The organism is Paenibacillus sp. 598K (assembly GCF_003851045.1).
Lineage (GTDB): Bacteria > Bacillota > Bacilli > Paenibacillales > Paenibacillaceae > Paenibacillus_D.
Genome location: NZ_BFBX01000010.1, coordinates 1 through 57,671, shown reverse-complemented (window position 1 = coordinate 57,671; position 57,671 = coordinate 1). Strand labels below are relative to the sequence as shown.

Genomic DNA, 57,671 nt, shown 5'->3' with positions numbered 1-57,671 from the left:
CAGACTGATGGCGATCGTATTCATCGTCACCTGGGGCAGCTTTGCCGATTCGAACACATCGACGAAGTTTTTCCAGCCGACCCACGGGCTTTCCCACATGCCCTTGAAGATCTGAAAATCCTTGAATGCAATCTGCAAACCTACAAACGGGAGATAGGCAAAGATGATGAAGTACACTATCGTCGGAACGATCAGCAGGTAGATGAAGCGAGCCTCCCACACACGTGTGAAAAGCTTTTTTTTCGTCGACCGCAGCTGCCGTTCGTTCGCTTCGGGTACATGGATGCTCAGAGAAGTCCCCCCCTTTTTTTTCATTATGGGTTATCCTGCCTTCACCCAAACTGCAGCCGGACCGCTGCAGCGGCGTAGGCCGGCAATTCAAAAGCGATGATCCCCGTCTCCTCCAGCCGCACCGCTCCGCCGTCCGGCAGCCTGCGCTCCAGCGTGTCGACGAACCAGGCCTCCGTCACCGCAGCAGCCACCCGCAGGCGGACGGTCGTCGGCGCTCCCTCAGTCTCGTACAGACGGATGATCCACACCTTGCCGCCCTCCGCCTCCTCCGGCATCTTCAAGCCGGATACCGCCGCTGTGCCGCCCACCAGCTCGAGGAAGCTGGCATCGAGCGAGCGTCCCCCCGCATGGGCCGTGCCGGACAGCACGCTCAGCGGATGGTTGAACCGATAAGCCGTCTCGATCCGTTCGCAGGCTCGCTGACCTGCCGGCAGCACGCCGATCGCAAAGGAAGCGCGGTGATGATTGCCCAGCTCCGGGTGCAGATCGGGATCGTAGGAGCTGCGGATCAATGCGACCGCGAGCGAATCGTCCGTGCCGCGGAAGCCATACTTGTTATTCGTAACGAGCATGACAGAGGATGCGGCCGACTCGTCGGTCGGAACGGCGAGCATAAAGCTGTTGCCGGGCACATCGTGCGCCAGCGGCTCGCGCTCGATGATCCCGTAAGGAACATCGTACTGATAGCTCTTGATCGCAGCGGCAAGCGGCCAATAGAAGTTCAACTGCGGTACGCTGTCGCCCGGCCGGCCGATCTCATGCCAGTCGCATTCCAGATCGTATCTCAGGAACGGACTGCCGTGATCGAGCGAGATGTAAGCTCGCAAGAGCGACTGACCAAAGCGGAATTCCAGATGTACGGTTTGCCGCAGCGGCCCCCAGACGCCTTTTTTGATCTTGACCGCACGATCATGCAGGCTCTCGACCTCCATATAGCGACCGACTCGCCAGGAGGTCATCGCCCGCTCGGGGTCCTCCTGGATGAGCCGGAACATACCGGCCGGCTTTGCCGGATCGATGAGCTGCTCGCCCGTCTCCTTGTTGAGGAGCGAGCGGACGGTACCATTGCGCGTATCGAACACGACCTGCAGCCGTTCATTCTCCAGCACATACGTATCCTCGAGATCGATGCGCGGCTCCGTCGCCTGGTACGGCCCGACCGTTGCATCCCCCTCGGAGATCGTATAAGTGGCATAGCCACACGCCGGAGCCTTGGCGAACGCAAGGATGCGGATATAATCATGTCCCCAGTACACATTGTACCCTTGGTCGATCACCTGGTACGGCGCCGGTTGCCCTGCGCTATCGCGTACCGCCAGCTCCTTGATCGGGCTCTTCCAGTCCCACAGCACGATCTCGACAACCTCCTCGCGCGCATGGACAGAAGGGTTGAACAGATGCACGATCCGGGTATTGCCGCGTCCCCGCTCGACCTGGGTAATCTGGAATGTCCGCGAGCCGTAGCCGGCCCCCGCCCCCTCTGACACCGTCAGCCGATCGCCGTCGCCTGTCAAAGCCGATGTATCGATCCCGGCTGCGAGCTGCTCCATCGCCAGCTTGCGATTCGTATTGGCGATCGCCATCGTCTGCTGGAACAGCCCTAGCGCATGCTCACGCGTCTCGATGACGCCAGAGCCCGGCAGGATGTCGTGAAATTGATTAAACAGCACATTGCGCCAGGCTTCCTCATACGCTTCGCCCGGATAGACGGCGTTCGCCTCGACGCTGGCCACGGCGTTGAACGCTTCCGCTTCGTTCAACGCAGCTTCGCCCATCCGATTCGCCGTCTTGATCCGCGACTGCGAGGTGTAGCAGCCAGTGAATACGAAGTTCTGCTCTCCTCTGACGACAGGGAAGCGATCCGCCACCTTCTCCGCCAGGGCAAAAAACTCGCGATACGTCCCGAATCGCAGACGCGGATAGATCGGCCAGTCGTTCATATCGATCAGCCGCTCGAGGTCGCGCCTCGTCGGGCCGCCGCCATGATCGCCGACGCCATACACCTTCAGGTAGGTGTTCAGTCCGGTCTGACGACAAATGTCCGGCACATAGGTGCCGAGCGAAGACTGAATATTGTCGTTGTACCAGGTGGGCTCGCGATAGACGAGTACGGACTGGCCTGAAGGCGCTTCCCAATGGTAGAAAATCGGCGCCTCATTGCCCCGGCAGTGGTAGAAAAACTTGACGCCCCCGTTGGCGAGAATCTCCGGCACGTTGAGACTGTGGCCGAACGTATCCGGCTCAAAGTCGATGTTCAGACTGTCGATGTCCAACTCGAACAGCTCCGCCAGGTAACGTTTGGCATAAAGCATATGGCGGGAGAGGCTTTCGCCGCTCGGCATATTTTTGTCCGCTTCCACCCAGTGAGAGGCCGTCACCTCCCAACGTCCTTCCTTCACTCTTTGCTTGATCTCCGCCAGCATGGCTGGCGCGAATTGCTCGACGATTCGATAAATCGACGCCTGAGACTGCGAGAAGGTGAACGTCGGGTATTCATCCATCAGGTTCAGCATCGTCCGGAACGTATCGAGCGTGACAGCGACCGTCTCGTCCCACGACCACATCCAGTTCATGTCGATATGCGCATGCGCGACACACAGCACCTCGTAGCTTTTGGCCTGCTCCGCAAGCTCCTGCAATTGAGCTTCCGTCTCCAGCACGATCGACTTGCTGATGACTCCCTCTGCGGCTAGCTGCGCCTCCACATTCGTAAGCGCTTTCTCGATAGCCCCGTCATATTTGCCTTCGTTTACCTTGGACATTTCGTAGGCAAAGCTGAGCTGCGCCAGCATGCGCCCGCCCCAGTAGCCGTATTTCTCCGTAATTTTCTCTTCCCAGTAGCTCTTGGGTTCCGGACCAAGCAGATCTCTCAGTCGGCGCTCCAGGGTGGATGTCATTGGATTCACTCCCACAAAGTTTCTTTTAGATACCTATATACCAATTATTCATATTTAGATACCTTTCTCACGAGTAAATATATTATAATTCAATCCCGTTGTAAAGCTTAACTTTTTGAACGATCGCAAAAGGGATGGAATCCGGATTGCGAAGGTCTAAAGGTTGTATATTGGTATATTTATGTGTTTTGTCCGACCGATTGTGGTAAAATGGGACCTAATGATAACGAACTGGAGTTGAATCCTGCGAATGACACGAAACACGAAGCGCACGCCGCTCTATTCACAGATCCGGGACTATATCCTGGCCAATATCCAACAGCTGCACTGGCAGGCCGATGACCAACTGCCCACGGAGCAGGAGCTGGCCGAGAAATTTAACGTCAGCCGCTTTACCGTAAAGAAAGCGATGGCGGAGCTGGTGAAGGAAGGTCTCGTATACCGCATTCAAGGCAAAGGCTCCTTTATCTCGCAAGTTGTCGGCGAGGAGCATCGCTCCAGCCCCGTCCAGGCGACTGAAGCGGGCGTGTCGACGATGAAGCTGATCGTCCTGCTCACGCCGCATATCCAGAGCAGCCTGTCCGCGAGCATCCTGACGGGAGCGGAATATTATCTGGCCGAGCAAGGGTATCAGCTGATCGTCCGCTCGACGCGCAACGAGCAGGAGCTGGAACGTCGATTGCTCGTCGACTCCGTACGCATGGGCGTGCGCGGGGTGATGATCTTTCCGGTGGACGGGGAGACCTACAACGAAGAGATATTGCGGCTGACGCTGAACAAATTTCCAGTGGTCGTCATCGACCGGTATTTGCGCGGAGTCGAGACCAACTGCGTCTGCTCGGACAATATCGGCGGCGCTTATGAAGCGGTCTCGCACCTCATCGAGCTGGGCCATCGGAACATTGCCTTCGTCGTCGTCCACGATCGCAACACGACCAGCCTCGAGGAGCGCATCGCAGGCTACGAGCGGGCGCTATCCGCCAAGCAATATCCGTTCGGCCCGCGCCTGACCTGCTTTGAGTCGGAGGACCCGGAGCTGACGCCGGAGCATCGAGCGCAGCAGGGAGATCAGCTCGAGCGGATGACGTTGCGCATCCAGGCTTTTCTGGAGCAAAACCCAACCGTCACCGCCGTATTCGCCGCTACGACCTATAGCGGTCTGGCGACGCTGCAGGCGGCAGCGAACCTCGGCCTCCGCGTGCCCGAGCAGCTGTCTGTCGTGCTCTGCGACGACTTCGAGCATTCCGGGCTCTCCCGCATCCCGCCGACATGCGTCGTCCAGCAGGAGAGCGAGCTCGGCATCGAAGCCGCAAGGCTGCTGCTCTCGATTATCGACAACCCGCTGCAGGAGCGCAAAAAGCTGACGCTGCCCACCCGGCTCGTGGTGCGGCAATCGACTGCCCCGCCTATTGGTGGGGATCAATAGACATACACAACATAGCCGGAGCGAGCTGCCGTTTTGCTTTCTTTGCCCACAGGCGCAGCTCGCTCCATCCTTCTCCCACTCACCAACCTTACTCTCCCCCTCCTCTACAATTCCAGCTTTACAGAGAAAATCACATGATTTATACTTGTATGTGAAATAGGTATAAAGGTATTTTGATATGTATATTCAGGAGGTTAACATTCCACATGCTCTACAAACCACATGAGGACCGTCTTTGGGATTGCTGGATCGTGCCGTATCGTAACCGCTATCATTTGTTTTATATCCGTATCACCCCTGGCACCGAACGGTGGAACGGGATCAGTATGGCCGTCTCGACCGATCTGCTCCATTGGGAGGAGTATGGTCCAATCCTGGAGAAGCATCCGGACGCCGCTTGGCTTGGCACCGGCATGGTACAGCGCATCGGCGACGAGTTCATTATGAATTACTCGGAGGAGCTCATCCCGGGCCATCAACAGATCCGCTTTGCCCGCAGCCAGGATCTCTACACCTGGGAACGGATCGACGACGTGGTCCTGCGACCAGATCCGGCCTATTATCTGGACGCCCCCGAGGATTGCGTCGAGGAATTGCCGCGTTGGGACTCGCTAGGTATCGTTGGCGCCTTGCAGGATGCCGCTCCGCCCTACACCGGTTTTTTGACTGCCCATGCGGCGGAGCGTAAGCTCAAGGCCAAGGCGGGCGTGCTCGGCGTCGTGACCTCGATGGATGGCATCCACTGGGAGGCGCTGCCTCCAGGGACAGCCGAGGATCTGTTCCCCAACTATGAAGTGCCTGAGCATCTGAGCTTCGACGACCGGCACTACGTCATGTTCTCGACTGTGACGCAGCACGGCTGGCGGTATGACGACCGGGCACTGGCGCGGTCCGGCGGGACCTACTATGTCGTCTCCGAGCAGCTGCATGGACCCTACCGACTGCCGCCCGGGGATCCGATGCTGGTCGGCAGCCGCGACCATGCCAATGTCGTGATGGCTTATGTGGGGCGAGTCATTCCGCACGCATCCGGCTATCTTTTCTATCATTTCTGGGGGAATGACCATATCGACGGTCGAGTCGGTCTGCCCAAGCGGATCGTCGAGCGCGAGCCGTGGGTGCTGAAGCTGGAATATTGGGAGGGGTGCGAATCGGTGAAAGGGGCGCTGGCGAGCAGCGGCATCGCTCTCTCCTCGTACCGCGTGCTGCGTCAACCTGGCCGTCTGCCGTCGGTGATCTGGCAGTCAGAGGACGACCGGACGCTGAGCTTCGTCAATCAGGGCAGCACAGGCGGCATCGAGCGAGAGCTGCCGCATACGCCGTCCCCTACCGCCAGCAGTCTCGATTGGAGCGACGGACGCGTGATCGAGTGCGCGGTAACGGTTCAAGAGGGCGCAGGAGTTGGCATCTTTGTTGGCGAGCGGCGGTTTTGCCTCTTTTTGAACGTTCGCCACAGCCGCCTCGAGCTCGGGGATGTGAAGCACGGATGGGGCGTGGCGAACGTCCTCGAGCTGGCGGCGCACAAGCCTTGGCCATTGGCCTACGACACGACGTTCCAGCTTCGTCTATTCGTACGCAACGAATGCATCGAGCTGTTCATCAACGACGCCTACGCCATCTCCTACCGTCTGGATCAACCGCTGACGCTCTCTCATCTGGGCTTCTACGCCGAGGATGCGAGCGGCTCCATTACGGATCTTAACATTTGGGAGATGGCCTGAGTTTTACAAAAGAAGCTGCGCACCGTAACAGGATACGCAGCTTTTTTCATTGCTTGCTGACGCCTTCTACAAATCCGCCAGCACGCGATCTGCTGCGCGAAGCGTATCGTTCACTTCCCGTTCGGTGTGGACGGCAGAGATATACCACAAGCCGTTAGAGCGTACGAGTACGCCCTCCGCCAGCATCAGCTCTGCGAATCGGCTGTATTTGGCGGCGTCTTTTTTAGTAAACGTCGCAAAGTCCTCGACGATCGGCTCATCCGTGAACATCAGGTTGAACACCGGCCCCGCCTGATTAATAACGCCGGGAATCTCATGCTTGGCGAGCAGCTCGCGCAAGCCGTCTACCAGCAGTCGCGCGGTGTGCTCCATGGTTGCATACGCCGCGCCATCGTCAGATGCCAATACATCGATGGTCGCCAGCGCAGCGGCCGTTGCCACGCCATTGCCGTTCAGCGTGCCCAGATGACTTACCGTTCCGTCCTCGATCAACGACATCAGCTCCCGACGCCCGGCCACGGCGCTGATCGCCACGCCCCCGCCCAATGCCTTGCCGATCGTAATCAGATCCGGCTGGATGCCGAGCTTGCCGTGCGCGCCGCCCAGACCGAGTCTGAAGCCGGTGATCACTTCATCCAGGATCATGACGATCCCCAGCTCCTCGGTCAGTCGCCGCATCTGCTCCAGATAGCCGGCCTTGGGCAGCATACAGCCGTTATTACACATCACCGGCTCGGAGATGACCGCCGCGATCTCCTCCCGGTGCGCGCGCAGCGCCCGCTCCAGCGCCTCCGCATCGTTCCACGGCAGCAGGATGATGTCCTCTAGCGCCGCTGTGCTCTGTCCGCCGGTGCCGGGGCTGACCGCCGCGTCCGACGTCGGAGCACTCGCACGCATATCGGAGCTCGGAAACGCCGTGAAGATCGCATCCGACCAGCCGTGATAATGACCATGGAACCGGACCACCTTGCGCTTGCCCGTATAGGCTCGCGCCAGACGCAGGGCGAGCATGACCGCCTCGGTGCCGGAGCCGCTCAATGCGACCTGGTCGGCGCACGGCAACAGCTCGGTCAACCGCCTCGCCAGCTCGATCTCCCCGTCATGCTGGATGCCATAGGTAATGCCTCGCTCCATCGCCTCAATCACGCGGGCGGTGATGGCCGGATGCGCATGGCCGAGAATGAGTGGACCATAGGCGAGTAGATAGTCGATATATTCGTTTCCGTCTACGTCCCGGAGCCGCGGACCGCTACCCGAGGCTGCGAAGAGCGGAGAAGGCTTCATGGCGCTGCGGAGCGAGCTGGCCACGCCACCCGCCAGATAGCGGCGCGATGTCTCGTATTTGTGCCGCGACTGTTCCGTCCGTATCACAGGGCCTCATCTCCCTTGACGTCCGACGTGTCTTCTCCGCGCCTGGTGGGCGCGTAGGCGATCGCGTCGATCTCGATCAAGTAGTCCCCGATCAGGCAGCCGATCGAGGTGCGCGTCGGAAACGGCCGGCTCATGACGCTTTCATAGGTTTTGTTATAGCCCGGGAAATCCTCCATTTTACTGAGGAAGGCATTCATCTTGACGACATGGTCAAGGGTGAGGCCCGCCGCCTGCAGGATTCGTTCGATATTGCGAAGACATTGCACGGTCTGCTCCTCGATGGTAGCTCCCGCGACGACTCGAGTGCTCGGGTCGACGCCTACCTGGCCGGAGACGTACACGAAGTCTCCGGCACGCAGCGCTTGAGAGAACGGCAGCGGAAACGCCGGAGCGAGCTCCGTATGGATAATAGTCGACAAGTTGATCCAGCTCCTTTTCGATTCAAGTGACGATGCTTCCTGCGAAAGGCCGCCTAGACCTCAGCGACCATACGATTCGTTAATACACCCAGCTTCTCGATCTCGACCTCGACCAGATCTCCCGCTTGCAAATACTGCTGTTCCGCCTCCGGATAGCCCATAACTACGCCTTCGGGCGTGCCCGTCAGGATGATGTCGCCCGGCAGCAACGTCATATGTCGCGACAAATAGCTAACGATCTCCCCGCACCCGAAAATCATATCCGAGGTCGAGGAGTGCTGCCGCAATTCGCCGTTTACGGTCGTACGAATGGCGAGCCGTTGCGGATCGCCGACTTCGTCGGCCGTGACCAGATAAGGGCCCAGCGGCGAGAAGCCGTCGCAGGTTTTGCCCAGCAGCCACTGTCCCGTCCTGAATTGCAGATCCCTCGCCGACAGATCGTTGACGTTGCAATAGCCGAACACGTAATCGAGCGCTTCCTCCTCCGGGACGTTCTTTGCTGCCCGCCCCATCACAATCGCAAGCTCCGCCTCATAATCGACTTGGGTAGAAACCGCAGGCAATACGACATCGCTCCCGTGGGCAGTCAACGTGTTGTTGAACTTGTTGAACACAATCGGGTAGACGGGGATCGGGGAATTCGTCTCCTCCGCATGCCGCCGATAGTTGAGCCCGATACAGATGATTTTGCCGGGATTCGTCACGCAGGGCGCATACGTAAGCTGCGATTCCTCCATCAGCCAATCCTTGGTTTCTCCAGACGCCAGCGCCTGGTGCTCCAGCCTTTGCAGAGCCTCGATGGCCGCATCGCCTTGCTCGATGACCTCCATGATCGTCTCCGGCACAGCCTGCTTATGCTCCTGCCAAGCTGCGGCCGCCACGGACACATCTATAATTCCGCGCTCCGTGCGGATGCCCAAGTGTGGCGCATCATCCCGCAGGAAGGTTACCAGCTTCATCGAATGTCCACTTCCTTTCCTGTTGTTGAAGATTCGTACATCGCCGCGATGAGCTGCACCGCCTTGCGGGCCTCGTAGCCGTTGATCATCGGTTCTCTGTCCTGACAGATGGCATCGATCAGATCCTCGACGAGGATCGCATGCCCCTCATACGATAGATTGCCAGGGTCCGCTCCCGGCGCGATCGGGCGCGATGTCTCGATCTCGGCAGCGGTTCCGCTGCGCGTGTGCCAGAGCTGAATCCCGTCATCCCCGAAGATGATCGAGCCTTGATCGCCGAGCAGCTCGAATCGCGTCGCCTGCGCCGGGAATACCGATGTCGCCCCCTGGATGACGCCAAAGGCTCCGCTCCTGTACCGGACGACGGCTACCGCCGTGTCCTCCACCTCGATGTCCCGCGCCAATGCGGCTGAATAGGCGAAGACGGACGCGACATCGCCCATGATCCATTGCATGAGATCGATGCCGTGCACCCCTTGATTCATCAGCGCGCCGCCGCCGTCCAAGGCCCATGTCCCCCGCCAGCTCGCGCTTCGATAATAATCCGGACTCCGATAATATTTCAGATAGGCATCGCCCATGACCATTCGTCCCAATTGATGCTCCTGCACGGCTCGGCGCGCCGCAATCGCCTCCGGCATCGTTCGCCGTTGATAGACGCAGCCGAGCTTGACGTTATGCTGCTCCACCGCCTCGATGATGCGGTCCACTTTGTCCAAGCTAATCTCGAGCGGCTTCTCGCACAACATATGCTTGCCCGCTCTTGCCGCTTCCACCGCCGCCCACTCATGAAGGCCGCTTGGCAAGCAAATGCACACGACATCCAGCTCGCGAAGCCGCAGCAGCTCGGCAAGCTCGGTGAAGACATGCTTGACGGCATACGTTGCCGCCAGCCGAGCAGCCGACTCCGGCTTGCTGCCGCATACGGCGATCAGCTCTGCTCTCGGGCTCGCCTTGATCGCCTCCGCATGCATGACCGCTATCGCTCCCGCCCCTACAATTCCAAAACGCAGCGCTCCGCTCATAGTCGCTCAGCCCTCCACCCAAGAGATCGATCGCGCGGACTCGTCCGCATCGATCGTTGCCAGGACCGCTCGCCATAAATCTTCGTCCGTTAAGACGGAGGACTGGCCTGCCAGACGACGGAGGAAATCCTCGGTGATCGTCGCGGGCGGCTGCTCCAGCTCCGCCAGGCTCAGCGGCTCCGTATGCCCGACATGGAGCAGCAAGGGCCGATCCGTCTGGTCGCACGCGGAGGGATCGCCCGACAGCCGCAGCTCCGCCGCTCCTTCCGTACCCGTCACGAACAGCCTGCCGTCTCCCCACGTCCAGCTCCCCTTGGGGGTATGCCAATCGGCGTAGAGCTGGGCGCTGACACCATTCTCCATCATCACCTGCAGGGAGGCGGTATCGTAGAAGTCCGGGTACTCAGGCAGCACATGCTTGACCGTCACGCCCTCCATCGAAGCGATCTCGCTGCCAGTCAGCCAGCGCAACAGATCGACATCATGGATCAGCAGATCGATGATGATCCCGCCGCACTGGGCTTTGGAAAAAAACCAGGGCGGTCGCGTCTCTGGACGGAGCAGATGCGGCTTGCGGATGCCGATCGAGACCAGTCGTCCGAGCTTGCCTTGATCGATCTGCTGCTTCAAGGTATAGACGGCCGGGTGAAATCGCTCGGTCAGCAGCATCCCGACCTTGATCTTCCCTCTTGCCATAACCGCCCTCAACCGTTCATAGTCCGCTCGATTCGTGACGGCTGGCTTATCGATCATCACATGCTTCCCATGACGCTCGCATCGCTCGATGATCGCGATCTTCTCTTGATTGATAGCCGAGCTGCCGATAATCTCTGCCTGCGAGGCCAGCAATACGTCGGGCGCATCGACGAGCCCAACGTTGTACCGGGAGGCCAGCTCCGACGCCAGCTCCCGATTGCGAGCTTCGTAGATGCCGGCGCATGTATGGCCCAGAGCGAGCATCTCATCGATGAAGATCCCGATATGGGGATGCTCGCAGCCTATAATGCCAAAGGTTTTCGTATCCATATCTGCCTCCTTATATTCCAGCGCCTAAGACAGCTTGCTAAATTGGCCCCCATCGACGACCAGACAATGGCCGGTCATATACCTCGCGTCCTCGGAAGCGAGGAACAGGGCCGTATCGGCAATCTCCTCCGGCTGCCCGGCCCGCCCCATCGGAATGGTGCGCAAGTACGAATCAAAAGCATCCCGGTTATCGATGAGTGGCTGGGTGAGCCGCGTCTGGATGAACCCCGGGCATAAGGCATTCACGCGGATGCCGAGCGGGGCCAGCTCAAGCGCCATCGACATCGTGAGCAGGTTGATCCCTCCCTTGCTCGCATTGTAATGCGCCTGATCCGCTTCCGCCGCCAGACCGTTGACGCTCGACATATTAATAATCGAGCCACCGGTGCGCTGCTCTGCCATGACGCGCGCCACAGCCTGTCCCGTCAGAAACGTGCCTTTGAGATTAACGTCCATATGCCGATCCCATTCCGCCTCCTCCATGTCCAGGAAGGGAGCCGTCCTGCAGATGCCGGCATTATTCACGAGAATATCGATCGCGCCCCACCGCGCCAGCGTCGTCTCCACCAACGACCGGACAGCGGTCCGGCTCTGCACCTCGCCGCACACCGCGATGGCCTGCACGCCGCTCGCCTGGAGCTCGGCCGCTGTCTGGTCGAGCTCCTCCCGCTCTCGTCCCATGATGACGACCTGCGCGCCTTCGGCGCCGAATCGAGCCGCGATCGCTTTGCCGATGCCCGAGCTCCCGCCGGTTACGATAGCTACCTTATCCTTCAGTCTCATCGCTTCACTCCTGTTCTGCATCCAGCGGATCGATCGGTCTGCGGACCTTGGCATAGTGAAAATGCAACAGGTTGGCGCTGCAGCACCCGGGAGAATCCACATCGATGATCTTGCGCGCATAGGGGCCGAAGGCCGCTTGCCAGGCGATGGCCGACTTGACGACGATCAGATCAAAGTCGTTCGGACGCAAACCGACGCACTGAATATGGCCAAGATCCCAAGGGGCTGTCCGTTTCTCGGTCAGCACGACCGTCAATAACCCGCATTCGACGACTGCCGTACGTCCCATATCCGCCAGTTGTCCAGTCATATACGGCCCGATATGCCGATACCTCCCGTCGGAGAGCAGTCGAATCCTGCCTGCGATCGGGACCGGGTCGCCGTGCAGACGATCGCTCCTGCCGCCGACCTGCCCTTCATAATGTCCGCCGACGCCCAGCGCGAACGCTTCGCGCACCGCCTCCTCGTCCTTGAGCACGACGAGCGCTCGCTTCGGTATATCCGTGAGGTGCGCCAGCACATGCGTCGCATCCGCAGGCGCGCCGCCACCGACATTATCCGAGCCCTCGACGAGGATGACCGGCCCCTCGGACGACGCCAGCGCTGCGGCGACGGCCTGCTCGGGCGGCCATTGATCCATCCGGAATTGCGCGCCTATCTCCACCGCCATCTGCTTGAGCTGGGCCGCATAGCTGTCCGCCGCAGCGCGGTCGCCATCCGTCGTTACGATCAGCGACATCCCCGCATCCGGCACGTCGCAATACGGGAAGCCGCCGACAACCGACACATTGAGGACGTCAGGATGCGTCTCGATCTCGAATGCCCGGTCCATCAGCCGCTTCATGCCGCCTTGCTCCGTCATCATCGCCTGGGGCACGACCAGCATGCCCGTATGAGCATAAGCGCGCACAGGCGAGATCTCGCCCCGGATGCAGCGGAGGAGCAGCTCGAACGCTTCTTCGGCGCGCTCGTGCATGTCGATATGAGGATAGGTGTCGTAGCCCACCACGATATCCGCCAGCCGCACCATATCGCAGCTCACATTGGCATGCAGATCGATCGTCATCGCGATCGGCCAATCGGCTCCGTAGCGGGCGCGGATGCTGCGCAGGCACGCCCCCTCAAAATCATCGTACTGCTCCGAAGCCATCGCTCCGTGCATCATAATCAACAGCCCCGATGCCGCCGGGTCAAGCGAATCGACGAGGCTCGCGAGCAGCTTGTCCGCAGCCGCCGCGCTGACCATGCCGCTCGGCGTAGCGGCCGCATACAAGCCAGCGCTCCATGCGACGCCATGGCGGGCGGCGGCATCGATCGCCCCGCCCATCGAGGTGCGCGTGCCGCCATACCGTTCGCCAAATGCGTCGTTGCCGACCACCCATTCTTCCTCAAACTGCTCCAGCCCCGTCAAGCCCGGCGCAAACGTATTGGTCTCGTGATAGATGCCCGCTATCGCGATCCGTCCGGCTTCCCCTTGCTTCATGAGCGCTCCGCTCCCAAGGACGAGTCGACGCCGCACCAGTCCGCGATCAGCTCGGCATACCAGCGGATCAGCGCGAAATAACTGTCCAGCTCCAAATATTCATCCGGCGCATGAGCGTTGCCTCCCGTCGGGCCGAGCACGAGCGCAGGGGTGCGGCTATACAGATTGAACATGAAGGCGTCGCACGTAAACGGGGCACCCTCCGGCTCCCCGACAGACGTGCCAAGCGCCCGCTCTCCCGCCGCCTGGGCGAGGCGGATAAAGGTCCGACTGCGCTCGTCCTCCGGCACGGCGCTTGCCTCCAGATAACGAATGATCGGAGAGAGCTCGAGCGGACACGCGAGCAGCGCCGGATAATCGTCCACGCGCGAGCCGTAGAACGTCCGGAACGCCTCCAGCACCTGTTCCCCGCTGATGCCGGGGTAGCTCTCGATCCAGAAATCGACCTCGGCCTTGTCCGACATCTCGGCTACCTCGCGGGTCGGGTCCCCGGTGACGAGCTTCATCGCGAAGACCTCGGCTGGCTTGCTGCCGCGCCACAGCTCCGGGGCCGGCCAGCGCTCGCGCCAATACCGGCCGAAGGCCTGGAGCAACTGCACGAACTCCACTGCCGCATCGAGAGGGTTGACGATCTGCTCGCCATTAAATACGATGCCGTTTTTGCCCGTGAATCGCGCCTTCCAGGCGCCGCCTCCGAGATGGGCGGGATACAGCTTCAAGTTGCTCGGCTCCGGGATAATCGCCATATCCGCGTCCGGTCCGTGCAGACGAGCGGCCAGCGCTCCGTTGGAGCCCCCGTACTCCTCGTCGACGACGCTCTCGGCGATCACATCGCCCAGCAGCTCCACCTGCAACTCACGCAGACAGCGGATCGCCATCAGGGAGGCGGCCAGCCCGCCCTTCATATCGTAAGCGCCGCGGCCATACAGCCGTCCCTCGCGGACGAGGCCGCCCAAGGGCGGGAAGGCCCATGGCCTTCTCCCTTCGGCGACTGTATCCGCATGACTCGAGAACAGCAAGGACCTGCCGCCGCCTGCGCCTCTGAAGCGGCCGACGACATTGGGCCTGCCCGCGTACTCCCTCCCCGGGAAGTAGGCGGGATGGTCTACGAGCCCCCGCACGCTCTCGATGTCATACATCTCGACCTCCGCACCCTCGGCGCGCAGCCAAGCCGCGATCGTCTGTTGCACGGCGCGCTCGTCGCCTGACGGCGGACGATTGACGCTTGCCGTGCGGATCAACTGCTGAGCGAGCTCAACAGCAGACGCTTGATTGTTCGCCATCCATTCCCCGATGCGATCAGACAATCTCTCCTGCTTCATGCTTTCATCCTTTCGCCTCGCATTATCGTATTCGTCCGCGCGCGTCGACGGGCAGCTCGCGCTCGAAGCGCCCGTTGCGTACACCGATTAATCCATCCTGCAGGTTGACAACGGTACAGCAATGATTGGGGATGATGGACACGACGTCGCCGATGCGCAACGAGCAATCGTCCGGGACGCGCATGATCGCATGCTCTTCGCTGAGCCGCTCGATGACGGCGTCCGGATGATCGGGCACATAGCCGTACCCCGGGCGATGAACGCTGACGTCCGTCGTTAACGTCTTCGAGCCCGCATCGAGGATCAGCGTGCCAGGACGCGGCGCGCTGACGACGGTGGCATAGATGTGCATCGCGCATTCCTCCAGCGCAATCGTGCCGGGGTATAATTGCGAGCCATCGCCGAATACATAAGCGCCCGGACGCATCTCGGTTATGCCCTTCACTTCCCCGATGAACTTGCTCGTCGGCGTGGAGCCGACACTGATCTCTAGGACCGTTATCCCTTGCGCCCGCAATTGCTCCTGTGTGGCAAGCAGCGCCTGCGCTTCCGCATGCGCAACCTCTCTGCAGCCGTCGACGGTAGACCGGCTGTACGCATGACCGGCATGCGTCATGAGGCCGACGAGCTCCACGCCCGCCAGCTCCGCCAGACGCAGGCCGATCTCGGCGGACGGCGCGCCGGGCTCGGCTCCGCATCGATCCAGCCCGGAGTTCACATCCAGGTATAACGGAATCCGGGTACCCAGCGTAAGTCCCAGGCGCGATAGCCCTTCGGCCGCTTCCACGCTGTCCACGCCGACAGTGACCCTGGCCTTCTCGATGAGCGCGGCCAGCCTGGCAAGCTTGCGAGCGCCCAGGATCGGATACGCGATCAAGATATCCTCGATCCCGGCCTCCGCCATCACCTCGGCCTCTCCGAGCTTGGCGACGGTGATCCCGCAGGCGCCGAGCGCCAGCTGCCGCTTGGCAATCCAGATGCTTTTGTGCGTCTTGATATGCGGCCTTAGCTTCACGCCTGCCCTAGCCGCCCGATCGCTCGTCTGACGCAGGTTGCGATCCAGCCGATCCAGATCGATGACCACGGCCGGCGTGTCCAGCTCCTCCACAAACGATGACATGAGCTGTTCCTCCTTTATCTCCCCGCTATCGCACCAGCGCTTGATAATACCGGGCAAATGCCGGACCCTCGTATCCGGCGTAATCGCTCGGAAGCTCATCCAGCGACACGACCCGTCCGCCCAGCTCTGCCGATCGTCTGGCAGCCAAGGCCGCATATTCGACCTCGACCAGCTCTTCGAACGCTACAGGGGCGGGCGCCTCGCCGGCCAGATAAGGCAGCACGGCCTCCAGCAGGGCGCGATACAATAACGTGTTGTCGACTTGCCAGTGCTCTACCTGCTTATGCGTAACAAGGGTCGCATAGAACGGCAGATAACCCGCCGTCCTGCCGATGCTGATCATCCCCGTGCGGCCATCCTTCCAGGTCAATTCGATCTGCCGCTGCGCCCGCTCGCCCAGATGGCGCACAGATGCAATCCCTGAACCCATCAAGCCGTGCAGCAAGGTGTACGCATGGATACCATAGTTGAATTCATCCACCGCACACCCGGCCAGTCCGTACACCCAATCCTCGGCGGGAATCCCCCGCGCGCTCCAGGCCTGAACCTCGCGGCAATAGCGCAGGGCCGAGCCGCCCGTCAGAATCGCGCCCTGCCGGGTCCAGTCCGTCATCCGCCGCAGATCCTGCACGCTTCCGGCCATCGGCTTGTCGACGAAGACGGCTACTCCCGCAGCGACGAAGGCTTCGGCATGACGCACATGCAGCTCCCAATCGCAGCTATGAATGAACACCGCGTCTACCCGATCCGCCAGCTCCTCCAATGTATCGCATACGGCTTCGATACCGTGCTCGCGGGCAAACGCGGCCGCATAACCGGCCTCATAGACCGTGCCGCTATCGAATACGCCCGTCACCTCGTGACCCAGCTCCCGCAGCAGCGGCACGAAGCTGCCGGGATGCGAGGTGTCCAGGTCCACGAGACCGACTCTCAGACGTTTCATGATGGTTGCCCCATTTCCTCGTATAATCGCGCTTCGTAATGCGAGCTGACGGACAACGCGCCGCCCAGCGTCGCGAAAAATCGCTCGTCGAGCCTGTAGATGCCCCTGTCCGGCTCGATCCAGGGCGCGCCGGACAGCGGATGCATGCGCAGCATCCGCTCCCAGTTCTTATAGTTTTGATACCCGTTCATCTCGACCGCGCCAATCTTCAGCTCCGGCAAGGGAGCGAGGAAGGCCGCCAGCGTCTTGTTCCAATCCGCCAGCAGCGGATTGGCCGTCAGGTCGGCGCAAAAACACGGCACCCCGCGACGATGGGCATATGCCGCCACCTTCAGGCTGACGCTCATCGTCTTGGCGATCGGCTTTAACGCCATGGCGCCATAGCCCATGTCGATCCGCAGCCGCGCATCTTGCTCGTCATGCACGCTTTCGTCGGCAGCACAACGGACGGGTACGTCGCTCACGTCGATCTCGCTCTTCTCGTCGAACGGCTCCTCCAGCAGGACGATTCGCTCCAGTGCGCCGATCCGCTCGGCATGCTCGAGCAATCGCATCAAGCGCGCCTTGGTGTCATATCTGCCGTTGGCGTCCAGATAGTAGACAATCTTGCCGCTGAGCGTATAGGCGGTATCGTAGGCAGAGGCGATGCCGTGAATGGTCGTCAGCCGCTGCATGTCCCACATCAGCATCTTGTCCAGATCGCCGTCCTGATCGGGATCGGCCCCGATCTTGATCTTCAACAGGAAATACCCTTCGTCCAGGAGGTGCCTGATCGCTTCATCGGAGAGGCCGTAGCCAATGACCGGGATGCCGGCTAACTCCGACTGCGGCGGCGCCAGCGCATGGGCGTAAGCCTCCGGCACTAGCTTGTCGAAGCCCCCTGCTCTTCCTCGGCTGTAGAGCGCCCAGGCCGCCTGATCGATGGCAACGAGCGCGTTCAGCGCGAAGGTCGTACGCAGATCGGAGATGCCGGTTCGTACCCGGCCATAAGCCAGCGCCTCCGGCACGAGCTGCTCCAGCAGATGGATCGGCGTCTCGCAGGACGATTCGCCGGCCAGCGTCAAGGCGTAACTGGTCAGATCGGCCATCAGCGCGTTCCCTGCCGCTTCGCCGTAGCGGACAAATACCCGGGAATCGGACCATAAGACGCTTTGCACGCCAACGCCCATGCCCAATGCCCCGTCCTCGTCGCGCATCCCCACAATGATCTGCCATAGCTCCGACAAGCTGCCGCCCTTGAATCCAAAAGGAGACAATAACGGCTCCTTCATCTCGGCCCATTGCGTGTGCGCAATGCGGATCATCGTCCGCTCCCGGGTTCGGCGGAGCTTGCAAGCGCCCGCTCCACGTACGCCTGGATCGGCTCCGGCTTGCCGCTGCCTAGCGAAGCGATCGCCTGGAGCACCATCAACGTCGCATACAAGCCGTCCACATGGTCGATCGTCGCTTTGCCGTTTTCCTGCAAGCAGCGCAAGAACGCCTTGTTCTCTTCCATGAAGCCCGATTCGGTGCCCGTGAAGATCTGCGGCTCCTTGCCCGCCTCCGAGTAGGTCAGCGTCGTCAGTCGATCGGAGAGCGTAACGGACTTTCCTTCGGCGAAGAGCTGCATAAAAAACTTGCTGGCCAGCGGCGGACAATTGCAATCCCCCTGGACCAGGGAGCCCGCAGCGCCGTTGTCGAAACGGAAGACAGCGACCAGATTGTCGATGACGCCGCTCGGCTGATAGTAGTTGCCGCCCGCCGCATAGACCTCTACCGGATCGCCCCCCGCCACGAAGCGCATAATATCGGCGGAATGGCAGCCCTGGCTGATGACGTTGCCGCCGCCCTTGACGGGATCGTTGGGCCAGATCCCGTTGCCCCAGCGGTCATCCATCATCTGCATTGTAATCGTCACGGGTTGGGGGATCAGCTCCTTGGCCTTCCACAGCAGCTCATAATACCGCATCTTGAAGGCGGTAAATAACATCCTCCCCGAGCGGTTCACCGCCTCGCCGATGGCGAGACATTGCTCCAAGGTCATTGCCAAGGGCTTTTCGACAAGCACATGCTTCCCGGCGTCCAGCGCACGAATGCAATATTCGGCATGCGTATCGTGCTGCGTCGTCACGTAAATCGCATCCAGCTCCGGGTCTGCGAACAACTGCTCCGGGTCGCTAGTCGCGTAATCTCCGCCGAAGGTCTCCAGCAACTGCAGGGCATTGGGCTCGTAGACATCGCAATAAGCCGACGAGGCCATTCCCTCCAGCTCTGCTATGCATGTGGCATGCGTCCGTCCCAAATTCCCGCAGCCGATAATTCCGATCTTGAACATGGTCGTACCTCCCAATAGTTAGGCTTGATCACCCAAAGCTACTCGTTACTCCGCCTTCAACCTTCTCCCAATCATCCTCGAATCCCAGGCCTTGCAGATTGGCAACCGTATTCGTGCGCTCAGCTTCATACAATCGCCAGATGAGACGCAGTCCTTGCAGACTGGTCGGACCGTCAGTCATCGGCCGTTGTCCCGTTTGGATACATTCGAGGAAATGCTCCAGCTCGAAATGCGTAAACTTCCCGGCCGATTCGATGTCCATCAGCACCTGGGTGCTGGACGACGTGTCCAAATTCGCTTTCTCTTCATTCATATGGGCGTGAAGATAGAGCTTGCGTTCCGCGAGGTTGATCTCCAGCATGCCCTCGGTGCAATGCGCATGAATACTCCAGCCTAACCGGGTGCCGCGGGCTCCCCAGGTTCCGAAGTGATAGCCGAGCGCGCCGCTCTCGAACTCGATAGCTACATTGCTCGTCCCCTCTTTTTCCATCCAGGGCGTCCCGAAGTTCGTGCCGAGATGCGTCCCCCGGACGGGACGTCCGAGTATCCAGAGCATCAGATCGACATAGTGACAGCCATGGCTGAAAAATTGACCGCCCCCGAGGCTTTGGGCCGATTGAATCCAGTGTCCCTCGTCATGCCTTGTATACTGCTCGGTCCAGATCGACAACTGAAAGCAATCTCCGTACGTCTTCTCCTCGATCAGTGCCTTGAGCTTGCGCACGATCGGCCAGAATCGAACCGGATAGGCCGTCATCAGCACCTTGCCCTCACGCTCAGCCGTGCGAATCAGCTCGATACACTCTTCCTCGGTATTGCACATCGGCTTCTCCATGAGCACATGCTTGCCCGCCTTCAAGCAGGTCATGCCCACCTCGAAATGCAGGTCATGCGGCAGCACGACGAGAACGGCATCCACATGCTCCAGCATCTCATGGTAATCGGCGACAGCCAGCTTGGCCCCGGCCACCTCTGCTGCTGCTTGCGCTCTTTCGAGCACGATGTCGCAGGTGACGGCGACCTCCATGCGATCGATCAATTCCTGGAAGCCTTGACCATGACTATCCGCCATGTTGCCGCATCCGATAATTCCCAGACGAATTTTACTCATCGTTTTCTGCTCCTGTCTTGTATAGGTTCATTGCTGTGCTGCCCCGGGAACCGCTATAGGTTCGCGACAGTCGTTAGATTCCCATCCTGCACGGTAAGCGCATCCGTCGTTACGATCTGATGGATGCCATTGGTCAGGTTATCTCGGAGAATGGAGGTTTTCGTCGTCGAATAGAGACCCAGCGCTTTGGACGAAGGGCTCGGCACGCGAAAAACATTGCTGGAAATAACGGCCGATTCCACGCCCTCGGCATAGAAGGCTGGATTCGTGTTTTCCGTCGATTTCTCGAACACATTGCCTTGCACGATGAAGCCGATCGGATTGGCAGCGAGCGACAAGTCCAGTCCGCAGCCTATCGTGGACTGCACGCGATTCTCGCAAATACGCGCCCGCTTGTAGAACTGCGCGGTCGTAACCGGAAAGATCATGCCCGTCTCCCCCCGCAGATCATTCCCTTCAATCGAAACCTCGGACGAGCTGTGAACGGTGACGCCGGATTTGATCGCCACAACATCGTTGTCATGAACCGCCATCTTGCCCAAGTTACAGACGATCCCGTTATAGAAGCCATGCACGGTATTCCCCTGAATAACGGCCCGCTTGCTGCTGTCGGGCGAACAGAAGATCCCGCTGCTCTCATAATTGCCGGCATCCGTCTGCACGATCAGATTGCCTCTGACCTGCACCGCCCCCTCGCTGGGCGAGGAGCTATAGATATACACCCCGTTCCCTTTGTTGTAGGTGAGCCGGTTGCCCTCGATGATGACATTGCCCGATCGGCTGTTGATCAGGATGGCAAAACCGCTGACATAGCTGCCGGACTGATATACAGGGCGCATGTCGATGCACTCGTTGTTGGCGATGACGATATCCGTCGTCAGACACGCTTCGGGGGTAGAGCCTTCTACCGTGTAAGACTCCGTCTTCATAAAATAGGTGCTGTTGCGCGCGACATTGTCTGCAACTACGCAGCCTCGGACCCCTTGGCTGATATCGATACAGTAACCGCCCGCATTCACCCCTTCGCCTGCCCAGACACGGTCAAAAAAGTTGCCGGTGACGATAGCGTCTCGGGCCTGGGTCACCACAACCGCATGTCCGCCGATCCCGGTAAACGTGCATCCCCGGATTTTGACCTTACTGTTCAGCTTGGCATTCACATCCAGTGCCAGCTGTCTTCCGCAGCACACGGCAATATCATCCTGACTCTCGAAGTGGCAGTTAATAATGGAGATATTGCTGACGGAATAATCGCTGATCGGATCAATGATAATGCCCCCGTCGCCGCCGTAAAAATGAATGCCCTCGATCGTAATGCCAACGACATCCCGCAAGGCCAAAAAATATCCCTGTAAATTGGTCCCCGGCACATAATACTGAAGCCTCGACTTGCCTGGCACGCCGCGAACGCTTGCTTTGGGCTTGAACAAGCTGCCTCTGTGATTGGTCGGCTGGTATTCCCCGGCTGGCGCTTTGGGGGCAACGACGTACGTGTAGGGCCCTAACTCCACTGGGAGCTGAGCAGCAAACATGCGGACAAAAACTTGCGTATCGTCTGCCCCGCCACAGACCGATCCGAACATCTCCGGGGTTACGACGCGGGCATCGCGCCTGATCCAACGTCCGATGGCTACCCCCGTGGCCTGGATTACCAGCCCGCCGTCGTCTGCGGCCGTGCTGGCGGCAGACCAGATGAAGCAGCCTCCGCCTACCGGACCGCGAGGATCGCTTGCCCAGGTGCCGTAATAACTGACGACCTCCACCAGTTGACCGTCGTACTCGCCTTCCGTTGCTTGCAAGGTTGCGATATCGGCTATGACTTGCGCTTGTTCCGCCATCCCCATCACTCTCCTGGTTGTTTGATCTGTGTTATTCTTTGACGCTGCCCATGACGATGCCCTTCATGAAGTATCGCTGAAGAAACGGGTAGACCATCAAGATCGGCAAAGCGCCCAAACCGATTTGCGCGGATTTCAATGTCCGGTCGGACAGATTGGCCAAAACGGATGCATCCATGACCGATAATGCGGCCGAATCCTGCTTCATTAACACAATCGATTGCAAATAGCTTTGCAGCGGGTACTTGTCAGGCGAGTTCATATAGATGATGCCGTCGAACCAGGAGTTCCAATGTCCGACCACCGAGAAGAGCAGCAGCGTAGCAATCCCTGGCTTGGACAAGGGAACATAGATTTTGAACAACGTCGTCCAGTGCCCCGCCCCGTCTATAAATGCCGCCTCCGCCAATTCCTTGGGCAGGCTTCGGAAAAAATTAAGCAGCAACACCACACTGAATACCGGAACCGCGGACGGAATGACCAACGCCCAGATCGTATCGATCAGTCCCGTCTGCTTGATCACCAGGTAGGTCGGGATCAACCCGCCGCTGAACAGGATCGTGATCATAAAAAACCATACGTATAAGGTGCGGTGACGGAAGGCCGATACCTCTCGCGATAGCGGATAAGCAATCAGGATGAGCAAGATCATCTGTAACGAACAGCCCAGCACTACGCGTTCCACGGAGACCCATACGGCATCCATGAACGCTTGATTGCGCAGTACATAGCGATACGCATCGGTGGTAAAATCGATCGGAAACAGCGTCACCCGTCCCGATGCCGCCGCAGTGCCCGAGCTGAACGAGATCGCCACCATCTGCAGGATCGGAAACAGACACAAGAAAGAAATCAGTGCTAACACCACATAATTGAATCCAAGAAACAGCTTCCTCGACCATGTTGCGCGTTCAACCAAGGTGTGATCCCCCCTAGAAAATCCGATAATTGGTAAATCGATAGGCCAACCAATAAGAGGTGCCAATTAATAGGAAGGAGGTGATCGATTTGAATAACCCAATAGCCGTCGCTGCGCTGAATTGCATCTGCTGCAGACCCATCCGATACACCATCGTATCGATGATATCTCCGCTCTCGTACACTTGCGGACTGAGCAGCACGAAGATCTGTTCGAAGCCAGCGTTTAAGACCGAGCCCAGACTGAGCGTCACCATCAGAATAATAATCGGCAGCATGCCCGGCAACGTAATATGCAGCATTCTCCGCCAGTGGCCCGCTCCGTCGATGGCGGCGGATTCATAGAGAGCCGGATTGATGCTCGTCAGCGCCGCCAAATAGACAATCGTGCTGAAACCGAATTCCTTCCAGGTCTCCGAGATCACCAGTGTCAATGGAAACCAGTTATTGTCGCCGAGAAAAAAGATGTCGCCCACGCCTATTGCCCTTAGCACCTGATTGACGATCCCGTCGGCGGGCGATAACATATCGATCAGGATTCCCCCGAGGATAATCCACGACAGGAAGTGCGGGATATAAATCAAGGTTTGAACCGAGCGCTGGAACCATCTCTTCGTCACTTCGTTCAACAGAAGCGTCATGCCGATGGTGACGACCAATCCAAAAACAATCTTCATCACAGCGATCAGGAGCGTATTCCGTATCACTTGATGCGTGTCCGGCAGGCTGAAGAAATACGTGAAATTGTCCCACCCTACCCACGGAGAGCCAAACAGCCCCTTCGTAGGCACATAATTTTGGAAGGCCATAACGATGCCGCCCATCGGAAAGTAGTGATAGATTAGAACAATAAGCACGCCAGGCAGCAGCATCACATGCAGCGGAAGCTCCAGCCTGAATCGTCTTTGCATCGCTCTCGCCTCCCTCGTCTGCTCACTTGTTGCGCGTTGCGAGGAGAGCGGGCTTCCGATTATCCCCGGCTTCCCTCTCCTCTTCACGCGCCTTCGTTCGTGTCATTCGGGCTCATCCTACTGATTGCTCGCGAGCCATTCGTTCACTTCGGCTGTCATTTCGTCCCCGCCCAGCTTCTTCCATTGCTCCACGAAGCGGTCGAACTCGTCCAACGAGCCGCCTGTAATTACCTTCAACACCATCTGATCGCGAAGTTTGTCGAGATTACCCTTTTTTTGCAGCATCGCAGGCGTCGGCATGCCGGTAAATTGCGTCGGCTGGTAGCTATCCTTTTCCAAGTACTCGACGGCGATTTTGCCGGAGCTTTCCGGACCGTCCTGATAGTACACGTTCCAGAATTTCTTGTCGCCGGCCAGATACTTCTCGATTCCCGCCAGGTTATTGCGCTGCTCGGGCGTCAACTCCGATTTGTCCTTGCTTCCGTTCAACGCTTCCATCTCGGCGAGATGATTATCGGCCCGCTTGTTTTTGTAGATTTTGATAGGCGCGTTCATCCAATGGGCAATGTCCAGCTCGCTGTCATAGTTGTACTGGGTGTATAGGTCATCCGAGGTATTATAGTAGAACATATCCAGCCAGGTCTGGATCATCGGGAAGATCGCTTCCGGATGCTCGACATCCTTGTTTACCACCCAATAATAATTGTAGATATTGAGCGGGATCTGCAGCTTCACAGCCTCTCCGTCAGCGGATGGCACCGCGAAGGGGAGCCACTCGTTTTCTGGCGTCAATTGCTGCAGCGGAGCGGCAGCAGACCCCATATTGCCGAAGACCATGCCGATTTTGCCGCTGGCGATGCTCTCCTCCAGCTTCTGCATATCCTTGACGCCGAACTCCTTGTCCAGCCATCCGTTTTTATAGAGCGTTTGCAGTTCGGCCAGCGCCGTTTTCATCTCCGGTTGAATATCGCCGCTGACGAGCTTGCCGTCCGCATCCTTGATCCATATGTCGCGGTACGCATGGAAGCCGTTCAGGAAGCCTACCATCGCGTTATCGCTCAGCTCTTTGTATAGCCCCAATCCAAAGGTATCCGGCTTGCCGTTCCCGTCCGGGTCTTGGGTGGCGAAGATCTCGGCCATCTTCAAGACGTCAGCCATCGATTGCGGCGGCGTCAGATTGAATTTTTCGTACCAGTCCTTGCGAACCCACAACACCGAGACGCTCTCCTTGGCGACGCCTGTCCAAGGGATGGCCATCAATCGGCCCTTCATGCGCGCCGATTCCAATACTTCCGGACCGGCCAGCTCCATGATCTCTCTCACTTGATCCGAGGCGTAGGTCTCATACACTTCCGTTAAGTCGGCAATCGCTCCGGCCTCGTACAATTGCTTGAACTGCGAAGGAGAAACCCCGACGAAATCCGGCATATCCCCGGAGGCAATCATCAGATTCACCTTCTGTTCGTATTGACCGAACGGAACGTCCCAGATCGCTTTCACTTCAATCCCATACGTATCTTTAATGTATTGCGTATAGACATTGTTATCTGTCGTCTCCCCGTCGCCGAACTTGGTGTAGGAGTAGTTGGCCATCGCCGTCGTCAATTGAATCGGCGGATCGAACTTGGCCGGCAATCCCTTCGCCGGAGGTTCCGTCTCGCCTGTGCCTGACGTCGAATTCGGTTCCTCTGACGATGCGGGTGGGGCAGGAGTCGGTGAATCCTCCTTGTTGTCGCTGCAAGCCGCGAGCAGGACAGACATGACTAGTACAAGAGCCATACCGATTGCGGAGATACGTCTGGATTGATTTCGCACGGTTATCTTCCCCCTGAAAGTTAATGTTACTTTTCCTCACAAGTCTGTTTGGGGCTGACCTACCCTCCTTTAATTTTTTCGTGGAAACTTAAAATCGCTTGTGATAAGGTAATTGTAAACATGGCGCCCCAATCCAGGTAGACACAGTTCGCCAAAAAGTATACGACAGTCCTTCACCTGATCAAATGTATACGATCCGGTTTACGGCATATTTGAACGAAATGGAGGAAAACGTAACATGATCAAGACATTAAAGCTCATGCAGAATAAAAACTCGTTGTTTTTCAAGCTTCTTGTCAGCTTTCTCATTATCATCGTTGTCTTGTTATCCTTTAACCTTCTTTCGTTCCTTTTTTTTAAGACGAGCATTAACGAGGAGCTGGTCCAGAGCAATCGATTGATCCTCGACAAAACGGTGGACAGCTACGAGAAGCAAATCCAGCTCATCAACAAAAGCATGACCAATATTATCCTCGACAGCCGGATCAATCTGATACGGAACATGTCTGCCGACTCGCTCAACTACGATGTGATTCTGCAAATCACCAAGGAAATGTCCAATCTGGCATCGAACGAGATGCTCAATCTGGACAATGTGCTGCTGGCCTTCAAATCGTCGGACTATGTGCTCGACAAGGACGGTCTGGTCGATTTCGATAAAATGTTTACGACCTTTATGGTTAGCGCCTCCTATCCCCCCAGCTTTTGGAGGGAGCAATTCAATCCTGCGAATCATGTAAACGTTTTACCTGCTGCCGAGTTCAAAAAATATAATCAGGTGACCGCTTCGCCGAACGTGGAAGCGATTCCATTGGTCAACTATAACATGCTCGACAAGCAGGTGATGATGGTGGCCTTTCTTAATGCCGATCAAATGTTTACCAATTACAACTATATTAATATGGGGGTATTCCAGATTATCGGACGCGACGGCGCGCTGGTCTACTCGTCAGATAAGAGCCGCCCTTCCCTACCGGTCGAGACAACAAAGGACAGCGATGACAGCTTCGTCAAAAAAGACGACATCTACTATTTTTACAAAACCTCGGACTTGACCGGACTGACCTTTGTGAATGCCATTCCCTACAAGACCGTTGCCTCGCGGATTGTCCAGCTCAATTATTTGTTATTGGCTATCCTGATCGTATCGATCGGTGCCAGCCTGGCGATCTCGATCTTCTTAAGCATTCGGTTCAACAATCCTTTCCAGAAAATCATCGAAACGATCCGAAATCCGGACAAGCCGGTTCCCGTCACGACGGATATTCATGAGTTCAAGCTAATCAATGAACAGATCCATAACCTGGCCAAGATCAATCGCGATTATAACTCGGATCTCGAGGCGAAGAACAAGCTGCTGAGACAATACGGCTATTGGCGCAAAATCAAAAACGTCGAAACCTACTCGGACGATATTCGAAATGTCATCGACCCGGCCGAGCCGTTTTTCATCTGCTTGTTTCAATTTAATTTCACGCAATCCTTCATCCAGGACTTTGACGATGCGCAGCAAAACGAAGCGTCCGCCTATGTCCGGGCGATGACGCAATCCTACACCGAGGAGCATTTCCCCGGCTCGATCTCGTTGAACATCGAAAAGGATCTGCAATGCACCCTTATATTCACGGACAGCTTCCAGACCGTTGCAGACAAGCTGGAAGCGCTGAAGCAGTGGTTCGACAGGGACATGGATTACGGCTTTGTGACTATCGCGATCCAGCCCCGGCAGAGCGAATTTAGCCATCTGGCCGCTCATTACGAGCAAGCGTTGCGTATGCTTCGGTCCCGTAGGCTTAATGAGGAAACCCAGATTGTGACGACCGAAATTACGGAATCCGACTTTTCCTTGCATCCGATCATACCGGAGCAGGAATTCTGGGAAAATTTGCAGCATGGGAACGAAACGAATGTCATGGGACTGATCCGGCGCGGCCTGCATCTGATGGACAAGAAGCATGCCTCCGCCTTTCAATTCCATCTGTTCGCCAACCAGATCATCGAACGCGTCATCAAAGGATTAATCGCCGGGCAGCAGGATATCAGTCTGATTCTGAACGAGAATTCGCCCTATGAGCAGATCAAATATTGTCATACGCTGGAGCAATACGAGCTGTTCTTCGCCCGTTTCCTGGCCGAGAGCACCCTGCTCGTCCGCAATAAGCGCGAGAGCAGCAATAGTATCGTCACCTATGTGACCTCCTATATTAACCAGCATTATAGCCAGGACATCTCTCTGGATCTGCTGGCCGATCAGCTCAAGCTGTCCGGCGGATACTTGTCCACCTACTTCAAGGAGAACTTCGGCTGTACGTTCAGCGAGTACTTGAATGAAGTCCGGATTCACAAAGCCAAGGAGCTGCTCGCTGCGGACGATGCCAGCATTCAGTCGATCTCGCTCAAAGTCGGCTACCACAATGTGAGCTCCTTCATCCGCATGTTCAAGCGCATGACCGGCATGCCGCCGGGACAATACCGCAGACAACGTCTGAACGACGACCCATCGGTGCCCGTGCCGGGCAATTGACCTCAAAAAAGACACCTTAAGCTTATGAAAATCGCTCTAAGGTGTCTTGTCCATGGCTCTCTCTCACTACAATACGTCTTGTCCCTTGCTCCGATGAAGCGCCAGCGACTGGGCCAGGTAGTCATCCAATCGGACCAAGTCGAACTCCTTCACCAGGTCATCCGCCGTCCTATCCGCGGACTCTGAGGTGACCAGCACCGATCCGACCAACCCGGGGTCCATGATGCTGACCTTCACGCCATACTTCTGCTTCATCCGCTCCAGCTTCGGACGATTAAAATCCAGATGGACGACGACGGCATCCAGATTAATCGTCCCGGTAACATAATCATAGTAGCTGGAGGTCGAATAAAGCGGCTGGCCGAGGGGGGACAGGATGGCGCTCGGCAATCGACCGGCAATCGCGCCAACGAAAAAGGCTCGGCAGGCATAAGCCCAATACTGCTGCATAAAGCCTCCATGGAACATGGATGGAAACAAAATCAGGTCCGGCTGCATACGGGCGTAACGGTCGCGCAACGGGGCAAAATTGAGATCGAAGCAAATCGCGATCGCCACCCGCCCAAAGTCGCAGGTGAAAACCGGCGCTTCGCTGCCGCATACGATGCCGTCCTGCTCGATCTCGATGCTGACCGGATGATTCTTGTCGTAGGTTCCCGCTACTGTGCCCTCGCGATCAATGAGCAAGACGGAGTTTCGCCAGGTGTCGTCATCGCGATACCGAATGGTCGGATAAGCGATGTAGCAGCGATGTTGTCTCGCTAGATCGGACAGCAGGTCGAGGATGCGATCGGCACGCTGCCGATAGTACGCCTTGAGCCGTTCGCCGTCATAACCCGAAGGGACATCGCAGCATTCCGGCAACACGATCAGGTCGGGCTGATCGGGTAGCACCTGTTGGATTTTATCGGCGAGAAACTCCGATACCTGGATAATCGCCGTCTCAATGTCCTGCAGCGGATCGACCGTGCAATAATGGTAATTAAACGTACTGATCGTTACATATCGCGCCATCTCTCCATGCCCCCTATGCCATAGTCAGTCGATACGTCTGGATCTGCCATGCCGAGAGCGCAATCTCGAAGCCGCCTGGCTCGAAATCCACCGGCTCGAGCGATTCCTCGTACAAGGTTGCCTTCGTCGCCTGACGAAGCGTCCTGTGCGACAGCAGCCTCGCGGTGGCCGGGTGCTCCGACAGGTTGACGCAGCGTATGACGATATCCTGATCCGAGCCCGATTCGGGACGCTTCATCACGCTCACGCAAATATCGGATGGCGTCAATTCAAAATAAGAGACCGGCTCGGGAGACACATAATCCTGATCCACACGAACCGTTGCCGTCCTTACGCCCGCCTGCAGCGAATCTTGCAGCCGCGCCAGGTCCGCATCGGACACCTCGGCTCGCAAGGGCGCCAAGGCGTAGTTGAAGGTGAGCGGTCCGATCAGTTGTCCGCCCTCTTCCCCGTTGGTCAAGTAGGTTTTGCGGTACGAGCGGAACATGGTGATATGCAATTCTCCCTGCTCATGCTCCGGAGCAGCGCATTCGTGCAGACCGAAGGGAGAGACCAGGGCCAGTCCCGTACCGTCTGCCCGTCGCTTGCCGACAATGCCGTCCATTTGCTTCTCCGGGGCCTCGGACTCCTTCCAATGCTGCGTCTCCAGACGAAAGCCTGTCGGTCTTCGAATAAAAGCGAAAGCCTGCTTCACGAAATATGAGGGTTCGGCTACGCCCGTCGGAAGGACCAATCTGAGCCTGTGGTCGCGGGCCTGATTATCGATGGTCGTCTCCACGTCGACATGCTCCGCGCCCTGGGATAGCCCGAAGCGGGTAAGGATCACCACCGGCTGATCCTCGGCCGAGCGCATCTGTCCATGCGGGGTGTGGAGCATCTCTCGCGGCAGTCTGAGCGTCTGGCTGACTTGAAATACGATCCGTGCCGGACCATGCTCTACAATCTCGATCCTGCACTCGAAGCCCCGACTGTCCACCAGTCTGTCCTCGACAGGTCCCGCATGGAACCAACCGTCCCCGATCTCGCCATCGTCGAGATAGCTGCACAACTGATCATAGCTCCGGCCCGTTCTTTTATCCATGATACAGATCGTTCCATTATCCCGGATCGTCAGCTTCAGGTATTCATTCTCCGCCTCTTGTCGATCCCGCGACATCCGCTCCAGATATCGAGACGGCAACGGCGAGGGCTCGATCCTATACTCGGCGGTGCCGAGCGCAGGAAGCTCGACCAGCAGCGATACGGTATGACGGTCGATCGTCTTGCCGTTCTGGCGGAATACGTCGGATTGAACATTCCTTCTGATCTTGACCAGTCCATACGGGATTTCGCGATCCAGGCTATCGCGTATACGGAAGCTGTTCTTCTGCTCGTAGCCGAAAGGCTCTTGGTATTGCTCGGGGTATTGCGGCTCGAAGTCGATATCGACGGTAACCACCTGACGTCGCGGGAACAACAGCGGGTTGGTTACGAGCAGCAGCAGGTGACCGTCCTTCGAATGCTGTGTGCTGGCGATCGCTTCGAGCTGCTTCTGTTGCATGCTGCCTAGCACTTGCAGAGCGATTTCTCTGGATTGCTGCGAGCGGTACTTCATATCCTCATGCACCGCATCGATGGAGCAGCCGCAGATTGAATCATGCGGATGATTGAGCAGCAGGTATTCGTAAGCCTTGTCTAGATAGGCCTTGGGAATGGAGTAGCCCTGCAGGCCGGCGATTGCAGCCAGCGGCTCCACCCATTTCTCCAGCAGCGCCTGCCCGGCGTCGTTGGCTTGCTTCAGCGGATAACGGCTGGACAACGTATGGGGGATGACATAGTTCGAGCCTGGACTCTTCCCCGGATCGTAGAGCTCGCCTGTCAGCAGCGGCATGCGATCCCGGTGCGCTTCAAGCTGCCGCCCCATCTGCTCCAGGTTCGTATGCTTGACCTCCGCTTGCGGGAACAGCTCGCGGATCAACGTCACGTAATCGGTGGTATCCTGGCGAACGCGGCCGTGATCCTGCCCATCCATGAGCAGACCGATCCCCAGAGGAGAACGCGCCAGCTCGCGCTCGACATGCTCCTGGATTGCGGCTCTCTTCTCGTCTGCATCGAATTGCCGGGTTTCCGCATTCGTGAGCACGGCCAGAAAAGCGCCGTACGAGTTGTCGTCGAACAGCTTGTAGGCGATACACTCGCTGCCGTCCGGCGAACCCCAACGAAAATGGGACGGGACGCTATGCTCGTTGAGCCCGCGCCCCACGACCGAATAAGGAATACCGAAGCCTTGGAAGAGCTGCGGGAGCTGCGCGATATGCCCGAACGTATCGCAAATATAGCCATACCTCCAGGGCTCCGCGCCCCATTCCCTGCATAGCTGTCTGCCCTTCATCAGATTGCGGATCAAGCTCTCGCCCGATACGAGAAATTCATCCGGCATCACATACCAGGGACCGATAACCAGACGCCCCTCCCGGATCAGGCGGCCAAGCCGCTCGCGCTTGTCAGGCTCAATCTCGATATAATCGCGAAGCACAACGGTCTGTCCGTCCAGATGGAAGGTCTGGAAGTCCGGCGATTGCTCCATCACCTCGATAAGCTCGGTCATCATCTCGACGAGTCTGAAGCGGAAGCCCTGGAAGCTCTCGTACCATTCTCTGTCCCAATGGGTACTGGAGAAGTAATATATCGTTGGCTTGTCTATGACGCTCCCTCCTGTCCTGTGGGATACCCTACCTCCATCTTATACGAGTCCGGGACCATGCCTAGAGACAATTGCTGCGCTAGTATCCCGAGGATCGACAACCGAAGAAATGTATAGTATCGGATCTACGGTCGATTCCCCCGTCGTCAGCTCTCAAACCCGGCTTCCCGCAGCATCCGCTCGAGCGTAGCTCTTGCTTCGGCTACTCGCGCCTCCAGCGCATCCAGCGGCAAGGCCGCCCCGTATCTGCCGCCGGCACCGTCGAGCCTCTCGAGGACGACCGGACCCGCGAACCCGGTCTCGCGCAACGTAGCGAACATCGTGCGGAAGTCGACCTCTCCCTCCCCCGGTATAGGGAAATCGACCTCGGCGCGCGCGCCCCGATGATCCTTGGCGATCAAGGATGCCGTCTGCGAGGCGATCAAGGGGAAATCTGCCGCCGGATCGATGCCTTCATAGAAGCGGACATTGCCGGGATCGTAGCATGCCTTCACATGAGGGGAGCCGATCGTTCGCAGCGTCTCGGCGATTACGCCTGCCGTTGCCGTGTTGCCGGTATGAGGCTTGATGGTCACCGTCAGTCCACGCTTGCCCGCTTCCTCGCCCACCTCGCGGAACTTGGCGGCGAAGGCTTCGTCGATCGGCTTCATCTCCACCTCCGGGATCGGCTCGTCCGGGAAGCTGCGGTAGCTAGTCGTGCCCAGCGACAGCAGCTCCTGCACGCCGATCGCTTGCGCAAACGCCAAGCGCTGCCTGGCTCGCTCGATCGGCACGCCAGGAGCCAATACATCCGTACTGACAAGCGTCACCGGCTCCAGCCCGTAACGCTCCAGCAGCCGTACGATCCGCAGCGCTTCCCCGTCCGCGCTGTCGTCGAAGGCCGGCCGGTCCTCATGAGGCAAGCCGAACGAGACGTAACGGTATCCTGCCCGGGCTATGCTTGCCAGCGACGCTTTAAACGAATACCCGCAATAGATCCAGCTCATGCACGCCAGCTTGATCGTAGGAATCATGCTTCTACCCGACCTCCCGTCTGCGTCGCCTGTCGCAAGGCGGAATAATCCACCTGGACCTCCCGACGCTCCTTGAGCGAGCGATACGCCGCCTCGGATACGGCGAGGACACGCATCCCGTCCGCCAAGGAGATAAGCGGCTGCTTATCCTCGCGGATACAATCGATGAAGTGGGCATTCAGACGGACCCACATATCGTTATCGGCGTAGGATGTGGTGCGCTCGGGACCTCCGTCGTCTTTCTCCAGCAGCACGCCGTTGTTGTTGACGACTGTCAGATGCTCCGTGGCCACCCCGGTGATGTCGTATTCCACCCGAGTGATCCAAGGCGTGCTGACCTGTCCGATCCCCCCGTTGGCGAACCGGATGGACACCGTGAAGGCGTCGGCTACGCTCCCCGGAGGCAGCAGATAGGTGCCTCCGTAGGCGAACACGGACTCGATCTCTCCGCACATCCACATCAGAAGATCGTAGTCATGCGAGCCGTGGGAGAAGATCGGGCCCTTGGCCGTCTCGTCGTCGAAATACCAGCTCGGCGTATCGTAATAATGATCGCGATACTTGTCGTAGACCCGCTGGTTCGGGTCGAGAAAATGCGTCCGCATCGACCAGGCTTGCAGCGGTTTGCCGGCAGCCTCCCCTGCAACGGTTGCCTTCATCGCCTTGTACGCAGGGGAGAAGCGGAGCGGATAACCGACCATCGCCTTTAGATGCGCATGCTGCTCGCCCGCCGCTACAATCTCTGCCGCATCCGCCATCGAGGTAGCGATCGCCTTCTCCAGAAACAGATGCTTCCCCGACGCCAGTACCGCCTTCGACGCTTCGACATGCAGATGATCGGGCGTCGCTACCCATACGGCATCCAGCTCCTGCTCCAGCAAGGACTCGTATGAATCATAGACGACAGCGCCGACCTCCGCCGCCAGCGCCTCCGCTTTGGCGCGTGTCCGATTGTGGACGGCAGCGACCTTGACTCCCGGCAACGTGTGCAAGGTCCGCGCATGCAAGGCTCCCATCAGGCCGCACCCGATAATGCCTACCTTAATCGTCATGTCCGTTCCCCCTCTTTTGGTCGATCTGAACTCCTGCAGTACCCGACATCGCCCAGATCGTCCGCAGCGATCGGAGCGCTTCCTGTCCATCCGTCTCGGGACGCGTACCCGATCCGATGCTTTCGAGGAAGTGCTCGATCTCGAACGAGACATTCGTGTCGAGTCGCTGCTCCTGCCCTGGCGGATACTCGTACAACCGCTCCGTCCCGCTCGCCGATAACGCTTCCAATGTCCATTGATCTCGGCTCAATTGCAGCATGCCCTCGGTCAGATGGATCTGGCACAAGGCGGGCGGACTAGCATACTTCATCCCCCAGCTACTGACCAGATGAGCCAATGCGCCGCTGGCGAACTGCATGATTCCGTGCGACGTTCCTTCGCCCTCCATCCACTCCGTGCCGACTCGCGTACCGAATTCGGCTACGCTGGACACCTCGCCGAGCAGATACTGCATAATATCGATATAGTGGCAGCCGTGGCTGAATAATACGCCGCCCCCCAGCTTCTCCTTGCTGGCGAACCAGGTCCCCGGCATCGGGTCGAGATAGGTCTGCACCCAGAACTGAGCGCTGATCGGCTGGCCGTATCGGCCACTGTCGATCGCTTCCTTCAGCTTGCGGATCGCGGGCATATACCGGACGACATAGGCCATCATGACCGTCACGTCCCCTTGCTCTGCCGCCTCGATGATACGGAGGCAATCCTCCTCTGTGTTGGCCAAGGGCTTCTCCATCAATACATGCTTGCCGGCGGCAATCGCTTGCAGCGCTTGCGTCGCATGCAGATGATGCGGCGTGCAAAAGCTTATCGCATCGACATCGTCCAGAATAGTTGTCCAGTCGGTTGCATAATTGCAGCCCAGCTCCTCGGCCGTTTTTGCTGCCTTGCTCTCGTCCAGGTCTACCACCCAGCGCAAGTCCGAGCGTTCCGCTCTGCTGAAGGCATGCGCGTGAGCGAGCCCCATGTTCAAGCCGACAACGGCGGTTCGTATGTTCTTCATCTTCTTCCTCCTGTCGCTTCATCCGTCCTCTCTGTTAGCATACGGGCCCCGTGCGTTCAAAAGCTTTGGCCTAAACGATTGTATATTTGCACTTTTGTGATTTCAGTTGCACTTTGATTGACATATCGTTTTGCCCGCTTTACGATGGAGACGAACAGGTGGGAGCGCTTCAGGGGGGATGGCTATGGGGAAGCAACAGTATCGATTTATTAAGCTGAAGGAACAAATTTCGGTCGATCGAATCTATTCGATCCACTACAACGAATTCAACAAAAACTTCGTGTATTCCGGAGAGCAGCACGACTTCTGGGAGTTTCTCTATGTCGATAAAGGCGAGGTTGAAATCACCACGGATTATTCTTCCTTCCATCTCATCCAAGGCGACATGATCTTCTATTCTCCGAACGAATTCCATAGCTTGAAGTGCAATCGGAAGACACCGCCGAATACATTCATCGTGGCCTTCGGCTGCAAATCCGAGGCGATGCGATTTTTTACGCACAAAATGCTGCGGCTCGGTAATGCCGAACGGCAGCAGCTCTCGAATCTCATGGAGGAGGCGGACAAGCTGTTCGCAGCTCCCATCAACAAGACGATCAACAAACCCGCCTCGGCGAGGTCGGCTCACCCGCTCGCACGCAAGGATAAGCCTGACTTCGGGGCCGAACAGTTGGTCAAAATCTATCTGGAGACGCTGCTCATCCAGCTCATCCGCCGCAGTCAGGCACCGCCGTCTGCTCGCAGACTATCCTCCTTGCCCCAAGAGAAAGGACAACGCGACCTGATCCGCCGGATCGTCGAATTCCTGACGGCTCGAATCGCCGAGCGCCCGTCCATCGATGCCGTGTGCGCCGAATTTGCCCTGAGCCAATCTCATGTTCGCTCCTTATTCCGCGACCATACCGGCAGCGGCGTCACGGAATATATCGTGCGCTTGCGGATCGAGCATGCCAAGCTGCATATCCGCGAAGAAACGTACAACATGACGGAGATCGCCGAGCTTCTCGGCTATGCAAGCCTTCATTTTTTCTCGCGCCAGTTCAAGCGCATCACAGGCATGTCGCCCAGCGAGTATGCCAGGACGGTTCAAGCGCAAACGTAAAAAAGAGCGGAATGACAGGTATGACAGCCTGCATTCCGCTCTTGTCTTTTGGATAGTCGTCTTCCCGCCGATCACCGTCTGCTACCTTGCCGAGGTCGCGATTAAGCTTGCCCCCAATACTGCTTGGCAATTTTTTGTCCTTGGTCGATCTTCGCCCATTGCTCCGCTTCGCTCAGCTCGTTGCCGCCGTCGCAGGAGGCGAAGCCGCACTGATGCGAGAGCAGCAGCCGGTCCTTGTCGATGATCTTCGACGCTTCGTCGAGCAGACGCACGACGCGCGCCTCGTCATCGAGCGTACGCGTCTTGGAGGAGAGCAGGCCGAGCACGATCTCGGTGTCCGGGCGATCCTTGAATACTTCCAGCGCCTCGATCGAGCCTGCGCGGTCGTCGTCCCACTCCAGGAAGAAGCGGTCATATTTGAGCTGCTTCAGGAACAGATTGGCGATCTTGGCATACGAGCCTCCGCCCATGTTGCGTGAGTCGTAATTGCCGCGGCAGTTATGCGTCCACATCTTCAGCCCCAGACTATGGCCGAAGTCGATGACCGTGTTGTTAATCTCGATGAAGTCGGTCGCCAGCTTCTGAACCTCTGCATGGTCGACCTGCTCGCCCGTAAACGGCGAGTTCGGGTTGTCGTCGGCGAACAGCTCCCACAGGCAGTCGTCGAATTGCAGGATCCGGCCGCCAGCCGCAGCGAAGTCGGCCACGAATTCCTTGTAGGCGCTCACCAAGCCTGCTTTGAGCTCCTCCTTGTTGCGATAGACCGCATCAGCGCCGTTCATGTTGTCCGACCACGACAGCTCGCCGAAGATATGGGATGGCGACGGCACGCATAGCTTCGTCTGCTGCTCGCCCGCCGTCTCTTGCAGCTGCTTGAACAGCCCGATGAAATGATGATTCTTGCCGCTCAGCGGCGCTGTGATGCGGATGCCGATATCCTTGCGCGTCTCGTACTTGGACGATCCGTCCAGGTCGCGGAAGAAGTAGCCATGATCGGCGATATATCGTTCGACGCCGCCAAAGCCCCATACGAAGTCCAGGTGCCACAGCGATTTGGAAAACTCTCCGTCCGTCAGGACGGACAGGTTATGCTCGACTTCCTTCTGGACGACCTGCTGGATCGCCTCCGTCTCGCATTGTTGATAGCCCTCAAAATGGTCATAGAACGGATACTGAATATCGTCACGGTGCTCGATCTGGGTTTTATATTTCAACAGCTCTTCAGGCCGCAATAGACTTCCGACGATCTGGAACTTGTCTGTCATGTCCTCCAACCTCCTAGATGTTATACGATGATCATATCACGCCCGGGAGGAGGAGATGGAATACCAAAAAGGCATACCTGGTTATAGCTAAAAGCTATAGCCGGGTACATTTGCCATGTCAAGTTGAAGCAGCTACGCCGCCTCTCCAGGACTGCGCCGGGGCCACAAAAAATAGGTCAAGGCGATAACGAAATCGATGCCCAGAACGACAGACCAGATGCGTAGGATCCCATTCAGCGCTGCTGTCCGGGAGGCATCGTCTATCAGATAGGTCAACCCCAGCAACAGGCCGCAGCCGATCGCGTAGGCGAGCAGATGCAGCAGCCAGCTGCCCATATAATCGCGAGCTTGCGCCATCCCATACAGCTTCGCCGGCTTCGGCCCCTCCTTGGTGACATAGTAGCGGAACCGCTCATCCGCCCATCGGATCATCCGCTTCCCAAAGGCGATCGACACGCCGATATACACGGCAGCGATGCCATGGGCGACCGTCGCCTCGCTATTATGGTACAGCAGATCCCAGCCGGTCAGCAGCAGCAAGACCACATCCACGACCGGCGTCAGCGCCAGCAACACCATCCCCGCCGCAGGCTGTCGCCCGATGTAGCGCACGGTCAGACCCGAGATAATAAACACCCAAAATGCGATTTCGCAGCCTACGATCATCCAGGCGATTGCATTCATGCTCCCAGCTCCCTTCCGAACCAGTATAGCAACTTCATTTTTATAATACAACTGTATTATATTGTTGTTTCCATTCCACGGCTTTGCTACAATAGAAGCATGCCAAAAATTGTGGATCATGATGAGAGAAGGTTGGAAATTGCGGAGGCCGCCTGGCGGGTCGTCCAGCAGAAGGGCATCAAGGGCGCCAGCGTGCGCAATATTGCGCAGGAGTCCGGCTTGTCGCTCGGCGCGCTAAGGCATTATTTCCCGACCCAGGATGATTTGCTCGTGTTTGCCATGGAGGTCGTCAAGGAGCGGGCAACGGCGCGCATCCGGCAGGTGGCTACGGAGGAGCTGCCCCCCGTCCGCAAGGTGCTGCGCATGCTGATGGAGATGGTGCCGTGCGACGAGGAGCGGCGGCTGGAGATGGAGGTTTGGTTCGAGTTTACGTTCCATATGAAAAAATCAAATCCGCCTGCCTTTGACGCGCAGTATGACGGGATTCTGCAGGCGGTGGAACAGCTCCTGTCGCATCTGGCCCAGCTAGGGTTGCTGCGGCCGACGTTGGAGCTGCCGCTCGAAGCGGAAAAGCTGTACGCCCTGCTCGACGGGCTGGCTCTGCACATGCTGATGGGCCCGGACCGGCTGAAGCCGGCCCGGGCAGAGCAAGTGCTGGAGAGCTATCTGGCCTCCATTTGCAAGCCGGGGACTTGAGGAGAAGCTGGGTTGGCAGTCTAGAGCCGAGTCGAGTAAAGCTGCCAGATCGCCTCGATATCCGCCGCCGTGACCGACTCGCCGTCCTGCTGGGCCGCCAGCTTGTGAACCTCCTGCTTGCGGTTCCAGCGAAGCGACGGCGGCAGCTCCTGCAGCAACACCGCCAGCGCATCGCTGGCTTCCGGCGTAAATCGCCGCTCGTACCGCTCGCGGGCTTCGCCAAATTGCCACAGCGGCTGTACGATGCCCGCCGTCTGTCGATGCCGCTGGGCGCGCAGCTCCTCGGTCGCCAGACGATCCCAGGTGAACAGATGGCCTGAGGGATCGTCCGCCAGCTCGGCGATGACGACGCCATATTGCTCGGCCGCTTGTCCCGGACTGAGGAGGCCGTCGGCGACTTCCCGCACCACCAGCTCCGGGGAACGGTCCAGCGGATTGCCCCAACCGCCGCCGCCGGGCGATCGGATACTGACGATATCCCCTTGCTCCGGGGTCAGGACGCTGATTTTGGCGATCGGTTTGCGCTCGCCATCCGGATTCAACACGATATGGCCCAGCGCCCCCGCCTTGCCGCCCGTCAAGCCCCAGGGCTGGAAGCTCATCCGCTCCAGACCTCTGGCGGTCACGATAGACTCTGGTCTCCTGATCTCAAAATCAAGGCCGATCGCATGGCCGCCCCGATGCAAGCCCGCGCCGCCAGTATCCGGCAGCAGCTCGTAGCGATGCACCAGCACGTCGATGTGCTGCTCCAGACTCTCGATCGGCGTATTCTGCAGGAAGCCGGAGGCATGATCGATGCCGTCGACGCCATCCATATCGCTCTGGCCGCCGCCTCCGCCGCCCATCGGCTCGATGACCGCCATGTCGCGGGACCTGCCGTCATCGCCCGGCGTGGAGAGGACGACGATGGCTGCTTGCCCCGCTCCCGCCGCAGGCACCAGCTCCGGCACAGCCTGCGACAGGGCGCCCAGCACCGCGCTGTACAGCCGCATCGTGATCGCATGGCGCACCCCGACCGAGGCGGGATACTCCGGGTTGACGATGCTGCCGCGCGGCGCGATGACGCGGATCGGCGCGATGATGCCTCCGTTGACAGGGATATAAGGGTCGGCGCTAATAATATAGTTGATCAGCCCTTGCAGCATAAAGGAATGCGGCTTGCCGTTGGTGACCAGATTAAACGCGGTGCTCACCTGCGAATCGCAGGTGGTGAAGTCCAGCACCATCTCCGAGCCCTGCACCGTCAGCGTCAAGGCGAGCCGGATCGGCACGTCGGACACCATGTCGTCGTCCAGATAGTCCGCGAAGGCGTAGCTGCCGTCAGGGATCGCCGAGATGACCTGGCGCGAGCGCTGCTCTCCCTGCTCCAGCAGATCCAGCATAGCCGCCTTCACCGCTTCGCTGCCGAACTTGCGCGCCATCGTATGAAGACGCGTCTCCGCCGTATTCACGGCAGCGACCATCGCGTGGATATCGCCCCGATTTAACCCCGGCACCCGGCTGTTGTTATCCAGGAAGGACAGCACGTCCGTGTTGGACTTGCCTGCGCGGTACAGCTTGACCGGAGGTATGCGCAAGCCCTCCTGATGGATGTCGGTTGCCAGCGGCGAGATGCTCGCCGGGACGAGCCCCCCCACGTCGCTGCAATGGACAAAGGACCAAGCGTAGCTGATCAGCTCGCCGTCCACGAAGATCGGCTTGAACACATGCACATCGGGAAGATGCGTCGCCAGCCCGTCGGTGCTGTAAGGGTCGTTGGTAATAATGATGTCGCCCTCCTCCAGCTCCTCCCGGCAGGACTCGATCGCCTGCTGCAGACTGAGGCCCATGAAGATCGTTACCCCGATCGATTGTGGGTAGACAAAAAACTGTCCGGAGGGCGCTGCCAGCGCGGTGGCAAAATCCGCCGACTCCTTGACGAAGGTCGTCATGGAGGTCCTCTCGATAATATGCCCCATCCCGCTTGCAATCGCATTAAAATAACTCCGCATAATCTCCAGCGTTACCGGGTCCGTCCTCATGCCGTCTCCTCCCCTCTGCGCAAAATCAAATTGCCATGTCCGTCGATCCGGCCCTGCCAGCCATCCAGCACCAGTACCGTCGTGTCGTCCTGCTCCACGATGGCCGGTCCCGCGATGACATGGCCCTCCAGCAGCTCCGAGCGCCAGTAGATCGCAGCCTCGCTCGTGCGCCCGTTGCAAATCATCTGCCGCCGTCCCTTCGCTTCGGCCGGGCCCTCAGCCCGCCCGATCTGGCGGATGCCCGGCTTGATCGTATGCCCCAGGATACGGACGCGCAGCTGGATAACCTCCAGCGCGGCCTTCTCATCATGATGGCCGTACTGCCGCTGATGCAGCTCGTGGAACGACTGTATGATGCTGCGATGATCCTTGCGCCGCAGCTGCTTGTCTTCAATCGGCAGCTCCAGCTCGAAGGCCTGTCCGGCATACCGGATATCCATGAAGTAATGGATGCTGTGACCCTCGAGCCCCTGGATCTGCTGCTCGGCCAGCCAAGCCTCCGCCTGCGCCGAGAGCTTGCGATACTCGGCCCGCAGCTCGGACAGCGCAATCTGCTCCAGCCGCTCGTAACGGGCCTGCACCGCATCGTAAGCGAAGTCGGCCAGCAGCGAGCCAAGCGCGCAGAGCGTGCCGGGGCTAGGCGGGATCAGCACGGAATCGGCGCCGATCTCCTCGGCCAAAAAGCTGACGACGACCGGACCGGCGCCGCCAAAGCCAAGCAAGCTAAAATCGCGCGGGTCCAGGCCATGCTGCTCGATGATGCCGCTGAGCTCGGCGTACATGTTGGCAACCGCGACCTGGATCATCTTGTCCGCCGTCTCCCAAATGTCGCATGCGAGATAGTCGGCGATCGGCTGCAACGCCTTGGCCGACAGCTCGGGATGCAGCTGCATATGACCGGCTGCGAACCGATCCGGATGGATGTAGCCGCAGAGCAGGAAGGCATCGGTCATCGCCGCTTTGTCGCCGATGCCGTAGCAGGCCGGACCAGGATCGGAGCCTACGGACTCCGGTCCGACCTTCAGCAAGCCTCCCTTGTCGATCCAGGCGAAGGAGCCGCCGCCAGCGCCCACCGAAAAAATCGACACGGCAGGCAAAATAATCGGAAACCCGGCCAGATGATTGCTCTGAACAAAAGACGGCTGCAGGTTCTCGATGATGGAAATGTCTGCGCTGGTGCCGCCCATATCCAGTGTGATGACATTGCGCAAGCCTGCCGACTCCGCTGCCCGGACCGCGCCGACGATGCCTCCAGCCGGACCGGAGAACAGGGTGCGGACCGGCGCTTCCGCCGCTGTCCCGATATCCATCAAGCCGCCATTGGACTGCGTAATAAACGGCTTGGCCGTCACGCCCTCCAGCAGCAGACGCTCCGTCAACGTTTGGAAATACCGTTTGCATGTCGGCAATATATATAAATTTACGGCAGCCATGACGGCGCGCTCGTATTCGCGCATCTGCGGCCACAGCTCGGCTGACGTCGTTACCTCCAGACGTCCGCCCGAGCGTTCCCTGATCCGTCTGGCTGCCGCAAGCTCATGTTCAGCGTTTTTGTAGCTATGAAGAAAACAGACGACGATGCCTTCGACCTTGGCCGCCATCGCGGCGTCAATCGCCGCGTCCAGCTGCGCCAGGTCAAGCTCGCGAGCGACCGTGCCGTCCTGGCGCAGCCGCTCCGCGATCGGGTACACCAGACTCCGGGGCACGAGCGGCTCCGGCAGTCGAGAGCGAAAATCATAAGGCACCGGCAGCCTCAGCCGCTGCAAGTGCAAAATATCCCGAAAGCCTTCGGTAACGAACAGCGCCGTTTTGGCGCCTTTTCTTTGCAGCAATGTATTGAGACCAATGGTCGTGCCATGCACGAAATAATGAATCTGATCGGCCGTCAGCCCCTTCTCTCGGAGCAGCAGCAAACCATTGGCGATTCCCTGCACAGGGTCACCCGCCACGGTCGGCGTTTTGAGGCTGACGGTTGTTCCGCTCTCTTCTTCATATACCGTAAGGTCCGTGAACGTTCCCCCGATATCGATGCCCAGACGGATGTTGGATGTGCTCAAGTACGTTTGCCCCCTTGTTTGTCATGTAGAGCGGTACCGTCACAGCAAAAGCAGTTTTCCGCTTACTAAGCGCCCGTCCTTCATCACTTGCTTGTCTTCTCTGAGAGCATGCAAGTCGTCAAGCGGATTGCTCCGCACAATTAGCAGATCGGCCTTTTTGCCGGCTTCGATCGTGCCGCGATCGTGAAGGTCGATGCATGCAGCGGCTACTCGCGTGGACGCGTGGATAACCTCCATCGGCGTCATGCCTGCCTCCTGCATGATCACCAGCTCGTCAAAGTAAAATCTCGGCGGCGTCGCGGGAGAGCCGCAGTCGGTTCCTGTGGCGATCTTGACCTGCAGCGACACGGCCTGCTCGAGCATGCTGCGATGCGGCTCCAGCACATGCTGCACCTTCTTGTGTGCCCAGGCCGGGATGCCGCTGTCCGAAGCCAGATTGCGGAACACGATCATCGTGGGCACCAGATACGCATCTTGCGCCTTCATGCGGTGGAGCGCGTCGCGGTCTGCATAGATGCCGTGCTCGATCGTCTCGATCCCGGCATCGAGGCAGTTGACGATGCCTTGCAAGCCCTGGGCGTGGGCGGCTGTCTTCTTGTTCTTCTTGGCCGCTTCCTCGCGGGCCGCCTTCAGCTCGGACAACGTCATCTGGACCGAGCCCGGCTCCTCGCCGTTCGTGTAGATGCCGCCCGTCGCCATCACCTTGATGACGTCGGCCCCTTGCTTCAGCAGCTGACGCGCCGCCTTGCGGACCTCGTCCTCGCCGTCGGCCTCCACGCCGATGTAGTGGATATGGCCGCCTGTCATGCTGATCGACGGCCCGGACGCGACGATCGTCGGGCCGACCAGCAGATTGGCGTTGATGGCGTTGCGCAGCTGCAGCACCGTCTTGAACGGCGAGGCGAGATCGCGCACCGAGGTAATGCCGAGCGACAGCGTCTGCAAGGCATGGCGGTAAGCATACAGCGTTACCGTCTCGGGATCGGCTCCGGCGATCAGCGACTGCGGATGGGACGAGCCGTTCCAGATCAGATGCACATGCGTATCGATCAAGCCGGGCAACACATAAGCGCCCTGGCAGTCTATCACTTCAGCGGCTGTCGAGGGATATGCGCCGCGGCCAACGGCGGCGATCGTGTCGCCGTCGATGACGACATAGGCGTCATCCACAGGCTCTTGAGACAAGCCGTCGATCAGGATGCAGTTTTTTAACAGTTTCAAGGCTGTCGCCTCCTCTCAGTTCGTAGATGGCTGTCCGCCGAAGCGGCTCAGCAGTAAAGCGATGTGAGCGATGCCCTGCTTCAGGTCGGCGATCCGGACATTCTCGTTGGGCGCGTGATAGCGCGAACCGATCCAGCCGATGCCGGTGCTGACGATAGGCAGCTGCAGCACCGAGCCCAGATCGTACATGGGGCCGCACCCCGGATGGCTGGGCGTGAGCGTGACGCCGTCTGGATACAGCTCCTCTGCCGTGCTCCGCACCAGCTGGACGAAGGGATCGGACAGATCGGAGCGGAAGCCCCGCTGTCGGTCGTTCAGCACGCGGATCTGGATGTCGTCATAGCCATGCCGATCCAGATGCGCGCGGAGCAGCTCGAGGATACGCTGCGGCTCCTGCCCCGCCGCCAGCCTGGCCTCGACCTTGGCCATCGCTTCGCTCGGGATGAGCGTCTTGGCTCCGCTGCCGGTATATCCGCCCTGGATGCCGCAGACGGTGAGCAGCGATTCAAAGGCGGTGACGACGCGCGGGTCCTTACCGGAGCGCTCCGTCAGCAAGGGCAGGCGCAGGCCGTAGAGCCGCTTGATCGCCTCGCCGTCAAACGGAAGCTGCCTGACCGCCTCCAGCTCCTCGGGGGTAGGGGCCTGAGCGTCATCGTGGAAGCCGGCCACCAGCACCTCCCCGTTCGGATCCTTCAGGCTGGAGAGCGCATGCGCCAGACGGAGCACAGGGTTGTCGATATAGCCGCCGGCCAGCGAGTGCTGGTCCTGATCGGCTCCCTTGCAGACCAGCTCGAGATAGAGCAGTCCTCTCAAGCCCGCGACCAGCCCCTGCCGCTCGCCCTCATCCTTGTAGCCGAACTCCCAGATGCAGGCGTCAGCGGCAAAGGACTCGGCGTACCGGGCCACATAAGGGGCCAGATTCGGGCTGCCGATCTCCTCCTCGCCCTCGACCATAAACTTCACGTTGCAGGGCAGACCGCCCGGCTGTCGCCGGAGCAGGTCGACCGCCGCCAGCCGCGCCGCGATATCGCCTTTGTTGTCGCCGACGCCGCGCCCGAACAGCTTGCCCTCCCGTTCCGTCAACGCAAAGGGCGGCGATTCCCATTCCTCTGCCGGCTCCTCCGGCTGGACATCGTAATGGTTGTAGAACAGCAGCGTCCTGTCGGCATCTCCGCCCGGACCTGCGGCGAAAAAGCCGTAGACGACGGGATTGCCGGGCAGGTCGTCGTAGATCAACGCTTCGCCGCCCAACGCCTCCACGCTCCGCTTCACATAGGACGCAGCGGCCGGGATCTCCCGATGCTGCGCCGCGACGGAAGGGATGGCCACCATCTCCCCGAGCAGCCGGACCGCGAGAGGGTACGCCTCCTCGGCCGCCTGCAACCAACGGTCCGCTTCCTTGCTGGACATGTCTGTTTCCTCCTTCCGCCGTCTGCGCGAGCCGACAGGCTCGCGCGGCCGGTGCTTTACGCCTCGATATCCCAGTTTTGCAGATCAGCGAACGTGCCGAACACTTTAGGACCGCCGTGGATGACTTTTTTGGATACGGCGATGAAGTCGGGATCGGAATAGAGCGTGATCATCGGCAGATCCTCCTGCCACAGCTCCTGCAGTTGGTTGTAGATCTCCTTGCGCTTGGCCGGGTCGGCTTCGTTTTTGCCTTCGAGCAGCAACCGGTCGTTTTCTGCGCTTTCGTATTTCATAAAGTTGTATGGCTCATTGCTGCCGTAGAGCGAGGTGTAGTCCGGGTCCATCGTAAAGGTAAAGCCCATGAGCAGCAGGTCGTATTCGCCCGCGCGCGCCTTTTGCATGACCGTCGGGAAGTCGAAGGTGGAGATTTGAGCCTTTACGCCAACCTGACGCAGATTTTCGACGATAATGTTGCCTACCTGCTCGCGGATCTGGTTGCCTGTAGGCACGATCAGCTCCAGCGTGTCGTCGAAGTTCCAGCCGGCTTGCTTGAACAGCGCCTTGGATTTCTCCGGATCGTAGTCGTAGGACTTCACATTCGGATTGCTGTATGCATGCAAGGACGTATAAGGGCTGTTAATGATCTCTCCGGTGCCCGCCAGCAGCTCGTCGACGATGAATTGGCGGTTGATGCCATGCGCGATCGCCTGGCGCAATGTCACATTCGTCAGCTTGGCTTGATTGATCAGCACGCTCTGGAAGTTCAGCGTTGTTTCGATGCTGCTTGTCACGTCGGGCAGGTTTTGGATCGTTTCATAGTCCTGCACCGGGATTTTGGCCGGCGAACCGCCGGACGTCATATGAATCTCGCCGCTCTGCAGTTGAGCGACCAGATTCGGCACGGTCAGGATCTTGATGTAGACGTTAGCCAGCTTTGGCGCGCCCTGATAGTAGTCGGGATTGGCGGCTAGCTGCACGTATTGGTCTTTCTCGTATTTTACGAAGGTGAACGCTCCGCTGGTGACGTTCGGGCTCAGCATGAACGGATCTTGCGCCAGCTGATCCTTGGCGACCTTGTCGAGGACATGCTTGGGCAGGATCAAAATTTTGGAGCCGATCTGCTCCTTCACCAGATTGGGGTCCACCGGCTGCTTGGTCGTCAGGGTGACAGTATGCGCATCGACTTTTTTGACGGACGGAATCTCGCTTTGTCCCTCCGGCAGCTTGCCGGTCGCTTCGACGCCTTCCAGTATCGACACGTAGGCGCCGTATACGGAATTCACCAGCGGGTCGGCCGCACGGTTCAGCGTGAAGATCAGATCGTCGGCCGTTAGCGGCGTGCCGTCGGACCAGGTCGCTTTTTCGTCCAGCTTGATCGTGTAGTTCTGGTTATCCTCCGACTCGATCGATGTCGCCAGCTTCGGCACGAAGCTGAGCGGGCCGTCCATGACCAGCAGCGGATCGAACAGGAAGCCCTGGACGTACGTGGATGCGATATCGCCGTTGGCCAGCGGGTTAAATGCGACCGGCGGAATGGACATGCCGATGAACAGCGTTTTGTCGGCGGCAGGCGTCTCGCCGCTCGCCTGGCCATTGCTTGCCGGCGGCTCGTTCGTACCGGATGTGCCGGCATTGTTGTTGCTGCACGCGGCGATAACGGCAATGGCGACGACGATGACGAACAGGCGAAGCAGAAGAGCAGATTTTTTCAACATGCGAGTAACCCTCCAAATAATGTTTGTATGTGCTCCATTGGTGCTGGAACCGTGACAGCGCTGGCTGCCGCGTGGCGTCACCAGCTTCAGAGCTCTCACTCGCTCCGTCGGACGCCCGGGCTCATGGCCGGTCGATCCTGTGTGCGCATCAGCGCCGTCCCTTCGGGTCCATCACATCGCGCAGGCCGTCGCCCATAAAGTTGATGGAGATGACCGCAATGATAATCATGCAGGAGGGCGGCACCCACAACCAGGGACGACCGGACAGCGTGGAGAAGGACTGCGCTTCGATCAGCATATTGCCCCAGCTCGCGGTCGGAGGCTGGACGCCCATGCCGAGGAAGCTGAGCGACGCTTCCGTAATGATCGCCACAGCAATGCCGAAGGTGGCATTGACGAGGACAGGGGCGATGACATTGGGCAAAATATGCAGGAAAAGCAGCCGCGGCGTGCTGTAGCCGAGCGCGATCCCCGCTTTGACGAACTCCTTTTCCTTGACCGATAGCACGCCGCCCCGGATCAGCCGGGCGACCGACGGCCAGCCGAGCAGGCCAAGCGCCAAAATAATGTTGCCCAGACTGGGTCCGAGCACGCTGACCATGACGAGAATGACCATCAGGTAAGGAAAAGACATAAACACATCGGTAATCCGCATCGCCAGGCTGTCGACCCAGCCGCCGAAATATCCCGCAATGGCGCCGACCAGCGTACCGATGGCGACATAGATCGCTACCGCTCCGACGCCGACGGACAGCGAGACCCGCGAGGCATAGATCAGCCGACTGAGCACATCGCGACCGCTCTGATCCGTACCGAGCAGATGTCCGTCCGACCACGAAGGAGCCAGATAGGAGCGTCCGACCGCATAAGGATCATAGGGAGCGAACAACGGCGCCAGCAGCGCCATTAGCGCCAGCAAGGCGAACAGGACCAGTCCCGCTCCGGCCAGCCTGTGGCGGAAAAACCGCCTGGCGAGCAGCCGCCAGCCGCCGTCCTGCTCCGCCGCAATCTCCGCCGATGCGATCTCCCGGCCGCCCTCGCCGTCTGTCAGCACGGTTTTCGTACGCATGAGCTCGCTCCCTTCATCGTTTGCTGTATTTGATCGCAGGGTCCGCCGCCGCATAAGCGATGTCCGTCAAGAGGTTAGCGGCCAGCACGGCCACTGCCGCGATCAGGTTAATCGCCATCAACGTCGGATAATCGCGCGAGCCGATCGATTGGATCATCAGCTGTCCCATGCCCGGCCAGCCGAATACTTGCTCCGTGATGACCGCCCCGCCGAACAGCAGCGGCACATCGAGCCCTACGACCGTAATGATCGGGATCATCGCGTTGCGGAGCGCATGCTTGTTGATGACGATAAACTCCGACAGCCCTTTGGCTCTCGCTGTGCGCAGATAGTCCTGCCCCAGCACCTCCAGCACGCTCGAGCGCACGTATCGCACCATGCTTCCTGCGGAGGCGGTCGCCAGGATGAGCGCCGGCATGATCAGATGGTGCAGCAGATCGCCTAGCGTCTTCTCCTTGCCCAGTGTGTACATCCCGCCCGTCGGGAACAGCTTCCAAGTGAGCGCGAACAGATAGATGCCGCCCAGCCCGAGGATAAAGTTCGGGACAGACACGCCGAGGAAGGAAAAGGAGGTTGCGGAGTAATCCAGCCATGAATATTGCTTCCTGGCGCTGAGAATGCCGATCGGAATGGCAATCAGGTAGGCCAGCAGCAGAGATGAGCCCATCAATAGCAGCGTAGGTCCGATCCGCGCCCCGACCACCTGGGCTACCGGCTCGTAGCTTGAATAGGAATAGCCGAAATCGCCTTGCAGCACATTGCCCAGCCAGCGGAAATATTGCATGGCAATCGGATCGTTGATGCCGAGCTGCTCTTTGCGCAGATCGATATCGGCCTGGCTCATGGAGGGATTAATAAACATCTCTACAGGATTGCCCGGCGCCATATTGATAATAAGAAAATTGAACAGCGTGATCCCTGCGAGGACTGGAATCGCGATCAGGATGCGGCGCAGCAAATAGTGAAGCATGCTCTTCCTCCTCGTCTGGGGACTTGGTCAATGCAGCGGATAGTGGCATGCGGCCAAATGGTCGCTCTCGCCCGTCAGAGCCGGCTCCTCCGTGCTGCAGCGCGGCTGCGCATACGGACATCGCGTATGGAAGCGACAGCCTGCGGGCGGATGCAGCGGGCTCGGGATATCTCCCTGCAGCACGGGCTCGTCCGCGCTCCGCTCATGCGGAGAGGCCGGGGGGTTCGAAGCCAGCAGAGCAGCGGTGTAAGGATGTCTGGGCGCCCCGAACAGCTTGGCGCTGTCGCCGATCTCCACCAGCTTGCCCAGATACATCACCCCGATCTCGTCGCTGATATAGTCGACAGCGCCCAGGCCATGGGCGATGAACAGATAGGTCAGGCCCAGCTCGCCTTGCAGATCCTTGAGCAGGTTCAGGATCTGAGCCTGGATCGACACATCCAGCGCCGATACCGGCTCGTCGCATACGATCAGCTTCGGATTCAGCGCCAAGGCCCGCGCGATGCCGATCCGCTGACGCTGGCCCCCCGAGAATTCATGGGGATACCGGTTCCGGTGATGTCTGGACAGCCCTACAGTCTCCAGCAGCTCTTGCACTCGCGTCTCCACCGCAGCGCCCTCGAGCAGCCGATGGACGCGTATCGGCTCGCCAAGCTGGTCGCCGATGCGCTTGCGAGGATTGAGCGAGGAGTACGGGTCCTGGAATACAATCTGCATCTCGGTCCGCATCGGCCGAAGCTGGCGCTGGGTCAGTCCCGTCAACTCGCGGCCCTGGAAGGTCACGCTGCCCTCCGTAGGCTGCTCCAGTTGCAGGATAAGCCGGCCCATCGTCGACTTGCCGCTGCCCGACTCGCCGATGATGCCTAGCGTACGACCTTGCTCAAGACGGAACGAAACGCCATCCACCGCCTTGACTTGTCCCGCAGGTCTGCCCAGCAGGCCGGCGCGGACCGGATAATGCTTCTTCAGTCCGCCAACCTCCAGCAACGGATGCTCCTTGGCCTTGGACTCGCCCTCATCGTGTCTGTCCATCTCCCGCTCCCCCCTCTCCATCGGCAGCCAGCCAGCAGCGCACCTGGTGTCCCGGACCGGCTGCCAGCAGCGGCGGGTGCTGCTCTCTGCACCGATCCATCACATGCGGGCAGCGGTCCTGGAAGCGGCAGCCCGTTGGCATATGCTGCGGAAGCGGCACCGTGCCCGCAATCGCCGCCAATCGTTCTCCTTTGCCCCCTCCAATCTGCGGGATGCATTCGAGCAGCCCTTTCGTGTAGGGATGGCGGTGATGGTCGAACAGCCGGAACACATCCGCCTCCTCCACCACTTCGCCGCCGTACATGACGATGACGCGATCAGCCATCTCGGCTACAACGTTCATGTCATGCGTGATCAGCACGATGGAGGTGCCGAACTCCTTTTTCAGCCCCTTCATCAGCCGCAGGATCTGCGCTTGTATCGTGACGTCCAGCGCGGTTGTCGGCTCATCGGCGATCAGCACCTTCGGGTTGCAAGACATCGCCATGGCGATCATGACCCGCTGCAGCATGCCGCCCGACAGGGCGAACGGATACTCCCGCATGATCGACTCCGCGCGCGCGATGCCCACCTTCCTCAGCATCGCCTCGCCTTCGGCGCGCGCCTCCTTGCGGCTGAGCTTCCGGTGCTTGCGGATCTGCTCGGCAAGCTGATGACCGATCGTCAGCACCGGGTTAAGCGCGCTCATCGGCTCCTGGAAGATCATCGAGATCTCATTGCCGCGAATCCGATTCAGCGCTCTGGCCGTCAGCCCCGTCAGCTCCCGGCCATCAAACGAGATGGAGCCGCGGCTCACTCGGCCGGCTTTTCCGAGCAGGCCCATAATGGACAAGCTGGTTACGCTTTTGCCGCTGCCCGACTCGCCGACGATGGCCAGAGTCTCCCCCTTGCCGAGACGAAAGTCGACATTTTCAACCGGCGCGATGTCGCCTTTTTCCGTTTGGAACGTCACTTGCACCTGCCGAACCTCCAGCACCGCCTCCAAAGCGTCTCCCCCTCTCCGCTGCCTATTGCTCAGGCGTATGTTGCTGCTCTACTGCCGCCCTCAGCGCTCGCAGCGCCTCGCGATCCGACTCGAGCGGCAAGCCGCAGCCCGGGGCCAATACGAATGGCCGTCCGGTCAGGCTGCGGATGGCCTCGTCTGCTTGCCGCGCCACCTCATCGGCCGATCCCGCAGCAGCGAACAACCGCTCGTCTACTCCGCCCATCGCGACGGGGCTCTCCGACCAGCTCAGACTCTCCGCGAGGGGCGGATTGCCCGGAGCGCGATCCGCCCAGTGAAGCGCGGACACAGGATAATCCGCGAACCGCTCGGGATGCGCTTCCGGTCCGCAAGTATGGAGGATGATCGGCGCCGGAGCAATTTCCTTCAGCAGCATCAAGTCATACGGACGACCAAACGTCTCGTATTCCTCCTCCGTCAGGTAGCCGTCGCGCGCCAGTCCGAGCACCGCGTAGAAGATCCCGTCCGCTCCCGCCTGCAACGCCGCCCGGGCATAGCCTGCCAGCGTCTCGGTAATGTGGCGCAGCGCAGCGTGGACCTCGTTCGGACTCGCTGCCAGCAATCCTGGCAGCGGCGTCGCCTCGCGAATCGCGGGACGATAGGAGGCTAACGTGCGATGCCCTCCGAGGTATTCCAGCACCGCTAGCGGCGAGAACAAGGTCTGGACAATCGGCACATCCTCTCCGAGCTCGCGGCGCACGCCCGCAATCGTCGCGAGCTGCTCGCGGAACGGCTCGGCGTCTGCCGGGCGGCGGGTAATCCGTCGCAGCTCGTCGGCTGTCGAGATTTGCGCTTTGGCTACGGCCGGCACAACCCCGTCATATTGCTCGTAGTCGTATTCATTGCCCCAGACCTCTGCGTAATACGTCGTCCGGGGATTGATCTTGACAAAATCCCAGTCATGCTCGCGTTGAAACGCAACCGTTGCCGCAGCTAGCAATTCGCTGTCGCGCTCGGCTTCGATAAAATGCCGCCACGCCGATACGAGCGGCCGATCAGCAGCCTGCCCGTCTCGCAATATGCGAAGGAAACGCGTCTTTTTCGTCCATTCAATCGTCATTTCGAACGTCCTTCCTAGATTTAGGAATGGTTTTTCCGGAAAACTCGTACTATAATTCTCAATATCCGATAGGCTAACTTAGATATCGCATAATTTCATTATAAACGACCCCAATCTCATTTCTTCATACACAATGTCTGATTCGTCGGCCGCTTGATTTTACATTTTGTAGGGCGATTTTGATCAGAAACGCTTCCAGAATGAGGAGAGGAGGGATTCAGCATGGAGATAACGCATAATCTGGGCAAGCTCGCCGACTTTTCGCATCGCCTGCAACAAGCCATTATTAAAAAGGCCGAAGTTCATACAATTGTCGAGTGCCTGAAATCCTTCACTTCCTATACATCGCTATATCTCTCGATCACCGAAGCCTCGCTCTGTATTCCGGCCGAGGGCGAACCGGGAGCGGGAGAGGAGCTGCTGCGCGAAGCCGAGGCATTAGTGGATCGTCAGCCGCCAACCGGCCGCAAGCCAACGCGCCTGACGCTCCCCTCGGGAACCGTCGTCGTTCTGCAGCCGGTGCTGGGGCTTGGACACGTGTTGTCCTATATCGGCTTGGCCGCTCAAGCGTCCGCGATGACCGAAGAAGACAGCCTGTACATCGATCTCCTGCTGGACTATGCGGGCAGGACTGCAGAGCAGCTGTTGCTGCGCAAGCTCGTATTGGATGACCGGATGAGCGAGGGGCATGCGACGCTGGTCCACGGCATCCTGTTCGGCGATATCCCCCACGAGGATCAGATGCTCGCCCAGATCGGCCTTCCCTCCTTGTCGACAGGACATTATTTATTCGTCTCGGGCACTGTCATCCTGGACCGTTCGGGACAGCGGGAGGAGAGCTTCTCCGCCAAGGGGCCCAACCAGGATATCCTGATGCTCCTGCGCTCGCTTCTGTCCACGCACGGCATATATAACTTGCTGCTCTTGCACAATAACGTCATCCATCTGCTCTGCATCCGGGAGACCTTCGGCAACAGGCAGGCGCAATGGGAGAAGGTGAAGCAGTCGCTTCGCAAGGTAACGGAGCTGCTGATGAAATCCAGTCGGCTGCGTCCCGAGGAATCGCTGCGCATTCATGCGGGCTTTGGTCATGTGAAGTCTTCGCTGCGCGAGGCCGCCCAGAGCTACCGGGAAGCGCTGGATGCCGTCGCGATTACGCGCATGCTGGAGGAGAAGCCTTCGGGGAGCGCTTTTTACGAGGATATGGGAATCTACCAGATGCTAAAAAGCATCGGCGATACCGACCAATTGATCCGGTTCGTGCAGAACCATCTCGGCCCCTTGTTGGCCTACGAGCAATCGGGAGGACTGGCGCTGGTGCACACGCTCGACCACTATCTGTCCTGCATGGGCTCCAAGCAGGAGACGGCCGAGCGGCTGTTCATCCACCGGCAAACGCTGTATCATCGCCTGGACAAGCTGGATGAGCTGCTCGGCCCTGATTATCTGAGACCAGAACGGCGATTATGCCTGGAGATAGCGATCCGGGCGTATGATCTGGTGAAGGATGAAATGAAGGCGGAACGAGCCATATGACAACCCTGTTGGGTGAAGGATAGCACTGGGCGTGTCTGAATACACTAAGGAGACCTCGCTGCCTAAACAGCGTTTAAGATGACTGATTGCCGCCGCCGACCTTTGCTCCAAGAGTTCTTATCATTAAAAAAATCCCCTTTAGAACAATGGATAACTTGTCCTAAAGGGGGATGACCCATATTACTGGTATTAGCGCCCTCCTACATGGGCAGGGAAATTAAAGCTTCGCCGCGAGCTTAGATCAACTTTGAAGCGCGTAGCAATCTCTCGATAATCGTTGCCGCCTCCGCTCTCGTAATCAGAGCCTTCGGCGCAAGCTCCTTCGTCTCGCGACCTTGAACGATGCCTGAATCTATCGCCGCCGCCATACCCTGACGGGCCCACTGGGCAACCTCATTACTGTCTGCAAAAGCGGCCAGCAACGCGTCCGCAGCGCCCGACTTAAGCTCCTTATGCAAGTCTGTAAGTGCCATCGCTCTTGCAAGGATCGTCAACGCTTCTTCACGGGAAATAAGATTCGTCGGCTTGAACGCTCCTGTAGCATAGCCTTTTACCAGCCCGAACTTCACTGCGGCAGATACAGAATCATAGAACCAATCGCCCGGGTTCACATCGCTCAAGCGCTGCTCCTCGCCTGCGTCGTTCTTCAGACCGAGAGACCGCACGAGCATCGTGATGAACTCGGCTCGCGTAATCGGTCGGTTGGGCTCGAATCTATCCTTCGTCATCCCGACGACGATGCTTCTCGATGCCATCTCATCGATTGCAGTCGCCGCCCAATGTCCCCTCACATCCTCGAATGCAACCTGCTTGCCGATCAGCGCGAAGTCGCCATTGTACAAGCTGTTGATGACGGCGTAACGCTCGCCGTCGCGAATCTCTATACGAGTCGGCATATGCAGAAGCGTACCATCCTTCGTAACCGAGAGGCCTGTCGTAACCTCCGATTGTGCGCCCTTCGGAAGTCGGACTTCTCGTTGCACATAGCGATTAAACCTCTCGACCTCCACTACAGCCCCATTCCACTCTGCAACGATTGAGAACCGGACAGGAGTACCTGTCAGCATCATTCGATCGGCAGTTGCCAATTCGTTCATATGCGCGGCATCGGCTGAATTGGCCAAAGCAATCGAGAATGTTACGAATCGATCGCTTGGATCGTCAGGATTGCCGAGCGTAGTGAGATCTATTGCTGCCGCAGGCACCGTGTATGCCCCTAGACCACTCTCGATTCGGAATACGCCATCAAGCTGTATCATCCGATCCAGCAGTTCGCCATTCACGACTGCATCCGCGATAGTTACATCCGCAATCTCAGGAACCGTCAGCACGCTTCCTGCTGGCGCGTCGGTCAGAAGCTTGAGGATCGCGTCATTGTCTACGATAATTCGCGCAGCCGCTTGGTCAGTCGATGCCGACTGATCGAGGATGGCTGTATCCCGCTGTCTCACGCCATTCAGTATCAGATCGATCAGCACGCCCTCCACCTGCTGGATTTTCCCCGGGGTGACGAGCAGCAACTGGAATTTCACAATCCGATGATTCGCATCCACTTCGTAGACGCCGATATACCGATTCCGCTCCGCATCCGAGCCGAAGATATCATCGCCGGATACGTAAGGATTCGTCACGCCTTCGCCTGACGGCGCCTGGTCTCCGACTCTCGGGACGGAGATTGGAGTGTTCGATACCTTCACGACCCATTTATTCCCCTTGTCCGGCGTTCCCACGACGACCTTGGTCGCCCCGTCCTTGCTGCCTTTGTCCAGCGTTGCCGGCGGGGACAAGGTCGGCGCTGGATGGTATCCCCCCGTATTGTTGCCGCCATTGCTTCCTTGGGCCGCATCGATGGAGACAACCTGGAAGCGGCTGAATCGATCGATCGCAATCTCGACGCCAGTCAACGTTCCATTCTCCCTCCGCAGGATGCCCCGCAATAGCTCGGTCGTCCCGTCGCTGTGCTCGACGAATACATGCAGAGCATCTGGTTGTTGGGCCGCAAGCAAGACACTGTCGAGTGGGAGCGTTACTCTCGTCTGACTTCCGGTCAAGTTCGTTTCGATCTTTCTTGGAACCCCCAAGAGCTTCAGCGTCCTGCCAGTTGCAGCCTGCTTCACTTGACTATCCTCGCGGAGCGCTTGACCCGCTTCGGCTTGCTCCGTGCTGCTGTTCACAGGTACGAGCCGGAAGTATAGGTCGGTGCCTTGCTCTGCCAGTTGCTTCAGCGTGTCGGTACCGATGCTGATACTGCCTTCATCGGTTCGGATAACCAGCAGTCCGTTGCGGTCGGCTACCGCTGCGACAGCGGAGCCTGGGATCTCTACGGCAACTTCGTCTGCCGGCTCACTTGCCGATTGCGCAATTCGCAGCTCTACGGTACGCTTGGCCGCCTCACTCTCTCCAGGATCGAATGCATCGGTCAGCAGCGTCATCTTGGCTGGGTCGACAATAACCGTATCGATACTTGTTCCGTCTGACAGCCGCGTCCGCAGGATAGTAAATTGATCGCTGTTCGGCGTACCATTCGGGTTCACGGTCGCTTCTGCCACTCTCGATGTCGGCTGTCTCGTCTCGCCGTCAACCTTTGTGACCGTCCGATTGTTCACGACCATAAGGAAGGTCTTCGTAACGGAAGCCTCGCCTCTGGCTATCGTCGCTGTCAGCACGACATGCTTGTCGCGGCTCTGTGGACGAACGACACTCGCCTGCGCTTGTCCGTTTTGCGTCCCGATGGCGATCGTGCCCGGATCTGCCGAGGACCAGGAGATCGATGTTCCATATAACCCTTGACCCAGCATCAGGAAATCAAGCGTCACGGATTCCCACGTATCGCCCTGCGCGAATGTAACGCCTGTATTCACTGTCAACTCCTTGGCCGCTTCGCGCACAGCATCCTCATCGGTCATTTTCAGCACCTTCACGATGAAGTCCTTGGTCGCGACAGCTCCGGTTGCCTGCTCTCGGATCACCGCAGTCAAGGTGACGTACACATCCGCATCATCGACCCCAGGTCGGGTAACGCGGCCGTTGCTCTGAACACGGGCTGTATCGCTGCTCGTCCATGTGATGCTCGTCAGGCCCGATTGCCCTCTTGCGGGCAGATAGACCGTACGGGTCACATGCTGCTGATGATCTCCAGCTTGATAGCCGAGGGTCAACTGGTCGAGGTCTTGCTGCAGTGCAGTGGACACAGGCGAGATGTCGCCATGTCTCAACACGATCTGCTGGAACCTTACGACCTTGCCCGACGCATCCACCTCGTACAAGCCAATATACCGATTGACTTCGGCGTCCGCACCCGGGATATCATCCCCCATCGTATACGGACTGATGACGCCTGTGCCGTCAGGCTCGGCATCGTTTGCGTTAGGTGTTGCGATCGGGCTAGCTGATACCTTTACGACCAGATGATGACCTGCGCCGACCGTGATTGGCGGATCGGCTTTGAGCTTCGTTGTGCCTGGGTTGCTGCCTGGTTCCAGAGTCGGCTTGGGGCCAAAGTCCGGCGCCGCAGTTGGACTAGGCTTCACATCATCCTTGCCAAGGACGAGCAGACTGAACTTCACGACCTTGTTGTTGCTGTCTACTTCATAGATGCCGATGTACCGATTGACCACCGGATCGACGCCTGGGATGTCATCGCCCAGCGTGTACGGGTTAATGACACCGTTGGTTGGCGCGGGGTCGCCCGCACTCGGCGTAGCGATCTTGCTCGACGACACCTTCACGACCAGATGGTTGCCTGCTCCGACCGGGATCACTGGGTCGCTCGGCAGCTTCGTCGTATCAGGATCAGTTCCCGGTTCCGGCACAGGCGCTGGATACAGCTCCGGCGCTGCCCCTGGCTTCGG

43 protein-coding genes (1 of these 43 running past the window's edge) are annotated in these 57,671 nt (G+C 58.9%); 6 read left to right on the top strand and 37 right to left on the bottom strand.

The genetic code is table 11. From position 1 onward, the window contains the following. Together PA598K_RS03730 and PA598K_RS03725 are read right to left on the bottom strand one after the other, a co-directional pair. Positions 1-315, bottom strand: the 5' end (the start) of a protein-coding gene (locus PA598K_RS03730) for an ABC transporter permease (protein WP_128655562.1). The gene continues 660 nt to the left of window position 1, outside the view; only the first 315 of its 975 coding nucleotides appear in the window; it begins with the start codon at positions 313-315; the stop codon falls past the left edge of the window. A 17-nt stretch (positions 316-332) separates the two neighbouring features. After that, on the bottom strand, positions 333-3,188 hold the full coding sequence (locus PA598K_RS03725) for an alpha-mannosidase (protein WP_128655561.1): 2,856 nt from the start codon (positions 3,186-3,188) through the stop codon (positions 333-335). Between the two features lie 250 nt (positions 3,189-3,438). On the opposite strand from PA598K_RS03725, the gene PA598K_RS03720 reads away from it, so the two are divergent. Further along, complete coding sequence (locus tag PA598K_RS03720) at positions 3,439-4,614, top strand: GntR family transcriptional regulator (RefSeq protein ID WP_128655560.1); 1,176 nt, start codon at positions 3,439-3,441, stop codon at positions 4,612-4,614. 206 nt (positions 4,615-4,820) lie between these two features. Beyond that, positions 4,821-6,335, top strand: a complete 1,515-nt coding sequence (locus PA598K_RS03715) for a GH32 C-terminal domain-containing protein (RefSeq protein ID WP_128655559.1) — start codon at positions 4,821-4,823, stop codon at positions 6,333-6,335. A gap of 66 nt (positions 6,336-6,401) precedes the next feature. On the opposite strand, the gene PA598K_RS03710 is transcribed toward PA598K_RS03715, so the two are convergent. From PA598K_RS03710 to PA598K_RS03630, 17 genes are all read right to left on the bottom strand, one after another. Continuing rightward, entirely contained in the window at positions 6,402-7,706 is a 1,305-nt protein-coding gene (locus PA598K_RS03710; RefSeq protein WP_128655558.1) for an aspartate aminotransferase family protein, read from the bottom strand. Continuing rightward, positions 7,703-8,125 carry a RidA family protein gene (locus PA598K_RS03705; RefSeq protein WP_128655557.1) on the bottom strand — a complete coding sequence of 141 codons (423 nt, stop codon included), beginning with the start codon at positions 8,123-8,125 and terminating at the stop codon, positions 7,703-7,705. Before PA598K_RS03705 ends, PA598K_RS03710 begins: the two co-directional genes overlap by 4 nt. 53 nt (positions 8,126-8,178) lie before the next feature. Then, a complete protein-coding gene (locus PA598K_RS03700; RefSeq protein WP_128655556.1) occupies positions 8,179-9,084 on the bottom strand; it encodes a fumarylacetoacetate hydrolase family protein in 906 nt (301 codons plus the stop codon). Continuing rightward, a complete protein-coding gene (locus PA598K_RS03695; RefSeq protein WP_128655555.1) occupies positions 9,081-10,109 on the bottom strand; it encodes a Gfo/Idh/MocA family protein in 1,029 nt (342 codons plus the stop codon). The genes PA598K_RS03700 and PA598K_RS03695 overlap by 4 nt, the downstream gene beginning before the upstream one ends. A 6-nt stretch (positions 10,110-10,115) precedes the next feature. Continuing rightward, positions 10,116-11,135, bottom strand: coding sequence for a Gfo/Idh/MocA family protein (locus PA598K_RS03690; protein ID WP_128655554.1), 1,020 nt, complete (start codon positions 11,133-11,135; stop codon positions 10,116-10,118). 24 nt (positions 11,136-11,159) lie between these two features. Next, a complete protein-coding gene (locus PA598K_RS03685; protein WP_128655553.1) occupies positions 11,160-11,918 on the bottom strand; it encodes an SDR family NAD(P)-dependent oxidoreductase in 759 nt (252 codons plus the stop codon). A gap of 4 nt (positions 11,919-11,922) precedes the next feature. Next, positions 11,923-13,401, bottom strand: coding sequence for a M81 family metallopeptidase (locus PA598K_RS03680; RefSeq protein ID WP_128655552.1), 1,479 nt, complete (start codon positions 13,399-13,401; stop codon positions 11,923-11,925). Continuing rightward, positions 13,398-14,723 (bottom strand): M20 family metallopeptidase, encoded by a 1,326-nt coding sequence (locus tag PA598K_RS03675; protein ID WP_128655551.1) that lies wholly within the window; start codon positions 14,721-14,723, stop codon positions 13,398-13,400. Before PA598K_RS03675 ends, PA598K_RS03680 begins: the two co-directional genes overlap by 4 nt. Positions 14,724-14,745: 22 nt before the next feature. Beyond that, positions 14,746-15,843: an alanine racemase gene (locus PA598K_RS03670; RefSeq protein WP_185601526.1), complete on the bottom strand. Its 1,098-nt coding sequence runs from the start codon at positions 15,841-15,843 to the stop codon at positions 14,746-14,748. Between the two features lie 25 nt (positions 15,844-15,868). After that, positions 15,869-16,786 (bottom strand): Gfo/Idh/MocA family protein, encoded by a 918-nt coding sequence (locus PA598K_RS03665; RefSeq protein ID WP_128655549.1) that lies wholly within the window; start codon positions 16,784-16,786, stop codon positions 15,869-15,871. Then, on the bottom strand, positions 16,783-18,090 hold the full coding sequence (locus PA598K_RS03660; protein WP_128655548.1) for an L-alanine-DL-glutamate epimerase: 1,308 nt from the start codon (positions 18,088-18,090) through the stop codon (positions 16,783-16,785). Before PA598K_RS03660 ends, PA598K_RS03665 begins: the two co-directional genes overlap by 4 nt. After that, positions 18,087-19,100: a Gfo/Idh/MocA family protein gene (locus PA598K_RS03655; RefSeq protein ID WP_128655547.1), complete on the bottom strand. Its 1,014-nt coding sequence runs from the start codon at positions 19,098-19,100 to the stop codon at positions 18,087-18,089. Before PA598K_RS03655 ends, PA598K_RS03660 begins: the two co-directional genes overlap by 4 nt. Positions 19,101-19,128: 28 nt before the next feature. Continuing rightward, positions 19,129-20,211 carry a Gfo/Idh/MocA family protein gene (locus PA598K_RS03650; RefSeq protein ID WP_128655546.1) on the bottom strand — a complete coding sequence of 361 codons (1,083 nt, stop codon included), beginning with the start codon at positions 20,209-20,211 and terminating at the stop codon, positions 19,129-19,131. 53 nt (positions 20,212-20,264) lie between these two features. Then, positions 20,265-22,049: a right-handed parallel beta-helix repeat-containing protein gene (locus PA598K_RS03645; protein ID WP_185601524.1), complete on the bottom strand. Its 1,785-nt coding sequence runs from the start codon at positions 22,047-22,049 to the stop codon at positions 20,265-20,267. A 31-nt stretch (positions 22,050-22,080) separates the two neighbouring features. Next, complete coding sequence (locus PA598K_RS03640; protein WP_128655544.1) at positions 22,081-22,968, bottom strand: carbohydrate ABC transporter permease; 888 nt, start codon at positions 22,966-22,968, stop codon at positions 22,081-22,083. Positions 22,969-22,981: 13 nt separating this feature from the next. Further along, entirely contained in the window at positions 22,982-23,878 is an 897-nt protein-coding gene (locus PA598K_RS03635; protein ID WP_128655543.1) for an ABC transporter permease, read from the bottom strand. A 117-nt stretch (positions 23,879-23,995) separates the two neighbouring features. Further along, a complete protein-coding gene (locus PA598K_RS03630; protein ID WP_128655542.1) occupies positions 23,996-25,693 on the bottom strand; it encodes an extracellular solute-binding protein in 1,698 nt (565 codons plus the stop codon). Positions 25,694-25,931: 238 nt separating this feature from the next. On the opposite strand from PA598K_RS03630, the gene PA598K_RS03625 reads away from it, so the two are divergent. Next, complete coding sequence (locus tag PA598K_RS03625; protein ID WP_128655541.1) at positions 25,932-28,217, top strand: helix-turn-helix domain-containing protein; 2,286 nt, start codon at positions 25,932-25,934, stop codon at positions 28,215-28,217. A gap of 66 nt (positions 28,218-28,283) precedes the next feature. Here PA598K_RS03625 and PA598K_RS03620 read toward each other — a convergent pair whose 3' ends face one another. The 5 genes from PA598K_RS03620 to PA598K_RS03600 all read right to left on the bottom strand — a co-directional run bounded on the left by PA598K_RS03620 (position 28,284) and on the right by PA598K_RS03600 (position 34,979). Further along, complete coding sequence (locus tag PA598K_RS03620) at positions 28,284-29,231, bottom strand: carbon-nitrogen hydrolase family protein (protein WP_128655540.1); 948 nt, start codon at positions 29,229-29,231, stop codon at positions 28,284-28,286. 13 nt (positions 29,232-29,244) lie between these two features. Further along, the gene (locus PA598K_RS03615) at positions 29,245-31,899 is read right to left on the bottom strand and encodes a glycoside hydrolase family 38 N-terminal domain-containing protein (RefSeq protein ID WP_260405253.1); all 2,655 of its coding nucleotides are present in this window, start codon (positions 31,897-31,899) and stop codon (positions 29,245-29,247) included. Between the two features lie 161 nt (positions 31,900-32,060). Continuing rightward, on the bottom strand, positions 32,061-32,927 hold the full coding sequence (locus PA598K_RS03610) for a sugar phosphate isomerase/epimerase family protein (protein ID WP_128655538.1): 867 nt from the start codon (positions 32,925-32,927) through the stop codon (positions 32,061-32,063). Continuing rightward, on the bottom strand, positions 32,924-33,979 hold the full coding sequence (locus tag PA598K_RS03605) for a Gfo/Idh/MocA family protein (protein ID WP_185601521.1): 1,056 nt from the start codon (positions 33,977-33,979) through the stop codon (positions 32,924-32,926). The genes PA598K_RS03610 and PA598K_RS03605 overlap by 4 nt, the downstream gene beginning before the upstream one ends. Further along, positions 33,969-34,979: a Gfo/Idh/MocA family protein gene (locus PA598K_RS03600; protein WP_128655536.1), complete on the bottom strand. Its 1,011-nt coding sequence runs from the start codon at positions 34,977-34,979 to the stop codon at positions 33,969-33,971. Before PA598K_RS03600 ends, PA598K_RS03605 begins: the two co-directional genes overlap by 11 nt. Before the next feature lie 184 nt (positions 34,980-35,163). Here PA598K_RS03600 and PA598K_RS03595 point away from each other — a divergent pair, with 184 nt between their 5' ends. Next, a complete protein-coding gene (locus PA598K_RS03595; protein WP_185601519.1) occupies positions 35,164-36,081 on the top strand; it encodes a helix-turn-helix domain-containing protein in 918 nt (305 codons plus the stop codon). Between the two features lie 101 nt (positions 36,082-36,182). On the opposite strand, the gene PA598K_RS03590 is transcribed toward PA598K_RS03595, so the two are convergent. Together PA598K_RS03590 and PA598K_RS03585 are read right to left on the bottom strand one after the other, a co-directional pair. Next, on the bottom strand, positions 36,183-37,346 hold the full coding sequence (locus PA598K_RS03590; protein ID WP_128655534.1) for a 5-methyltetrahydropteroyltriglutamate--homocysteine methyltransferase: 1,164 nt from the start codon (positions 37,344-37,346) through the stop codon (positions 36,183-36,185). A gap of 132 nt (positions 37,347-37,478) precedes the next feature. Next, positions 37,479-38,030 (bottom strand): hypothetical protein, encoded by a 552-nt coding sequence (locus PA598K_RS03585; RefSeq protein ID WP_128655533.1) that lies wholly within the window; start codon positions 38,028-38,030, stop codon positions 37,479-37,481. A gap of 132 nt (positions 38,031-38,162) precedes the next feature. Here PA598K_RS03585 and PA598K_RS03580 point away from each other — a divergent pair, with 132 nt between their 5' ends. After that, positions 38,163-38,726 carry a TetR/AcrR family transcriptional regulator gene (locus PA598K_RS03580; protein WP_307719862.1) on the top strand — a complete coding sequence of 188 codons (564 nt, stop codon included), beginning with the start codon at positions 38,163-38,165 and terminating at the stop codon, positions 38,724-38,726. Between the two features lie 20 nt (positions 38,727-38,746). Here the strand turns inward: PA598K_RS03580 and PA598K_RS03575 are convergent, their stop codons facing one another. From PA598K_RS03575 to PA598K_RS03530, 10 genes are all read right to left on the bottom strand, one after another. Then, positions 38,747-40,747 carry a hydantoinase B/oxoprolinase family protein gene (locus PA598K_RS03575; RefSeq protein ID WP_128655531.1) on the bottom strand — a complete coding sequence of 667 codons (2,001 nt, stop codon included), beginning with the start codon at positions 40,745-40,747 and terminating at the stop codon, positions 38,747-38,749. Beyond that, the gene (locus tag PA598K_RS03570; protein WP_128655530.1) at positions 40,744-42,804 is read right to left on the bottom strand and encodes a hydantoinase/oxoprolinase family protein; all 2,061 of its coding nucleotides are present in this window, start codon (positions 42,802-42,804) and stop codon (positions 40,744-40,746) included. Before PA598K_RS03570 ends, PA598K_RS03575 begins: the two co-directional genes overlap by 4 nt. Positions 42,805-42,843: 39 nt before the next feature. Continuing rightward, positions 42,844-44,025 carry a metal-dependent hydrolase family protein gene (locus PA598K_RS03565; RefSeq protein WP_128655529.1) on the bottom strand — a complete coding sequence of 394 codons (1,182 nt, stop codon included), beginning with the start codon at positions 44,023-44,025 and terminating at the stop codon, positions 42,844-42,846. Positions 44,026-44,040: 15 nt separating this feature from the next. After that, positions 44,041-45,435 (bottom strand): M20/M25/M40 family metallo-hydrolase, encoded by a 1,395-nt coding sequence (locus tag PA598K_RS03560; RefSeq protein ID WP_128655528.1) that lies wholly within the window; start codon positions 45,433-45,435, stop codon positions 44,041-44,043. Between the two features lie 56 nt (positions 45,436-45,491). Next, complete coding sequence (locus PA598K_RS03555) at positions 45,492-47,150, bottom strand: ABC transporter substrate-binding protein (protein WP_128655527.1); 1,659 nt, start codon at positions 47,148-47,150, stop codon at positions 45,492-45,494. A gap of 148 nt (positions 47,151-47,298) precedes the next feature. Continuing rightward, positions 47,299-48,219, bottom strand: a complete 921-nt coding sequence (opp4C, locus tag PA598K_RS03550; protein ID WP_128655526.1) for an oligopeptide ABC transporter permease — start codon at positions 48,217-48,219, stop codon at positions 47,299-47,301. 13 nt (positions 48,220-48,232) lie between these two features. Next, positions 48,233-49,189: an ABC transporter permease gene (locus PA598K_RS03545; protein ID WP_128655525.1), complete on the bottom strand. Its 957-nt coding sequence runs from the start codon at positions 49,187-49,189 to the stop codon at positions 48,233-48,235. Positions 49,190-49,216: 27 nt separating this feature from the next. Beyond that, positions 49,217-50,221, bottom strand: a complete 1,005-nt coding sequence (locus PA598K_RS03540; protein ID WP_128655524.1) for an ABC transporter ATP-binding protein — start codon at positions 50,219-50,221, stop codon at positions 49,217-49,219. Further along, positions 50,205-51,197, bottom strand: coding sequence for an ABC transporter ATP-binding protein (locus PA598K_RS03535; RefSeq protein ID WP_376739034.1), 993 nt, complete (start codon positions 51,195-51,197; stop codon positions 50,205-50,207). Before PA598K_RS03535 ends, PA598K_RS03540 begins: the two co-directional genes overlap by 17 nt. Before the next feature lie 31 nt (positions 51,198-51,228). After that, the gene (locus PA598K_RS03530; RefSeq protein ID WP_128655522.1) at positions 51,229-52,284 is read right to left on the bottom strand and encodes a uroporphyrinogen decarboxylase family protein; all 1,056 of its coding nucleotides are present in this window, start codon (positions 52,282-52,284) and stop codon (positions 51,229-51,231) included. Positions 52,285-52,506: 222 nt separating this feature from the next. Here PA598K_RS03530 and PA598K_RS03525 point away from each other — a divergent pair, with 222 nt between their 5' ends. Then, a complete protein-coding gene (locus PA598K_RS03525; protein ID WP_128655521.1) occupies positions 52,507-53,820 on the top strand; it encodes a PucR family transcriptional regulator in 1,314 nt (437 codons plus the stop codon). Between the two features lie 236 nt (positions 53,821-54,056). Here the strand turns inward: PA598K_RS03525 and PA598K_RS03520 are convergent. After that, positions 54,057-57,671: immunoglobulin-like domain-containing protein (locus PA598K_RS03520; protein WP_185601517.1), on the bottom strand; the 3,615-nt coding region annotated here is incomplete at its 5' end.

What these genes read in the sequence shown, in the direction of transcription:
- opp4C (WP_128655526.1), bottom strand. Translation starts at nt 48,219, where the DNA reads ATGCGTACGAAAACCGTGCTGACAGACGGCGAGGGCGGCCGGGAGATC.
- PA598K_RS03545 (WP_128655525.1), bottom strand. Translation starts at nt 49,189, where the DNA reads ATGCTTCACTATTTGCTGCGCCGCATCCTGATCGCGATTCCAGTCCTC.
- PA598K_RS03540 (WP_128655524.1), bottom strand. Translation starts at nt 50,221, where the DNA reads ATGGACAGACACGATGAGGGCGAGTCCAAGGCCAAGGAGCATCCGTTG.
- PA598K_RS03610 (WP_128655538.1), bottom strand. Translation starts at nt 32,927, where the DNA reads ATGATTCCTACGATCAAGCTGGCGTGCATGAGCTGGATCTATTGCGGG.
- PA598K_RS03595 (WP_185601519.1), top strand. Translation starts at nt 35,164, where the DNA reads ATGGGGAAGCAACAGTATCGATTTATTAAGCTGAAGGAACAAATTTCG.
- PA598K_RS03560 (WP_128655528.1), bottom strand. Translation starts at nt 45,435, where the DNA reads ATGTCCAGCAAGGAAGCGGACCGTTGGTTGCAGGCGGCCGAGGAGGCG.
- PA598K_RS03625 (WP_128655541.1), top strand. Translation starts at nt 25,932, where the DNA reads ATGATCAAGACATTAAAGCTCATGCAGAATAAAAACTCGTTGTTTTTC.
- PA598K_RS03690 (WP_128655554.1), bottom strand. Translation starts at nt 11,135, where the DNA reads ATGGATACGAAAACCTTTGGCATTATAGGCTGCGAGCATCCCCATATC.
- PA598K_RS03555 (WP_128655527.1), bottom strand. Translation starts at nt 47,150, where the DNA reads ATGTTGAAAAAATCTGCTCTTCTGCTTCGCCTGTTCGTCATCGTCGTC.
- PA598K_RS03650 (WP_128655546.1), bottom strand. Translation starts at nt 20,211, where the DNA reads ATGAGTAAAATTCGTCTGGGAATTATCGGATGCGGCAACATGGCGGAT.
- PA598K_RS03715 (WP_128655559.1), top strand. Translation starts at nt 4,821, where the DNA reads ATGCTCTACAAACCACATGAGGACCGTCTTTGGGATTGCTGGATCGTG.
- PA598K_RS03620 (WP_128655540.1), bottom strand. Translation starts at nt 29,231, where the DNA reads ATGGCGCGATATGTAACGATCAGTACGTTTAATTACCATTATTGCACG.
- PA598K_RS03635 (WP_128655543.1), bottom strand. Translation starts at nt 23,878, where the DNA reads ATGCAAAGACGATTCAGGCTGGAGCTTCCGCTGCATGTGATGCTGCTG.
- PA598K_RS03720 (WP_128655560.1), top strand. Translation starts at nt 3,439, where the DNA reads ATGACACGAAACACGAAGCGCACGCCGCTCTATTCACAGATCCGGGAC.
- PA598K_RS03725 (WP_128655561.1), bottom strand. Translation starts at nt 3,188, where the DNA reads ATGACATCCACCCTGGAGCGCCGACTGAGAGATCTGCTTGGTCCGGAA.
- PA598K_RS03695 (WP_128655555.1), bottom strand. Translation starts at nt 10,109, where the DNA reads ATGAGCGGAGCGCTGCGTTTTGGAATTGTAGGGGCGGGAGCGATAGCG.
- PA598K_RS03670 (WP_185601526.1), bottom strand. Translation starts at nt 15,843, where the DNA reads ATGTCATCGTTTGTGGAGGAGCTGGACACGCCGGCCGTGGTCATCGAT.
- PA598K_RS03525 (WP_128655521.1), top strand. Translation starts at nt 52,507, where the DNA reads ATGGAGATAACGCATAATCTGGGCAAGCTCGCCGACTTTTCGCATCGC.
- PA598K_RS03700 (WP_128655556.1), bottom strand. Translation starts at nt 9,084, where the DNA reads ATGAAGCTGGTAACCTTCCTGCGGGATGATGCGCCACACTTGGGCATC.
- PA598K_RS03675 (WP_128655551.1), bottom strand. Translation starts at nt 14,723, where the DNA reads ATGAAGCAGGAGAGATTGTCTGATCGCATCGGGGAATGGATGGCGAAC.
- PA598K_RS03530 (WP_128655522.1), bottom strand. Translation starts at nt 52,284, where the DNA reads ATGACGATTGAATGGACGAAAAAGACGCGTTTCCTTCGCATATTGCGA.
- PA598K_RS03680 (WP_128655552.1), bottom strand. Translation starts at nt 13,401, where the DNA reads ATGAAGCAAGGGGAAGCCGGACGGATCGCGATAGCGGGCATCTATCAC.
- PA598K_RS03575 (WP_128655531.1), bottom strand. Translation starts at nt 40,747, where the DNA reads ATGAGGACGGACCCGGTAACGCTGGAGATTATGCGGAGTTATTTTAAT.
- PA598K_RS03655 (WP_128655547.1), bottom strand. Translation starts at nt 19,100, where the DNA reads ATGTTCAAGATCGGAATTATCGGCTGCGGGAATTTGGGACGGACGCAT.
- PA598K_RS03585 (WP_128655533.1), bottom strand. Translation starts at nt 38,030, where the DNA reads ATGAATGCAATCGCCTGGATGATCGTAGGCTGCGAAATCGCATTTTGG.
- PA598K_RS03660 (WP_128655548.1), bottom strand. Translation starts at nt 18,090, where the DNA reads ATGATCCGCATTGCGCACACGCAATGGGCCGAGATGAAGGAGCCGTTA.
- PA598K_RS03590 (WP_128655534.1), bottom strand. Translation starts at nt 37,346, where the DNA reads ATGACAGACAAGTTCCAGATCGTCGGAAGTCTATTGCGGCCTGAAGAG.
- PA598K_RS03685 (WP_128655553.1), bottom strand. Translation starts at nt 11,918, where the DNA reads ATGAGACTGAAGGATAAGGTAGCTATCGTAACCGGCGGGAGCTCGGGC.
- PA598K_RS03645 (WP_185601524.1), bottom strand. Translation starts at nt 22,049, where the DNA reads ATGGCGGAACAAGCGCAAGTCATAGCCGATATCGCAACCTTGCAAGCA.
- PA598K_RS03600 (WP_128655536.1), bottom strand. Translation starts at nt 34,979, where the DNA reads ATGAAGAACATACGAACCGCCGTTGTCGGCTTGAACATGGGGCTCGCT.
- PA598K_RS03605 (WP_185601521.1), bottom strand. Translation starts at nt 33,979, where the DNA reads ATGACGATTAAGGTAGGCATTATCGGGTGCGGCCTGATGGGAGCCTTG.
- PA598K_RS03665 (WP_128655549.1), bottom strand. Translation starts at nt 16,786, where the DNA reads ATGAAACGTCTGAGAGTCGGTCTCGTGGACCTGGACACCTCGCATCCC.